The 57671-nt window shown below is 33.8% G+C and carries 54 protein-coding genes and 2 pseudogenes (1 of these 56 only partly in view); 27 read left to right on the top strand and 29 right to left on the bottom strand.

Annotation, left to right across the window (positions count from 1 at the left end):
• On the bottom strand, positions 1 to 81 hold the beginning of the coding sequence (locus ACQKMV_RS05070) for a helix-turn-helix domain-containing protein (RefSeq protein ID WP_427502676.1). Its footprint begins 180 nt before the window's first position; 81 of the gene's 261 nt are visible here — the first part of the coding sequence; it begins with the start codon at positions 79 to 81; its stop codon lies beyond the left edge, outside the window.
• A 166-nt stretch (positions 82 to 247) separates the two neighbouring features.
• On the opposite strand from ACQKMV_RS05070, the gene ACQKMV_RS05065 reads away from it, so the two are divergent.
• The 7 genes from ACQKMV_RS05065 (at position 248) to ACQKMV_RS05035 (ending at position 7418) form a co-directional block, all read left to right on the top strand.
• On the top strand, positions 248 to 607 hold the full coding sequence (locus ACQKMV_RS05065) for a helix-turn-helix domain-containing protein (RefSeq protein WP_427502675.1): 360 nt from the start codon (positions 248 to 250) through the stop codon (positions 605 to 607).
• Positions 608 to 794: 187 nt separating this feature from the next.
• Positions 795 to 1436, top strand: coding sequence for a PH domain-containing protein (locus ACQKMV_RS05060; protein WP_427502673.1), 642 nt, complete (start codon positions 795 to 797; stop codon positions 1434 to 1436).
• A 499-nt stretch (positions 1437 to 1935) separates the two neighbouring features.
• Positions 1936 to 3915 (top strand): DEAD/DEAH box helicase, encoded by a 1980-nt coding sequence (locus ACQKMV_RS05055; RefSeq protein WP_427502672.1) that lies wholly within the window; start codon positions 1936 to 1938, stop codon positions 3913 to 3915.
• A 5-nt stretch (positions 3916 to 3920) separates the two neighbouring features.
• A complete protein-coding gene (locus tag ACQKMV_RS05050) occupies positions 3921 to 4175 on the top strand; it encodes a hypothetical protein (protein ID WP_427502671.1) in 255 nt (84 codons plus the stop codon).
• Between the two features lie 372 nt (positions 4176 to 4547).
• Entirely contained in the window at positions 4548 to 5051 is a 504-nt protein-coding gene (locus ACQKMV_RS05045) for an ImmA/IrrE family metallo-endopeptidase (RefSeq protein ID WP_427502669.1), read from the top strand.
• Between the two features lie 96 nt (positions 5052 to 5147).
• Entirely contained in the window at positions 5148 to 6317 is a 1170-nt protein-coding gene (locus ACQKMV_RS05040) for a tyrosine-type recombinase/integrase (protein ID WP_427502668.1), read from the top strand.
• A gap of 795 nt (positions 6318 to 7112) precedes the next feature.
• Positions 7113 to 7418 (top strand): hypothetical protein, encoded by a 306-nt coding sequence (locus ACQKMV_RS05035; protein ID WP_427502667.1) that lies wholly within the window; start codon positions 7113 to 7115, stop codon positions 7416 to 7418.
• 752 nt (positions 7419 to 8170) lie between these two features.
• Here ACQKMV_RS05035 and ACQKMV_RS05030 read toward each other — a convergent pair.
• Positions 8171 to 8482, bottom strand: coding sequence for a hypothetical protein (locus tag ACQKMV_RS05030; RefSeq protein WP_427502665.1), 312 nt, complete (start codon positions 8480 to 8482; stop codon positions 8171 to 8173).
• A 199-nt stretch (positions 8483 to 8681) separates the two neighbouring features.
• Between ACQKMV_RS05030 and ACQKMV_RS05025 the strand changes: the two genes are divergently transcribed.
• Together ACQKMV_RS05025 and ACQKMV_RS05020 are read left to right on the top strand one after the other, a co-directional pair.
• Positions 8682 to 8846: a YjcZ family sporulation protein gene (locus tag ACQKMV_RS05025; RefSeq protein WP_427502664.1), complete on the top strand. Its 165-nt coding sequence runs from the start codon at positions 8682 to 8684 to the stop codon at positions 8844 to 8846.
• Between the two features lie 228 nt (positions 8847 to 9074).
• Positions 9075 to 9182, top strand: coding sequence for a YjcZ family sporulation protein (locus ACQKMV_RS05020; protein ID WP_427502663.1), 108 nt, complete (start codon positions 9075 to 9077; stop codon positions 9180 to 9182).
• An 851-nt stretch (positions 9183 to 10033) separates the two neighbouring features.
• Here ACQKMV_RS05020 and ACQKMV_RS05015 read toward each other — a convergent pair.
• From ACQKMV_RS05015 to ACQKMV_RS05005, 3 genes are all read right to left on the bottom strand, one after another.
• Positions 10034 to 11062 carry a serine hydrolase domain-containing protein gene (locus tag ACQKMV_RS05015; protein ID WP_427502662.1) on the bottom strand — a complete coding sequence of 343 codons (1029 nt, stop codon included), beginning with the start codon at positions 11060 to 11062 and terminating at the stop codon, positions 10034 to 10036.
• A gap of 51 nt (positions 11063 to 11113) precedes the next feature.
• Entirely contained in the window at positions 11114 to 11680 is a 567-nt protein-coding gene (locus tag ACQKMV_RS05010; protein WP_427502661.1) for a MarR family winged helix-turn-helix transcriptional regulator, read from the bottom strand.
• Between the two features lie 537 nt (positions 11681 to 12217).
• Positions 12218 to 12430, bottom strand: a complete 213-nt coding sequence (locus tag ACQKMV_RS05005; protein WP_427502660.1) for a hypothetical protein — start codon at positions 12428 to 12430, stop codon at positions 12218 to 12220.
• Positions 12431 to 13199: 769 nt separating this feature from the next.
• Here ACQKMV_RS05005 and ACQKMV_RS05000 point away from each other — a divergent pair.
• Positions 13200 to 14456 (top strand): nucleoside permease, encoded by a 1257-nt coding sequence (locus ACQKMV_RS05000; protein ID WP_427502659.1) that lies wholly within the window; start codon positions 13200 to 13202, stop codon positions 14454 to 14456.
• A gap of 115 nt (positions 14457 to 14571) precedes the next feature.
• Here the strand turns inward: ACQKMV_RS05000 and ACQKMV_RS04995 are convergent, their stop codons facing one another.
• Together ACQKMV_RS04995 and ACQKMV_RS04990 are read right to left on the bottom strand one after the other, a co-directional pair.
• On the bottom strand, positions 14572 to 15033 hold the full coding sequence (locus ACQKMV_RS04995; RefSeq protein WP_427502658.1) for a VOC family protein: 462 nt from the start codon (positions 15031 to 15033) through the stop codon (positions 14572 to 14574).
• A 192-nt stretch (positions 15034 to 15225) separates the two neighbouring features.
• Positions 15226 to 16713 carry a methyl-accepting chemotaxis protein gene (locus ACQKMV_RS04990; protein WP_427502657.1) on the bottom strand — a complete coding sequence of 496 codons (1488 nt, stop codon included), beginning with the start codon at positions 16711 to 16713 and terminating at the stop codon, positions 15226 to 15228.
• 140 nt (positions 16714 to 16853) lie between these two features.
• Between ACQKMV_RS04990 and ACQKMV_RS04985 the strand changes: the two genes are divergently transcribed.
• The gene (locus tag ACQKMV_RS04985; RefSeq protein ID WP_427502656.1) at positions 16854 to 17810 is read left to right on the top strand and encodes an MBL fold metallo-hydrolase; all 957 of its coding nucleotides are present in this window, start codon (positions 16854 to 16856) and stop codon (positions 17808 to 17810) included.
• A gap of 42 nt (positions 17811 to 17852) precedes the next feature.
• Here the strand turns inward: ACQKMV_RS04985 and ACQKMV_RS04980 are convergent, their stop codons facing one another.
• On the bottom strand, positions 17853 to 18353 hold the full coding sequence (locus ACQKMV_RS04980) for an NUDIX hydrolase (protein ID WP_427502655.1): 501 nt from the start codon (positions 18351 to 18353) through the stop codon (positions 17853 to 17855).
• 312 nt (positions 18354 to 18665) lie between these two features.
• Here ACQKMV_RS04980 and ACQKMV_RS04975 point away from each other — a divergent pair, with 312 nt between their 5' ends.
• On the top strand, positions 18666 to 19586 hold the full coding sequence (locus ACQKMV_RS04975; protein WP_427502654.1) for an MBL fold metallo-hydrolase: 921 nt from the start codon (positions 18666 to 18668) through the stop codon (positions 19584 to 19586).
• Positions 19587 to 19837: 251 nt separating this feature from the next.
• Here ACQKMV_RS04975 and ACQKMV_RS04970 read toward each other — a convergent pair whose 3' ends face one another.
• The 3 genes from ACQKMV_RS04970 to ACQKMV_RS04960 all read right to left on the bottom strand — a co-directional run bounded on the left by ACQKMV_RS04970 (position 19838) and on the right by ACQKMV_RS04960 (position 24945).
• Complete coding sequence (locus ACQKMV_RS04970) at positions 19838 to 20200, bottom strand: PH domain-containing protein (RefSeq protein WP_427502653.1); 363 nt, start codon at positions 20198 to 20200, stop codon at positions 19838 to 19840.
• A 402-nt stretch (positions 20201 to 20602) separates the two neighbouring features.
• Positions 20603 to 22822 (bottom strand): S-layer homology domain-containing protein, encoded by a 2220-nt coding sequence (locus ACQKMV_RS04965; protein WP_427502652.1) that lies wholly within the window; start codon positions 22820 to 22822, stop codon positions 20603 to 20605.
• 299 nt (positions 22823 to 23121) lie between these two features.
• Entirely contained in the window at positions 23122 to 24945 is a 1824-nt protein-coding gene (locus ACQKMV_RS04960; protein WP_427502651.1) for a DNA ligase D, read from the bottom strand.
• 104 nt (positions 24946 to 25049) lie between these two features.
• On the opposite strand from ACQKMV_RS04960, the gene ACQKMV_RS04955 reads away from it, so the two are divergent.
• A complete protein-coding gene (locus tag ACQKMV_RS04955; protein ID WP_427502650.1) occupies positions 25050 to 25868 on the top strand; it encodes a Ku protein in 819 nt (272 codons plus the stop codon).
• A gap of 44 nt (positions 25869 to 25912) precedes the next feature.
• Here the strand turns inward: ACQKMV_RS04955 and ACQKMV_RS04950 are convergent, their stop codons facing one another.
• Entirely contained in the window at positions 25913 to 26416 is a 504-nt protein-coding gene (locus ACQKMV_RS04950; protein ID WP_427502649.1) for an AAA family ATPase, read from the bottom strand.
• Positions 26417 to 26701: 285 nt separating this feature from the next.
• Here ACQKMV_RS04950 and ACQKMV_RS04945 point away from each other — a divergent pair, with 285 nt between their 5' ends.
• Positions 26702 to 27457, top strand: a complete 756-nt coding sequence (locus ACQKMV_RS04945) for a class I SAM-dependent methyltransferase (protein ID WP_427502648.1) — start codon at positions 26702 to 26704, stop codon at positions 27455 to 27457.
• An 88-nt stretch (positions 27458 to 27545) separates the two neighbouring features.
• The gene (locus tag ACQKMV_RS04940; RefSeq protein WP_427502647.1) at positions 27546 to 28547 is read left to right on the top strand and encodes a serine hydrolase domain-containing protein; all 1002 of its coding nucleotides are present in this window, start codon (positions 27546 to 27548) and stop codon (positions 28545 to 28547) included.
• 217 nt (positions 28548 to 28764) lie between these two features.
• Here ACQKMV_RS04940 and ACQKMV_RS04935 read toward each other — a convergent pair whose 3' ends face one another.
• Positions 28765 to 29727 carry a DNA/RNA non-specific endonuclease gene (locus tag ACQKMV_RS04935; RefSeq protein ID WP_427502646.1) on the bottom strand — a complete coding sequence of 321 codons (963 nt, stop codon included), beginning with the start codon at positions 29725 to 29727 and terminating at the stop codon, positions 28765 to 28767.
• Positions 29728 to 30174: 447 nt separating this feature from the next.
• On the bottom strand, positions 30175 to 30486 hold the full coding sequence (locus tag ACQKMV_RS04930; protein ID WP_427502645.1) for a hypothetical protein: 312 nt from the start codon (positions 30484 to 30486) through the stop codon (positions 30175 to 30177).
• 597 nt (positions 30487 to 31083) lie between these two features.
• On the opposite strand from ACQKMV_RS04930, the gene ACQKMV_RS04925 reads away from it, so the two are divergent.
• Complete coding sequence (locus tag ACQKMV_RS04925) at positions 31084 to 32319, top strand: IS110 family transposase (protein ID WP_427502644.1); 1236 nt, start codon at positions 31084 to 31086, stop codon at positions 32317 to 32319.
• Between the two features lie 360 nt (positions 32320 to 32679).
• Here the strand turns inward: ACQKMV_RS04925 and ACQKMV_RS04920 are convergent, their stop codons facing one another.
• Entirely contained in the window at positions 32680 to 33870 is a 1191-nt protein-coding gene (locus tag ACQKMV_RS04920; RefSeq protein WP_427502643.1) for an Abi family protein, read from the bottom strand.
• Between the two features lie 448 nt (positions 33871 to 34318).
• Entirely contained in the window at positions 34319 to 35572 is a 1254-nt protein-coding gene (locus tag ACQKMV_RS04915; protein WP_427502642.1) for an MFS transporter, read from the bottom strand.
• Positions 35573 to 36319: 747 nt separating this feature from the next.
• On the opposite strand from ACQKMV_RS04915, the gene ACQKMV_RS04910 reads away from it, so the two are divergent.
• Positions 36320 to 37099 (top strand): alpha/beta fold hydrolase, encoded by a 780-nt coding sequence (locus ACQKMV_RS04910; protein ID WP_427502641.1) that lies wholly within the window; start codon positions 36320 to 36322, stop codon positions 37097 to 37099.
• 286 nt (positions 37100 to 37385) lie between these two features.
• On the opposite strand, the pseudogene ACQKMV_RS04905 reads toward ACQKMV_RS04910, so the two are convergent.
• Positions 37386 to 37580, bottom strand: a pseudogene (locus ACQKMV_RS04905) (IS5/IS1182 family transposase); the annotation flags it as partial.
• A 258-nt stretch (positions 37581 to 37838) separates the two neighbouring features.
• The gene (locus ACQKMV_RS04900; RefSeq protein ID WP_427502640.1) at positions 37839 to 38372 is read right to left on the bottom strand and encodes a dihydrofolate reductase family protein; all 534 of its coding nucleotides are present in this window, start codon (positions 38370 to 38372) and stop codon (positions 37839 to 37841) included.
• 100 nt (positions 38373 to 38472) lie between these two features.
• On the opposite strand from ACQKMV_RS04900, the gene ACQKMV_RS04895 reads away from it, so the two are divergent.
• Positions 38473 to 39417, top strand: a complete 945-nt coding sequence (locus ACQKMV_RS04895; protein WP_427502639.1) for a helix-turn-helix transcriptional regulator — start codon at positions 38473 to 38475, stop codon at positions 39415 to 39417.
• Between the two features lie 94 nt (positions 39418 to 39511).
• Positions 39512 to 40545: pseudogene (locus ACQKMV_RS04890) on the top strand (DUF418 domain-containing protein).
• Positions 40546 to 40773: 228 nt separating this feature from the next.
• Here ACQKMV_RS04890 and ACQKMV_RS04885 read toward each other — a convergent pair.
• Together ACQKMV_RS04885 and ACQKMV_RS04880 are read right to left on the bottom strand one after the other, a co-directional pair.
• Complete coding sequence (locus tag ACQKMV_RS04885) at positions 40774 to 42276, bottom strand: serine hydrolase domain-containing protein (protein ID WP_427502638.1); 1503 nt, start codon at positions 42274 to 42276, stop codon at positions 40774 to 40776.
• 322 nt (positions 42277 to 42598) lie between these two features.
• Positions 42599 to 43291: an SDR family oxidoreductase gene (locus ACQKMV_RS04880; RefSeq protein ID WP_427502637.1), complete on the bottom strand. Its 693-nt coding sequence runs from the start codon at positions 43289 to 43291 to the stop codon at positions 42599 to 42601.
• A 424-nt stretch (positions 43292 to 43715) separates the two neighbouring features.
• On the opposite strand from ACQKMV_RS04880, the gene ACQKMV_RS04875 reads away from it, so the two are divergent.
• The 4 genes from ACQKMV_RS04875 to ACQKMV_RS04860 all read left to right on the top strand — a co-directional run bounded on the left by ACQKMV_RS04875 (position 43716) and on the right by ACQKMV_RS04860 (position 46306).
• Positions 43716 to 44804, top strand: a complete 1089-nt coding sequence (locus ACQKMV_RS04875) for a hypothetical protein (protein ID WP_427502636.1) — start codon at positions 43716 to 43718, stop codon at positions 44802 to 44804.
• A 5-nt stretch (positions 44805 to 44809) separates the two neighbouring features.
• Positions 44810 to 45199, top strand: coding sequence for a hypothetical protein (locus ACQKMV_RS04870; RefSeq protein ID WP_427502635.1), 390 nt, complete (start codon positions 44810 to 44812; stop codon positions 45197 to 45199).
• 125 nt (positions 45200 to 45324) lie between these two features.
• A complete protein-coding gene (locus ACQKMV_RS04865) occupies positions 45325 to 45660 on the top strand; it encodes a hypothetical protein (protein WP_427502634.1) in 336 nt (111 codons plus the stop codon).
• 478 nt (positions 45661 to 46138) lie between these two features.
• Positions 46139 to 46306 carry a YjcZ family sporulation protein gene (locus tag ACQKMV_RS04860; protein WP_427502633.1) on the top strand — a complete coding sequence of 56 codons (168 nt, stop codon included), beginning with the start codon at positions 46139 to 46141 and terminating at the stop codon, positions 46304 to 46306.
• A gap of 329 nt (positions 46307 to 46635) precedes the next feature.
• Here the strand turns inward: ACQKMV_RS04860 and ACQKMV_RS04855 are convergent, their stop codons facing one another.
• Positions 46636 to 46923, bottom strand: a complete 288-nt coding sequence (locus ACQKMV_RS04855; protein ID WP_427502632.1) for a condensation domain-containing protein — start codon at positions 46921 to 46923, stop codon at positions 46636 to 46638.
• A 448-nt stretch (positions 46924 to 47371) separates the two neighbouring features.
• Between ACQKMV_RS04855 and ACQKMV_RS04850 the strand changes: the two genes are divergently transcribed.
• On the top strand, positions 47372 to 48193 hold the full coding sequence (locus ACQKMV_RS04850) for a DUF2785 domain-containing protein (RefSeq protein ID WP_427502631.1): 822 nt from the start codon (positions 47372 to 47374) through the stop codon (positions 48191 to 48193).
• A gap of 315 nt (positions 48194 to 48508) precedes the next feature.
• Here ACQKMV_RS04850 and ACQKMV_RS04845 read toward each other — a convergent pair whose 3' ends face one another.
• Positions 48509 to 48805, bottom strand: coding sequence for a hypothetical protein (locus ACQKMV_RS04845; protein ID WP_427502630.1), 297 nt, complete (start codon positions 48803 to 48805; stop codon positions 48509 to 48511).
• Between the two features lie 140 nt (positions 48806 to 48945).
• Here ACQKMV_RS04845 and ACQKMV_RS04840 point away from each other — a divergent pair, with 140 nt between their 5' ends.
• Both ACQKMV_RS04840 and ACQKMV_RS04835 read left to right on the top strand, forming a co-directional pair.
• Positions 48946 to 49182, top strand: coding sequence for a hypothetical protein (locus ACQKMV_RS04840; protein WP_427502629.1), 237 nt, complete (start codon positions 48946 to 48948; stop codon positions 49180 to 49182).
• Between the two features lie 569 nt (positions 49183 to 49751).
• Entirely contained in the window at positions 49752 to 50033 is a 282-nt protein-coding gene (locus ACQKMV_RS04835) for a hypothetical protein (protein ID WP_427502628.1), read from the top strand.
• Between the two features lie 197 nt (positions 50034 to 50230).
• Here ACQKMV_RS04835 and ACQKMV_RS04830 read toward each other — a convergent pair whose 3' ends face one another.
• The 7 genes from ACQKMV_RS04830 to ACQKMV_RS04800 all read right to left on the bottom strand — a co-directional run bounded on the left by ACQKMV_RS04830 (position 50231) and on the right by ACQKMV_RS04800 (position 56823).
• Positions 50231 to 50869, bottom strand: a complete 639-nt coding sequence (locus ACQKMV_RS04830) for a peptidoglycan recognition protein family protein (protein WP_427502627.1) — start codon at positions 50867 to 50869, stop codon at positions 50231 to 50233.
• Between the two features lie 8 nt (positions 50870 to 50877).
• Positions 50878 to 52083 carry an EAL-associated domain-containing protein gene (locus ACQKMV_RS04825; RefSeq protein ID WP_427502625.1) on the bottom strand — a complete coding sequence of 402 codons (1206 nt, stop codon included), beginning with the start codon at positions 52081 to 52083 and terminating at the stop codon, positions 50878 to 50880.
• A gap of 670 nt (positions 52084 to 52753) precedes the next feature.
• Entirely contained in the window at positions 52754 to 53857 is a 1104-nt protein-coding gene (locus ACQKMV_RS04820) for a hypothetical protein (RefSeq protein ID WP_427502624.1), read from the bottom strand.
• 14 nt (positions 53858 to 53871) lie between these two features.
• The gene (locus tag ACQKMV_RS04815; protein WP_427502623.1) at positions 53872 to 55188 is read right to left on the bottom strand and encodes an SPFH domain-containing protein; all 1317 of its coding nucleotides are present in this window, start codon (positions 55186 to 55188) and stop codon (positions 53872 to 53874) included.
• Between the two features lie 339 nt (positions 55189 to 55527).
• A complete protein-coding gene (locus ACQKMV_RS04810; RefSeq protein ID WP_427502622.1) occupies positions 55528 to 55902 on the bottom strand; it encodes a DUF423 domain-containing protein in 375 nt (124 codons plus the stop codon).
• Between the two features lie 11 nt (positions 55903 to 55913).
• The gene (locus ACQKMV_RS04805) at positions 55914 to 56339 is read right to left on the bottom strand and encodes an acyl-CoA thioesterase (protein ID WP_427502620.1); all 426 of its coding nucleotides are present in this window, start codon (positions 56337 to 56339) and stop codon (positions 55914 to 55916) included.
• Positions 56340 to 56664: 325 nt separating this feature from the next.
• Positions 56665 to 56823: a hypothetical protein gene (locus ACQKMV_RS04800; protein ID WP_427424889.1), complete on the bottom strand. Its 159-nt coding sequence runs from the start codon at positions 56821 to 56823 to the stop codon at positions 56665 to 56667.
• A gap of 441 nt (positions 56824 to 57264) precedes the next feature.
• On the opposite strand from ACQKMV_RS04800, the gene ACQKMV_RS04795 reads away from it, so the two are divergent.
• Positions 57265 to 57390: a hypothetical protein gene (locus tag ACQKMV_RS04795; protein WP_427424890.1), complete on the top strand. Its 126-nt coding sequence runs from the start codon at positions 57265 to 57267 to the stop codon at positions 57388 to 57390.
• Positions 57391 to 57671 lie beyond the last annotated feature (281 nt).

Below are 57671 nucleotides of genomic sequence, written 5' to 3'. Positions count from 1 at the left end.
CATTAAATCTGCTGCCTCTTGGAGTGTCATTTCCAACTCCTGTCTACGATGTTTAATAAACTCCAAATTAAAGATTTTCAATTTATTTCACCTCACAAATAATTTCTATTTTAGCAACTCCTTGGTAACAATATAACATTGCTGTTTTAGAAATTCAATCATTAAATTTCTAATTTAGAAATTATTTTATTTCTAAAACGGAAACATGATATATTTAATATATGATCTCACTGAAAGCGGTGAAAACATGGAAATAGGAAAAAGAATAATCTCATTACGAGAAAAAAGAGGTTGGACGCAGCGAGAGTTAGCTAGTCGAATTAATTTAAATGTAAGCGTCATGAATCGAATTGAATCTAATGAGAGGCCCGTTAAAGATAGTGAGCTACTTAATTTAGCAAACGTATTAGAAGTCAGCACCGATTATCTTCTTGGCCGCACAGACATCCCTACACTATCACCACAAGAAAAAGACGAAGTAGAGTTCCAAGCATTCGCCAACAACCCAACGTTGGGAAAGTGGTATAAGGAATTACCTAAAAACCGTGAAGAGGACTTACAGAAACTTCGGAAGATGTGGGAAATTATTAAGAATGACAATAATTAAATCATTTGCAATAAATGATTTTAAAAATTGTTTTAAAAAGTAACATAATAATATGTAGATAAAGGACATGCTTATATAACATGTCCTTTAACAGCACCACTATTTCAAATATTAAACATTTATGTTTTTATATTATTCTTTTAGCATCCGCAATTCATTTCAGGAAAAATAAATACGAGGTGACAAAATGAGCTTTTTCAAAAAAATAATGGGGACATTTGAAAAGACTCCAGAGAGACAAGCTGTTATAGATGCAAAAGAACGTACAAAACAAGAGGATATCCAACAGCGAGAGAAATATGTGGGGACTAGCCTATATAGAATGAATTACGCTTTTTATAAGCCAACAATTCATTATTTCGAAAGTACTGTGCAGTTGGCGAACGAAATTGTACTCTCCTCTTTACCAGCTGAATACGATTTTGGAAATTCAGAAAAAAAAGGACTTTTGATAGCAACAAATATGCGAGTAGTTTTTGTTGCAAAAAAGGGTATCATCCAATTCTATAAGTCATTTCACTATAACTATATGGAAGGAATTTTTCTTGCCTCTGATGGTATTGCTCAAAAAGAATTGACAATCCACACCCCACCTTTACGTACAACATTTGATGACATTTTGAATGATGATCGTTTAAAAAAGTTTATAGATGTTGTGCAAAAACAAATGCAAGATAGCAAAGATAACCGTCGAATGACTAATGATAAAAAGAAATTATCGACGTCAGTCGATCCATATGGTGATTTAGAAAAAATTGCGAATTTACGAGATAAAGGGATTTTAACTGAAGAAGAATTTTTAGAAGAAAAGAAAAAAATTTTAGGCTAATTCAGGATGCCATGTGGAAGATAATAGTCAATACTAGATTACACTATACAAATATTTAGTAAAATTTTTAAGAATATTTGAGAAGTTGCGTAAGATGTGGGAAATTATTAAGAATGATAGTAATTAAATCATTACTTATAAATGATTTAAAATTATTTTTTAAGTGTCAAAATAATATCTGAAAGAGGACATGTTTAAATGACATGTCCTTTAAAACAACCCTTGTATGTAAAATATATACTATTTTGGATACGGTATATTTTTTTACAACATTTATAGTTATATTTGCGCAAGTCCAATGTACTTATGTTTATAAGGAGGTTTACATAAATGGGTTTTCGTTTCAGAAAAAGCAACTATAAAATATTCAATTTAATAATACCTCAGGTGCTTACTCATTTATGGAACAATTACTGACACTATGATTAAAACTTATATATTAGTTTGTCGGTTTATCAATAGTAAGGCAAATATCTAAAAATATTGGGAGTGATGTTATATGTTCGAGGCTTCTTATGCAAACATTATTGGAAATACTAACTTATACCCTGCTCAAATTAAAGCTTATCAAGCTGTAGTCTCTCATTATCAAGAGTTTAAAGATAATCCTAGATACAGAGAATCGCTTGTAGTAATGCCTACAGGTTCTGGTAAATCTGGGCTTATGGCCCTTCTACCTTACGGATTATCAAGTAAACGTGTGTTAATCATTACTCCTGGAAAAACTGTTCGCTCAGCAGTATATAAACATTTCAACACTGCTGATAACCCTGAAAAAACTTTCTGGATAAAACAAAAGGTTATATATGATTATGCAAAGTTACCTAAATCCTATAAGTACGAAGGATTTAATCCTGAAAAAGAAGGTATTAAAGAAATTATTCTTTCATTATTAGAACAAGCCAACTTAGTTATTACTAACGTTCATAAAATTGTAGGGAGTTCCGAAGAAGTAAATTTAAAAAACATATTACCTCATGATTTCTTTGACCTTATTATTGTTGATGAAGCACATCATGTGGCTGCAGATATGTGGCAAGAGTCTCTAAATTATTTTAATACCGCTAAAGTAATTAAATTAACTGCTACTCCGTTTAGAAGTGATAATTTAAGCATAATTAGTCATGAATTAGACCCAATTTATGAATATAGTTTAGGTCAAGCAATAGAGGATGGTCTATTAAAAGAAGTTGTTAAAGAAGAAGCCATTCCAAATCATGTAACTTTTACTCGAAAAGATGGTGAAGAACTAACTTTAGAAGATGCCAAACTTCTATTAGGTAGCGATGCGGTTAGTACTAGTATTGCCATGTCTGAAGAAAGTTCTAAAGATGTTATAGAGTTCACCAAACAGACGTATATTACTAAACAACGGAATAGTGAACAAAACCATCAAATATTAGCAATTGCATGTAACGATCAACATGCTAAAAATCTTTGTCAGTGGTTTAATGATGCTGGGCTCTCAGCAACTTATGTAAGTACTCGATCTTTATCGCCTAACCAAAACGAGCAAAGAATTGCAGCCTTTACTAAGGGTGATTTTAAAGTTATGGTAAGTATCCAATTACTAGGTGAAGGGTATGATAACCCTAATATCTCGATTATATCCATATTCAGACCTTATCGTACTCTTGGTCCATATGCCCAAGCAATTGGAAGAGGACTAAGAAAAATACATGAGGGTAACGATTTTGATAATATTTGTAATGTTATCTACCACCGGGAACTAAATCTTGAAAAACTTTGGGAATATTATAAAAATCAGCGAGAAAAAGCAACTGATATGAAAAATCAGTTAACAAATTTATATGAACAACTTTCATTACCATTTGATGAATTAGGCTTTGTTGAAAAAAGAAGTTTTGGTACTACATCTGGTGATAAAGAGTTCTCAGATAAAGATTTTCAAGAACTAACACTTGCTGTTACAGAACATTCTGCTACTACCATTGGTAATATAGACAGTTTTTCTACTCAAGGTGTAGAAACTTATTTAAGGGAAAAAGCTAAAATCGAAAAAGAAGTTGAAGAAATTTACAATGCCAAAATTACTCAATATGAAGAATTAAAGAATGCCGGAGTGTTATCAGAAGAAGATTATACAACTTTGGTACGAAAACAACGTGAAGAAATTCAGCAAGTAATTGTAAATAACAACGATACCTTCCATGATCAGATTCTTGCTATGAGTTTAAGAAGTGATTTTACTACATGGATAAATCAACAAGTAGAAACTATTTTTGAAAAAACTACTATCGAAAAAGATGGTTATGAGTTATTAAATACTCATGTTGGCCCCGAGACACTAGACAAAATTAACAATATAAGTTATATTGTTAAAAATATTAGGGTTAGTCTGTTCAATGAATTTAAAAAGCCCATTGACTTTTACACGTTAAAAGACTACGCTGATGCAAAGAGATTTGTTGGTGATAAATTAAATAGCATAATTCAACGCTTTTCAAAGGAGGGATAACTACAATGCAAACTTTATCTGTCGAAAAACTCCATGCTACAAACCATTATTTAGATGTAATTGCTAAATTAAATAGCCATGGAAGCAATATTTTATTTTTGACTACGGAAGAAAAGGATAGCCATAATGTCATTCACTTCCAACATAAGTTTCCCCATTCCTCTTTGATTTTTGATGAAGTTATGATATATGAAAAGAACACTGAAAACCTACTGAGTTGGAAAACATCGAATATATATGTTTCCGTAAATATTGTTTAATTATACTACCCCTCTTTTTAAAAGTGGGGTTTTATCACAACTAAAAAAGAACATATGTTCTAAAAATGATTTGTGGAGATAATTTTGATGCATTATAGTTATTTAGTAGATTTCATAAAGGATTTCTTCTCACAAATAATTAAAGTTTTTTATTGGTCCGATTCTAGGTTAGTATTATAGACCTTTTATTTTAAACGAATCACTTGTTAAGCAGCAACAATGGCAAGAATACGTATTCCCTCTTCCATAAAAATGAGGAGCATAAAGACAATATTTTTATACATCACGCATTAATAACGTCCCCCACTTCAAAAATGTGGGGGTTTATCTTTCTACAAAAAGGGAACATACATTCCTAAGAGAGGTGTTATTATGCATTATCACAGTCATCTAGAAGAATACATTAAGGAGTTTTACACCCAAATGGGAATAATCACTCCTAGTCTTCTGGATCACGAGGAAATTTCTGAAAATTCAGGGATTAAAGTTTTTTATTGGTCAGACTCTAGCCAAGCATTATTTGCTAACGAACAACCTTTTATTTTCTTAGATGAAACACTTAGCCAGCAACAACAATGGCAAGAATTTTGTCACGAATTAGCTCATGTACTACTACATACCGGGGATCAATTCTATATGTCTCCCCTCTTTCGTGAATATCAGGAGCATAAAGCCAATAATTTTATGTATCATGCATGTATGCCTACCTTCATGCTAAAAGATTTGCAACTATATGATTGCACACCCTATACGGTGTTGAATCTTCAGGAATTGTTTAACGTTGAATATGAATTTGCTTTGAAGCGTTTAACACAATATTACAATAAACGAATTATGCAGAAGAGGCATAATATTCGTCTACGGAATGTGAGATGATTAATACACTCAGGGAGAACGGACATTGAGAGGAGTGAAACCTGATTATCCTATACTAATTTCACCTGCCAGTGTAACTTTATGGAGGTATCGAAAATGGCTAGATATAAACTAAATCCTACAAAAAAAGAAAACATTTATTGGTACCTGAATACCAATAAAAAGAAAAAATTCGCATATCGTTATAGGTTTTATGACCCTAACGGTATGCGAAGAGAGAGAAAGAGACAAAACTTTAACACTAGCCTTGAAGCAGAACGTGCCTTAACTGCTATAAAAGCTACCATATTGAATGGTGGCGAAAAAATTGTAGTTAACGATAATATGATAGTTTCTCAATGGGTCGAAATTTATTTTGAAAGCAAGTTGTCTCATTGGAAAGGAACTACACCTAAATCTTATCGTAATATCATCGACACTTTTATTAAGCCTTTAATTGGTCAATATAAATTATCGAGGCTTACAAAAAGTATTTATCAGTCTAAATTTATCGATAAATTAATTCCTATTGCCGCTCCAAAAAGTATTGAAACGTATCATAATTTTTTCATTGGTTGTATAAATGCAGCTGTAGAAGATGAAATATTAGAAAAGAATCGCATTTTAAAAGCCGAATTACCTCGTATTGAAAAACAAAATAATGACGAGGTTGAAGGAAATTACTTAACTCCTACAGAGTTAGAATATTTATTACAGTGTGTTAAACAATCTTGTGATATTTCTAGGTATACTTTAATTGCAATCCTTGCAGCTACAGGAATGAGACGAGGAGAAGCAAAAGCCTTGCGGTGGTCTGAGGTTGATTTTGAAAATAAATTGATTTATATCAACCGTACTCGTGACGTTCTTGGAGAAAGATCGGCAAAAACGCTTAATAGTATCCGTTCCATTGATATGACAGATGATTTAGCATTTCAGTTGGATCGATATAGGAAATGGTGCATCGAAAGGAAACTAGCATATGGAATGCAACACAAGGATGATGATTTAGTTTTTATTAGTAAAACATGTAAACCATTGAATCAAAATGCTGCCAGACTAACTTTGTTACAAACGCATGAGATTTATGATGTGAAACTAATTTCTCCACATGGTTTAAGGCATACATTTGCTACTATTTCAATTGCAGCTGGCACACCACCTACTACAATAGCAAAAATTCTTGGTATGACCACAGCGACTTTGTTTAAAACATATGCACACTCTTTCGCAGAAAAAGAGAAACAGGCTATGCAAATTCTCAGCAATATAGTGAATTTTAATTAAACTCTTTTAAAATGGGGCACTTTTTGGGGCACCAATATGGTAAACCCCTCCCCGCCCCTTTAGTTTCAAGGGGTTTATAATATTATTATCATAAGTAATCCTTATGACCTTAGTTTGTATCATAATGCTTTTAATTTTTTGATGTGCATAATATGAAGGGTTCGCTGAAAGTACATTTTTATACCTTTTAATTTAAGTGTAATTAAATGTTTTTAACTGGGGTACAACTTGAGGTACAAACCGAGGTACGAGGAGTTTTTTATTAAAATCGTACCACAGCAAAATAATGGTAAATTAAAAACCAAAATTCAGTATTCTCGGACAGGAAATTTAATAGTAGGAAAAACTAACTTACAACTCGTTATTAAAATCGTGAAGCATGTCAAAAAAAGTCACTCATTATTTTTTAAATGAGTAACTTTTGAGAATTAAAGAAAAACTTTTCTCACTATTACGACTGGAAAAATGAAGAATCCCTGAAAAAGCAATTTAATTGTCACGCTAGACCTATTCCGCCATATACAGATAAAATTCCTTGGAATATAGAACCAGCAAAAAAGCAACTAGTGTTATAACATGTAATTAAACAACAATAAAGAGTCCCCATTCGCATACAAATTGGGGATCCTTTTTTAACCACGACAATGCCAAGAGGGTTTGGGTGTAATAAAATTGTCAACTCCTTAAACTCTCCCTCACAAGTTTATTTACAATAATTATGAACAAATGTTAAGTAATTAGTAGGTAACTTATTTAACAATTTTTCGTTTGAAGATATGAGGAGGAAGTATTATTATGATTAATTTATTTAGCATAATACTTGGATTAGTAGCTTTGATTGCCTCATTTGTTAATCTTTTAGGATTTAAAAAACAAAAGAGCAAGAAATGGGTCGCATTTTCTATGATTAGTTTTAGCGCGTGCGCAATTGCAATTAGTTTACAAATTTTTTATAGCTATATATTGGTGAAGAATGAAGATTTTACCTCTCTGATGGATACAATGGGTACTATGGCTTTTGTTTCAGCAATACTTGTCAGCGTTACTATATTATTAAACGTAGTTTCATTTGTTTTGTACCGTGACAAAATTGCAAAGTAATGCAATTGGGTAGATTTAATTAATAACGAAGATCGTCAATTTAACGGTCTTTTTTTCGTTTAAAAGCTGACTAGCTGCAGAAGAAAAAACGTGGTGTGCTTTTCGTTAATTAACCTCCAATAAAGCACATGCACATTTATCTCACTAGGGCTTATCCTAATATATAAAACATTATACAAATGTTTTATATTCTATTTGTCCAAATATAATAGATTAAATAATTTCTAAATAATAGCCATTAAGAGCATAAGGGAAAAGTGCCCCTAAAAAGAATAAGAACTTCCCTTACATCTGGATATTTATTTAATATTTCATTTTTTTCTCACGAGTTATATCATGCCCTTGTTGTTTAATCTGTTGTACATGGACAAGAATGTACAGATGATAAAAATACCAAACTAAAATCCTTGATGTTTTTATAAATAAAGTTTTAATCAATAATAACCCCTGGATACTTGTTAAATAAATTGATGTTCTTTTTCTAATTCAATATTTTTAAAATCAATTTAGCTGCTCTTATTGCTCTATTCGCTTTTGATAATTAGAGGTTGCAATAACTAATCTATCCACAGCTCTGCTTACACCAACATAATAATGAGCTATTCAACTATTGAACTACGCTACATTTAATAATAATTTTTATATCACACCGAAATTGAATACATTTATTTTACATAACAGTCCTTTAAAATATCCCAAATTTGTGTCTTAGTCTAAGCCATTTCATTGATTAAACATAGCCTATACTATATCTATTGAAGGGAGTTAAAAAATGGTAAATCCAATGCGTTTTCCAATGCGTTTCGATGAAGGACGTCGATTTTTCCCAGGTATGAGCCCGTTTCTTCCAGTCGGAAGACCATTTTTTCCAGGCATGAGCCCATTTTTTCCAGGTAGGCCATTTTTTCCAGGCATGAGCCCGTTTTTCCCAGTCGGAAGACCATTTTTTCCAGGCATGAGCCCGTTTTTCCCAGTCGGTAGGCCATTTTTTCCAGGCAGACCATTCTTTCCAGGTAGGCCATTTTTTCCAGGTATGAGCCCGTTTTTCCGTAGATTTTGACCAAACGTCTTTTAGTTTCCCTAAAATTACCGATTTATTAAACGCAAAATTTACAACTGAAGTGTTGGTTACGAAATGTTTATATCTTCAACGTTGTTCAAAAAGATATTAATTTAATAGCGAGGTAACGATTTACGTTCGTTTTGGACTTCCCCTATATCTCACGAGCTATATCATGGCCTTGTTTAAAGGAGGTAAATATCATGGGATACTACGGTAATATGGGTAATTACAATTACAATTGTTATTACAACGGTGGCTATTACGACGGTGGCTATTACGGCGGCGGTCATGGTGGCTCAACATTAGCTCTAATTGTCGTTCTATTTATTCTTTTAATTATTGTCGGCACCACTTTCATGTATTAACTAAAGAGCCCTTGTTAATGCCAATCACAAATAACGAGAATAATATGTAAAGCATATTTAGCTTTACATCACCATATTACACTTTTAGAAGAATGACCTTTTTCATTAAATCTCTTGAGATATAACTAGGATATTTATTTTATTAATAAAATTTATTAAGTGGATAAATATCGCGGTTCCTTTTAACAACAATTCATATTATGGATTATAGGAAGGAGGTAAATTACTATGTCCGAATATTATGGAAGTGGGACTGGTTCAGCATTTGCGCTAATTGTTGTTCTATTCATTCTTTTGATTATTGTCGGCGCTGCTTTCATGCATAAAGGTTATTAATACCCAATACCGCCTATAATGCTCATAACTTTTTAGGATATTATTATCCATTCCCGTCTTATCTTTACAAAGGGTCACAATCCTCCGGTGACCCTTTTTATAGTTTATTTCCTCATATTGTTCATTAGTTTACTGAAGCGTGTGATGACGGAATATAAACTGTTTTGGATAATTCTTGTCATAGCAGTTATAGCTGTATTTTCTTTTAAAAAATCTCGAACTAAATAATCCCTGAAGTTTGGTAGGTATATTCCCACCAAGTTTTTTTCTTTCCTCATAAAATACATAACGAGATAATTTAATTGTGCATATTTTCTGGTTTATCATTGCTTTCATCTTCTTGAAATTTTTATCATACTCTGGCGTATCAATTTATTAAACCAACGATTGGAGCAAATAAAAATGAGTTTAGTTTTATGGATTACTGTTTTTTCAGGTACTTTTATCGCAATTTTCGCCTCTAATCGCAAAAGTAAAAAAAAAAATGAAAGTCCTTGGTGTTGAATTAACAGTGTGTAGTAAGTTAATTTCCGACAGCCTCTTTATATCTTGTGTTACCCCTGATTAGGGGTTTTTTTGTTACTCATTTTCTTAATATTCATTAAAATTGTTAAGGCGATATGACTGATATATCAGAACAACCGTTACTACTTTACATTCAAAACTAATGTATTTTCCTTTAAATAGTGCCCTTTTATAGAATAGCAAGGAAAAGGCGTCTTTAAAATCGATTAAATATTCCTCTACAGCACTCGCCTTTAAGTGATTTGCTTCACACTCCTTTTATTGAAAATAAAAGGAGTAAGTTGAACCATGATAGATTAATCTCCATCATTTTTTGTTGGTAATTCTTATATGTTTTTTGATTTTTGTAGACTTTCTAATAAGGAAATTCCTATATTTTCATCATCATTTCTACCTAACTGATAATTGGCCAAAACTACAGAGGCAACTTTCTTTTCTTTATCTATCCCTAAAAATGAACTAAAACATCCTGTTCCACCGCCATGCAACATAACATTATTGTTTTTCTTTAAAAGATACCACCCAAGACCCATATCATACTTCTTTGTTCCATTTCCATGTTTTTTATGACAAAGGGACAAATAAGGTTTATCTTCGTAAATATTTATTTTTGCATATTTAAGTAAATCAGCAGCAGTTGAACTTATTGCACCCGCTGGTGATATAAGATTTTCTTTGTTCCATTTCCAGTTACCGCAATCATTATTTTTTCTGCTATAACCACGTAAATTATTATTTGATGTACCTAAATAAGTATCGTTTAGACCGAGCTCATTATGAAGAAAGTCATTCATAGTGTCCCAATATCCCCTGCCTGATACAATTCCCAACCCGTAACCAATAAGTGACATACCAAAATTTGAATATTCACATGAATAATCCATTTCTTTCAATTTATTTTTTTCAATTAGCATTTTCATTTTGTTAAAGTCCATATTTAATGGATTATTCCTATTAAAATCATCACCACCACTAACCATACCTAAAATTAGGTTAAAATATTCCCGTTTATTTAATGGTAGTCTTTCTGAATATCCAGAAGAGTGAGTAGCAAGACGGAGCAATGTAGGATAATACTCGTCTTCTTTAAGTTCTTCTATATATTTTTGTATTGAATCGTTTATGGACAACTTGTTTTCAAAGACATATTTTGATAGCAAAGATACAGTAAAAGTCTTTGTAATAGAGCCAATTTCATAATGAAATTTTTTTGATGAATCGAGTTCACCATCTTCATTATAAATTTTTATAACTGTATTATTGTCTGCTAAATAGCCTACAGTTAATTTAATATCTTTTTTTCCTTTACAGGTCTTTTTTATTAATCTTAGCGTTTCATCACTTATTTCAAACATAATGATCGCTCTCCTTTATATTGATATTTATTGGCCGATCCGAATTATTTTTCACATTTTATTTCCATTATTAATTGATTGAATTCTTCGTCTCTCAAATTCCTTCATTACTCTCGATTGTAATTCATTGTTATCTTCATCCATTTTCAAGTTACCCTCTTCTTCAAATCCATCTTGTTCTTCACCGTCAAAACTATAAAGTTTCTTTAAAAGGTCCCACATTGTTTCCAATTCCTCAGTTGAGAATTTTTTAAAAAGGTCTTCCAATAAGAAGATTCCTTTTTCCGCAACAACAAGCAATACCTCTTTTCCATTTTTAGTGATTATTACGTTAACCGCACGTTTATCTTTCTTACTAGGAACTACGTTAACGTAACCCTTATTTTCCATGATTGTAATCAACTGTTTCGTACTCTGTTTTGTGGTACCTAATTTTCTAGCAATATTATTCAAAGTAGTTTCATCTTCAGGTAAATGCGCAATTGCCACCATTGCCATATACTGTCTTGATGTTAAAAGTTCAAGGAATTTGTCACCTTTTACCTGAATTTTATTTGCAAGAGAAAATAAAGTAGCGTAAGTTTGCTGCATTAAAAAAATTTCTTTGTATATATCCATATTTATCCTCCGTTTTAGACAGTTCACTGTCTAATTTAAGCGTATCATATTTTTCGATTTAGTCAATATACTGTCTATTTTATTTTGAAATAAGTCCTTAGTTCAATTAGAAAAAGACTGCCGTTCTTCTCGAAGTTCATTGAAGATAAGTACTAAGTAAGTGAGGTCCAAATTAGCATACTCAGAATTCTGGATGTTTATTTTTCAGCCACTTTAGGAAATGTAGCTGATAATGTCGGCTCTCCTTCCCTGACCTTATTTGATGGCATTCAAAACACCGAAGGCGAGGTGCTAAAAAGGTCAACGATTCGATCATTAATTTTTTACATAAAGATCCACAATATGAGCTGAATTTTCCAGTATTGAGTGCAAGTGTTCAAGAAGTATATAAAATCGAACGCATTACCGAAGTAACAAAAAAAATCCAATTTCTCAATTTTATACTGAGAAATTGGGCTTTTTAATATTGTTATTTCCTTAACTTTGTAAATACCATTGCTGCCACAACTTAGCTGTTTTATTTTTTTTAATAGCATTTTAATTTGTTCTCACAATGATTTGAATTGTATGTGTAATAATAACTAAAAAGCCAAAAACAATACAACATGTCGCTAGCGTACTCTTTTTATGTTTTCTTTGTTTTATAAGTCCAAAAATGATCAGACATAATCCAATCGCAATAGATACTATTGATATAATATTAAAAAATGGTGTGCTTGATGTTATAGATAAAATATTTGCTAATTGCATGTCAACTTCTCCCTTATTCTGATTCTAGGTTTAAATATAGTTCTTTACCAAAATATGTACTTTCCTGCACATTTCACTTCGAAAGGACGATTTGTGTGAGCGTTGCCTATTGCACCTCGTCCCTCATTTCACTTTAGCTATCCTACCGAGTCACCAAAGCCAGCTTCAATGCTTTTCATACCACCAATAACAGGTAATTGCCACATGAGTCGTTTAATATTCCCTTTCATTTTCTACTTTAAATTGTACAAATCGATTTTCTCTTTTTTCTTACTCATTTCTTACGAATTTATTAATTTTGAAAAAAAGCATTCAGTGAAAAATTTGAAATAAAAATGGCACATGTTAATAGTTCGGTTTTATCAATGCTATTGCTTTCATTGATATGAACACGTGAGATGTTGTAATCCCGAATATATAAGTATCGTTAACTGCAAATAAGCGGATTAAAAATTGGCTATTTCACTATCTTTTACTCGATATTATCTCAAAATAGCCAATACCCAAATACCACCATGACGACACCCAAATTAAAATTCGCATGAATCTGACATTAGGAGCAAATGCTTTAGTTATCTCAACAATTCTAGAGGTAGCGAATAATGGAAGAAGGTGCTTTATATTTCCTCAAATACGACAAAAAAATTTTTAATTGAACGTTTCATGCATAATGAATTCATTAAAACAAACATTATAGGATAGCATCATTGTTATTTCATTTTTACCGAAAAAGTAAAAATAACTCCATCACCTTCTCTAGGAGGAAAAAATGAATATAAAATTACGTCTTAAAATTATGATTTTTCTTCAGTTTTTTATTTGGGGATCATGGCTTGTTACGTTTGGTTCTTATATGATCAATACATTGCATTTTACTGGCGCCGAAGTTGGAATTGTGTATAGTTCTAACGGTCTTGCAGCCATTATTATGCCGAGTCTTATAGGCATAATTTCAGATCGTTGGGTAAAAGCAAATGTTTTATACGGAATCTTGCATTTCCTCGGTGCAATTACCCTATTTACAGCTGCTCAAATTTCAGATCCTACCACGATGTTCTGGGTAATGCTCTTTAACTCAATCGTCTACATGCCGACACTTGCTTTATCGAATACAATTTCTTATTTTTACCTGGAGAACAAGGGTTTTGATATTGTAAAGGACTTCCCCCCTATTCGTGTCTTTGGGACAATTGGTTTTATTCTTGCGATGTGGATTATTAGTCTTGCCAAAATCGAATTAAGTAATATTCAGCTATTGATAGCGAGCGGCTCTTCGTTGTTACTTGCACTTTACACAATTACTCTTCCTGCTTGCCCAACTTCTAATGCAATAAAGGACAAGTCGTTGGTCAGCCTTTTGGGACTTGATGCTTTTGTTCTTTTTAAAGATAAAAAAATGGCTTTATTTTTCATTTTTGCAATGCTATTAGGTGTTGCACTTCAAATTACCAATACATTTGGAGATCCGTTTTTACATGACTTCGCGTTGAACCCTGATTATAAAAATAGCTTTGCTGTTAAATATCCAGCTATTTTATTATCAGTGTCACAAATTTCAGAGGTATTCTTTATTCTGACCATTCCATTTTTTTTAAGTAAGTATGGCATTAAAAAAGTAATACTGATCAGTATGGTGGGATGGACATTACGTTTTGTTTTCTTTGGGTATGGAAGCCCGATTGGCGGAGGATTATTACTATTGTTGTTATCAATGATTGTTTACGGTTGCGCATTTGATTTCTTTAATATTTCGGGAGCCATTTTTGTAGAAAAAGAAGTCGATCACCGTATTCGCGGCAGCGCTCAAGGATTATTTAGTACAATGGTCAATGGAATAGGCGCCTATTTAGGAGCTATCATTAGTGGAAAAGTAGTTGATTATTTTACAGTTGAAGGCGTGAGGAATTGGCAAAACATTTGGTTGGTTTTCGGGGCGTATACTCTCGTTTTGGCCATCATTTTTGCAATAACTTTTAACTATAAGCATGACAGTAATAAAATGAAAAATGTAACAATGAAACAGTAAAATATAATTTTTAGTAACAGAAAGAGCCTTACCATCATGGTATAAGGCTCTTTCACTGTAATAGAAATATTTACCAACTGATGTCCAAATGAATTACGCAAAATCCTCTAAAAGCTTAAACGGAATAACGTTTTCTCCACTCTTCAAGAGACATCTCATCAAAACTTTCAATATCATCTAGTCTCAACGGTGTAATTAATTCCAATGAATTTCCATCTGGGTCTGAGAAATAGATTGCAGCATGCGCATGAGGATTGTTTGATAGTACTAGAGGTTGATGTTCTGAAGTAAGGCCAAATTCTGTTCGAACTTCAATGCCAAGAGAAGACAACCACTCTTTTACATGCTCAAGATCTTCTTCGTCAATTTTAAACGCCAAATGTCGGATAGATGGATGGTATTTTATTTGAACACTATCACTTTCCCATAAACCTAACCAACTTTCTCCTTTAACGATCCAAAAGAAAGCTACCTTTCCTTTATTATAGGCGAGTTCTAACCCTAACTTTTGATAAAATACAATCGAGTTTTCTAAATTACTAACTGGTAAATGTGCTTCATATAAACCTTTTATCATGTCAATATTCTCCTATTTCATCATTATTTATGAAATAATATATAAAAAACTCAACCTATTTACATCAATCCTTAGTCTGAAAATTAATAATTTCTAAATTGACGAAGAGATAGGAGCCTATATGTTGACAGAATGCTTCCATGCTTGGAAATATCGGTTATTACCTAAGCCTTGATGTAGGCTTCTAATTTATTAAAAGGATCCCCTTTCCTTTTTCATAACAAGTGTCTTTAAAGTATCGCTTATTTCCTGAATAAGACTAGTTGTGTTCGTCATCATTTCTAGCATATTATGTTCGTCCTCTACCGAGTGCACAATTTCCCCTGTGGAAGTTGCATTTTGTTCAGTCATGTCATTCAGTTTTTCAATCTGTACTTGGATGGTTCCAAATTGGGTAATGGCGCTGCTTAATTCATTCATCCCTCTAGTTAAATCTATATTGGCTTTATTAAATGAATCTTTTAAAACAGTGAAGAAGTTGCTCACATCTTGTAAAAGCATTTCCCCTTGTTGTAACGCTTTTTCTCCGTCATCAGAGCGTTGATGAGCTTCTGTTGATTTTTCGAACAAAGTTCTCGTTACATTCGTAATGCTTACCGTAATAGCGGCACTTTCTTCCGCTAGTTTCCGCACTTCATCTGCAACGATGGCAAAACCTTTACCATGCTCCCCTGCTCTTGCCGCTTCAATTGCAGCATTAAGGGCAAGTAGGTTCGTCTGTTCTGCAATATGCTGTATGCCCTTTAATAAGCTGTCTACGGTTTGCAAACTAGTCTGTAGCTCATTTACAGTTTCAGCTGTAGAACTCATCGCTTGATTCATAACTCCCATCTGCAGCATCGCATCCTGCATTTTCTCCCACCCTACTAAAATCTCCTGCTGCAGATCAGTAGATTTAGAAACAGTATCCTTTGAAATAGCGAATGTTTCGGTAACAAAATGCACAGATTCCTTCATCGTGCCATGAATCATTTGTAGACTAGATGACTCCTGCTGAATACTCGCGGAAATATCCTCAGTAGCTAAAAGAATTTGTTTACTCGTCCCAGTTATACTCTGCATAGTTTGTTGGAATTGTGTAACGTGTTCATCCAATGCTTGACTACTTTTTTCAATTTCCTGAAACGTATTCTCTAGCTGATGTAATGACGACTTCACTTCGTTTTGCTGAATAGTAGCATGCTCAATTAGTTCATTGCCCCATTTTGCTATTAAATAAAGGGCAAGAATAACACCATTCATAATCGCAAGTAGCGTAATGAATACGGTCAAATCATCTAATGGACCTAATAATGATTTAGGATTAGCAATATAAAGAATCAGGAAGCTGATGTTTGTTAGCACGCCAAAAAATAATAGTAATTCTTTTTTAAAATAAAGGGCGATAATGGCCACCGAACAAAGTAAAATATAATGCTTATTTAATGAAAAGCTATCGACTAAAAATAACGTAAAGACAACACTCGAAGGAATCATTCCAAAAATGAATCCTTTAACATACGTGTTAATTGGTAAGAAGTAATTACAAACGGCTAATGCAATAACGGCAAGTCCAACAAATAAGAACATAATGCCCTTTGAAATTATCATCGGTCCACAAATTAAAACAGCCAAAATTGAAATGATGGCTAAATTAACACGATGGACTTTTCGTGTATCGTAGCGAATTTTTTTCTCCATAAATAGTTCCCCCTTTAAAAATGAATGGACATTCAGTGTGTTTTTCTATTATTATAAAGTATAACTTCTACTTTTTGTAGATAAAAAATGCATATTAGAGAATATTTAACACTTCTCGATACTATAAGGGGGATTATTAAATGGGGAGAGTCCAACAACTTGCACCAAATTTTTATTGTATTGATACACATGATTTAAATCGTGAACTACGTACAAGCTCTTATTTGCTTATCGATGAAAAAATCACATTAATCGAGACTTCTGCTAGTCCTTCTATGCCGTATATAGTAGAAGGTTTAAATGAATTACATATTGATCTTGAGGATATTCAATATGTAATTGTTACACATATCCATTTAGACCATGCTGGGGGTGCAGGCTTATTTTTACAAAGCTGTCCAAACGCTAAATTCGTTGTACATCCACGTGGTGTATCTCATATGGTTGATCCTAGTCGCCTAATCGCAAGTGCAAAGAGTGTTTACGGAGTAGAATTCGATCGTCTATTTGATCCAATTGTACCTATTGATGCTGAACGCATTATAGAAATTGGACATGAGGAGGTACTATCTTTAGGTCAACATCAGCTAACGTTTTATCATACAGAAGGTCATGCAAAGCATCATGTTTCCATGCTTTATTCCGCTACGAATGGATTGTTTGTTGGAGATACAACTGGTGTGCGTTATCCGGAAATGGAGAGCGAATCGATCGATTTGATTATTCCCTCCACATCACCAAATCAGTATGATCCAGATACGATGGAGCAATCAATCCAGCTTTATGAAACCTTAAATGCTACAGAATTGTATTTTGGTCATTTCGGTGCTTATAAAAATCCAGATGAAGCTTATAGACAAGTGCGCTATTGGACACCGCTATTTTTAGCTGAAGGGGAAAAGGCGTTAACGGTATCTAGTGATTTTAAAGAACAAGTACAATTTTTAGATACACGCCTAAAGGAACTTTTGCACAACTATTTACAGGAAAATGGCATCGTAGAAAATCATCCGGTTTATCAAACAATCCCCTTCGATACTATTGTTTCGGCAATGGGAATTTTGGATTACTTAGAGAAAAAGAATGCCAATAATTAAAGCAGACTTAACTGGAGAGGAGAAAATCCTCTCTGTTTTCTTTTATGTACTTTTTTCTTCAACGGTTACGAAATGTTTGATTGCAGCAGGCAAGCAAGCGAGTTCTGATTTAAAGAACTCAGGGAATAGAAAGGCATCCTGAAGATTTGAAATAGGTAACCATTCTAACCTTTCTTCAATACCATCACTGGTGTAGCTTTCACACTTCAGTTCGACTTCATTTGATTTCATTAAATAAAAGAATGATATTTCATGAAATTGCGTTTCTCCATATGTATCACTTTGAAGTGGAAAAAAGTTTTCATGAATAAACACTAAACGATCAACTTCAAAATGCACTTTGGTTTCTTCAAAGCATTCGCGGATAATGGCTTCTTCCAAAGTTTCCTGTAATTTCACTCTTCCCCCGACTGAGTAGTAGTAAGGGTCACGATTATTTTTAACCATTAGCACTTTTTCATCACGGAGAATTATAGCGCCCACCCTCATATTGAACACCCCATCTTTAGTTGGGAATGTAATGTCCTGCTTTTGTTTATCCATCAGAATCACCTGCCTTTCAACTGTTAACTTTATCACTCTTTGTAGCCATCTTTTCTCAACATTGCACTGGACTACATTTGCATATATTCTTGGTTCGTTTTTAACGAGCCTTAAAATTTCAACTAGAGCAGCTATCCTCCCTGCCCTGATAAATTAGCATTTGGCAAAAATAAAACTTTATCATATTTTACCATATAAAAACACATGTATTATAGGAACAACGGATACATATACAGATGTAGCAACTTTTTAAAGGTATTGTTTTAATCATTATAGAATATAGGGAATTAAATAAAATAAGAGGTGAGTTAAATGAATGATGCGTTTTATAGTAAACACTTTCAGCTAGAACAAATTAGTCAAGGTATTTATGCAGCAATAGCTAAAGAAGGCGGCGGGGCTGTAGCAAATGCAGGTTTTGTGGATTTAGGCGATAAAGTTATCATTTTTGATACATTTAACACACAACAAGCATCTGAAGACTTAAAGCTCATAGCTGAAAAAATAACAAAACGAGCTGTTACATGGGTTGTTAACAGTCATTGGCATGGCGACCATATTCGAGGCAACCAAACATTTAAAGATTCTATTATTATTTCAAGCCAAATTACATACTCAAAAATAAGAGACGTTCACCCCTCAAGATTTAGTAAACAAAAAAATGATATTCAAGGTTTAAAAGACTATATTCAATCCTTAAAAGAACAGCTACATCAAACTAACGATCCCACAATACAATACCAAATAAATTCTCTATATGAATTAAAAGATTCTTTACCTACATTAGAATTAGTATTACCGAACCAAACGTTTAACAATGAAATAACCTTTCAAGGAACGAAGTGCTGTGCAAAACTTTTTACGTTGGGAGGAGGCCATTCATTTTGTGATGCAATGCTTTATATTCCTAATGAGAAAGTAATATTCATGGGTGATTTATTATTTGTGAATTGTCATCCAACGTTTTTTGAAGAGTCTGATCCTGTGAGATGGAGCAATATCTTAAAAAAAGTTGAAAGACTAGAAATTGACGTGGCTGTACCCGGACACGGTCCAACAGGTACAAAAGAAGATATCTCAGAAATAATTAATTACATTTCAGAACTAACTTCCATTGCAGAAAAAAGTAACCAAAACGAGGATCTAGAAATACCTGAAATCTTTAAAGATTGGAGTTCACCGGAGATGTTCCAACAAAATATAAAACGACTAAGAGAATTGTCAATTCAATAAAACAAGCATTCCCATCAAACCTGCTATAAATTAAAAAGACTCCTTTAAAAAAGGCTGTGTTAATAAAAAAATAACAAGGGGAACCTGAATAAATGTAGTTCCCCATCCTTATTCTTTTAGTACAAATCTCCATAGTCTTTTATAAAAGCAAATGTTTTCTAACTTTTCATCATTTACTGAACCAATATCATAAAATTCGATTTTCATTTTTCACCTCATTCATTTTTCATTTGCATAGGGTTTTAACCTATTTACTCGAATTGCTGATTGTGCGGAATCTGTGCATGAGGACACCGTTTTTTTAACTCGATGATAAACTTCAATTTATCTTTTGGTAAAATTTTTATACTACCATGAGCTTCTGTATTATAAAATATTTCAAGTCCCTTATCAGATGATGAAATTCGATAACCAGTAAACTTATCTATCGTTGGAGAAACCTTTGTTATACTTTGATACGGAATTTTACTTTTGAATGGTCCACCTTTAACTAAAAGATAATTTTCACAGAAAATAAACTTAATAGAATTTGCGTACCACCATATAAAAATTGCTGAAATTATAAACATTACAGACATAATAAATACTGTTGAAAATGATATAATTGGAAGCATTGATCTAGCCCCCAATATCCAAATCAATAAGAATATTAAGATTAAAGAAAAGATATCTGCTTTTGAATGATAAACCATAAGAGTTATCCTACCTTTCTTATTAATGTTGCAGGGATGAATCCCTTCACAATACAAGGGTATATGTTGATTATATCAATCCTAAGGCAAGAGGTTCGAGTTTAAGAAAAATAAAAACAGATGCCATTGATATCTATTTCAAAAGATTTACACACAAAACTCATTACAGTCAAAAAGTTTTTTTGAATTCATGCATTTCAATGATAAGAAAAATTTCCCGAAAATGCTATTGCTAAAGGACGATGTTTATATTCTCTTAAGATTTGGAAGGTACAAATTGAAAAAAGGCGCATTAGGAAACGTTGATTTCCATTGCGCCTTTTCTTATTTAGTAATTGTTCGTGCTAAAAATGCGGAGAAGTGTTGTCGTGTTAATGGTTGATTCGGTTTAAAATAACCATTTTCGCCCGTTGTAATACCATATTGAGCTAAAATTTGTACGTATTCATAGTACCAATCCGCTTTTGACACGTCTATAAAAGTAATCGGGAAACCTTTCTTTGGTTCTAATTGGTAAGCTTTTACTAAGATCTTCGCCATTTGTGCTCGCGTGATTGTTCCATTTGGATTAAAACCATTCGGATTTTTATCGATAATCCCGCCACTGACAAGCTTTTGGATATTCGTATAATTTGGATGCGTAATAGGAACGTCTGGGAATTCATATGTGTTTAACATTATTGGAATACTAGGTGCATTCGCACGAGCAATCATTGCTGCAACATGCTGACGTTGCATTGGATTTGTTGGTTTAAACGTATTATCTTCATAGCCTGTAATGATGTCAAGGCGACGAATATTCATAATTTCCTTATAATACATGTGTGTTATTGGGACATCTTTAAAATCATCAGTTATTACATCATTAAATAAAAGGGTATATTCCCCCTCACTCATTGCAGTAGCTTTTACATAATACGTTCCTTTCTTTAATTCCTCCTCACTGCTTTGTTTATTATTCCTCCCTTCCCAAATTACGTTATTGAAAGCATCAAGTATTTGTATGTTCATTGTACTTACTTGAAGAGGATCCATTATCCAAGAAATAGTTTTTGTTTTATCGATTGTAAATGTGTAATAATCAACGTCATGACGCGCATCAAAATAGCCATACATCATGTTATTGAAGTGAACAGGGGAAGCGTTACTCCTTGTGTCGTTCCCTTCTTGTTCAGCATAATCACTCTTTGTCGTTACTTGAATTGTATATGGTTTTGATTCATATGTAGAAATCCCCACATAGTAAGTACCTTTACCTAAACCTATTGAATACGTTAGATCGCTTATTACTTCCCAACGATTCCATTCACCAATAGTGTTGCCGTTTGCATCTGAAACCGATAATGATGTATTTGTCGGAGCGTCTAAATCAATATGGAATTCTTGGTAACCGGGTTTTTCAACATTTAATTTATAAACATTATATTCTCCTTCTCTTCCGGGTGAAATAGCACGCAATGGTGTATTGAAGGGAAGTACCTGTGCAGTTTGATTTGAATTGTTATCTTCAATATTAGGATAAGCATTTTCTTCAAAAGATAACGTAAGTGCATACTTTTCATTATCCGATTTTGGTACGACCTTTAAATAATAATTGCCAGGTTCTAAGCCCATTTGGAATGATTTCTTACTGCTAAATTTAAATAATTCTTTGCCACTTTTATTATAGACATAAAAGTCATATTCTTTGTAGAAGTCTTGACTATCTTTTTGCAAATCAATGTTAGCAAAACCTAGTTTTGGTACAGAAAATGCAAACATATCTTCATCGGAGAAGTGGTTAGCGCTCGCAATTATTTGTTTGTTTAATGGTAGAGCTGTTGCTGTCTCCATTGTATTATTGAATTCGAATTCGCTGTTTTTTGGAGCATCTGTAAACGAATATGTAAATTCATAGTTATCGCCTTTGGCTTCGATAAAGTAAGTACCACGTTTAATTGGAACTGTTAAATTACCGTAATGGTCATAGCTTAACAATTTATTTTCGTCGCTGTACACGGCTAGGCTAGTCTTTGTCCCAGAAACATGTAGGTATTGATCTTCTTGTGAAGTGATTTTGTAATAGTCTACGCCAGGGCCTAAACTTGTTGTACCTTTAATAGTTGTATTTGCAGGAATTTCTGGAACTTGTGAAGATATTCTATCATTCGGCTCAACATCGTATGTGTGACCCGCAGTAAATCTTGTTGTAAAAGCAAAGGAGGCTTCAGGGATGCGTTCCAAAGTACTGATCCGCAGTTTATATGTTCCTGCCTTTACGCCGTATGTTGCAGAAAGGCCATCTATCCCAATCGTTCCCCTATCTATAAAAAAATATAATTGATTACCATAAAGTTCAAACTCCGGATACATTTTGTTTTGAGCACCTTCAAAATCAATCGTTAAAAAGCCAAGCTCTGGAATCGTAATATCGTATGTAAGCCATTGATTTTGTTTGGCAGTTCCAGTTATTTTTTCATCAAGCGAAATCGATGCAGCGTCAGCCGCTGTAGCGAATATGGCACTAAAAACAACTGCCAGTAAATAAGCGTGAATTTTTTTCATAATATACCTCCAAAAACCTAAATATATCAAAATCTTAACATACAATAAAAGGGTTTTTGAACTGGTAAAAAATGATTTTATGTTTTGGATAGTATGAAAAACTCCTTCTTCTCTGCAAGAGGTTCAAATTTAAGAAAAATAAAAAAAGATGCCATTGAGTTCAATCTTCATTGTGAGTAGTTTTATATATCAATTAGAACCATTTAAAAAGCATCGGCACTGAAGTCGATGCTTTTTGTACGTAAATTTTGCCCCTATCTTCTACCTTTTCTAATTTCTAGTCGTACTTAGAATGTAAATCATTGCTCCTTTAACCGTTCTAAAGCTGATTGAAAATCCTGGCTCTCCCCTACTTGACGGAAATTTTTAAATGGGTTGCTCACTTTTTTCATTCGCTCCAGTATAGCTGGAATAGTAAAGAGGTCTGGCGTTAAATGCTCATTAACCTCCTCCCAGTGTAATGGCGTTGCCACTAAGCCCTTCTCATTCCCACGAGTTGAGTATGGCGCAATAATCGTCTTACCTTCTGCATGCTGCACATAATCTAAATATAACTTTTGATGTCTATTCTTCTTTAAACGCTCAATCGTATACAATTCCGGTTTTTGCTCACATAAAAAACGACAGATAAATTCAGTAAATACTCGTACCTCCTCATAAGTAAAGGTATTTTCAGGTAACGGTATATAAAGCTGTAATCCTTTGCCTCCCGATGTTTTCACAAAAGATTGGAGCTTAAAATAATCGATCATTTCCTTTAAATCTAGTGCCCCTGAAACTGCAAGCGAAAATTGATAGACAGAAGGAGGATCTAGATCAAAAACAATTTCAGTCGGATACTCTGTTTGTAAAGTTTGGAATGGTATGTGAAGCTCTAATGCAAGCTGATTGCCTAGCCATAATAATGTTTCAAGATTGTTGCACACAAGATAATTAATATCATCCATCCACCCTGTTGAAGCAAATTCAGGGAACTTCTCTGGACTACTTTTTTGATAAAAGCTTTCCCCCGGAACCCCATGCGGAAACCGAATTAATGTAAGTGGACGATTACGAAGAAAAGGTAATAAATACGGAGAAATCAGTTGCAAATAGTGCAAATAATCATCTTTCGTAATACCGATTTCAGGCCAAACAGGCTTATCAGGATGCGTAATCTGAAGCGAATCTGGTATAGGATAAAGTTGACGTTGCATATGCTGCCAATGACAGTCCTCTGGCAACATTTCCAGTCGAAATGCATGGAAACGCGGTTCTCGACATTTGCTTCCATCGAAATCAATACATGCGATATCAAGACAAATGGATGGCTCCAGCTCCCATGTTTCATTTTTCCTCTGTCCATTTTCTTGAAAAAAAACAATGAGTGTTTTCCGTTCTTCCTCTGACATTCCATGTTTAAAAATAACTACTTCAACTAGCTCCCCCTGTTGATAAATACTACCATGAAAATAACCATTTCCATGATCATATTTCGTGACTATGACCGTTACATATCTCCAATTCTTTATTTTTAACCAATGTGTTGAGCGTGTATCTCCAACCCATTTACTCGTTTTCTTTTTCGCAATCATTCCTTCACCATTGTAAACTTTAATATCCTGCCAAAGAGATTCGCTATTTTCCACACAGCTAATCATTTGCAAAGGACATGGATCCTCATAATTGACAGTCACAGGGAGCTTTAAAGTCGTAAAAATCTTAGAAAGTTGTTGTTTGCGTGTTTTTAAATATTTATTTGTCAGCGACTCCCCTTTATAGCTTAGTAAATCAAATGCAATATAGTGACAAGGAAAGTCTTTTGCATGATTAGCAATAACTTCTTTATTTTGCATCCGCCCTCTTTTTTGGACTTGAGAAAAATCACTATTGAAGTTATTCGTTAAATAAACTAATTCACCATCAAATGTTAATGGTAAAAACTTTTTAACTTTATTAAATAAGCCCTTACAAAAATCGAGTATTTCTGGAAACAAGTGATTTAAGTTATTGCCATTTCTGCTTATTAACATCGGCTGTTCGTCCCAAACTAACATACATCTAAATCCATCATATTTTGTTTCGTACATCCACTCCTCACCAATAGGCGTTTCGAGCACTTCCGTTAATAGCATTGGTTTCATGTGAATACCTACTTTGCTTTTTACCTACAGTTTTTGACGATTTCACTTTAAGATACATAAAAATAAGCAAAATATATCATAGTAAGAAAAACGAGGTGATACAAATGCATACAGTTTGGAAAGGCAGTATCTCATTTGGTCTTGTAAATATACCGGTAAAACTTCATGCCGCAACAGAAAATAAAGACATTAAATTACGTCAGCTCCATAAAGATTGTCATACACCTATTAGCTATAAAAAAGTTTGTGAAGGCTGTAACCAAGAAGTAAAAGATGAGGATATTGTCAAGGCTTATGAATATGCCAAAAATAAGTATGTCGTATTAGATCAAGAAGAATTAGAGAACTTGCGCAAGGAAAATGAAGATAAGGCTGTTGAAATCATTGATTTTGTGAAATTAACTGAAATCGATCCTATTTACTTTGAACGTACTTATTTTTTATCCCCCGATACGACTGGCGGTAAGGCCTATTCCCTATTACGTCAAACATTAGAGCAATCTGGAAAAATAGGCGTTGCTAAAATTATTATCCGTTCAAAAGAGCAATTAGCGATTGTCCGTGTTTATCAAAACTCTTTAGTAATGGAAACGATTCATTTCCCTGATGAAGTAAGAAGTGTTAGTGATGTTCCAAATATTCCAAGCGAACAAAACATTGTTCCAAAAGAGCTGGAAACCGCACTGATGCTAGTCGATCAGTTAACAACAGAATTTAATCCCGAAAAATATACAGACGACTATCGCAATGCTTTAATGGAGCTTATAGAGGAGAAAAAAGCTACGAATACAATCTCGACTAGCGATAAACGTCCGGTTCCTGATAATGTCACGGACTTAATGACAGCACTTCAAGCCTCCTTAGAGAAAACGAAAAAGCCTGCAACGAGAAAACGAGCAACGAAAACGAAGAAAAATGCTTAAAAAATACACGTAAGAAGCGTATCCATTGATTTTGGATACGCTTTTTAAAATATTTCTCTTTTGTTTGATATAACTAATATCTTGTCACTATACATTCCAAATTTGCTATAAAAATTAGGTTTGCCAATCTCCTCAAAATGACGATTCCATTTAAACATTTTTATAAATATTGAAAAGGTCGGTTTGTAATTGGACATTTCCAAACCGAGTTTTTGTAACGTAAATCTCTTTATTATTCGATAGATTCTGATGAAATAATTCGTATCTAAGAAAATAATTAAGTCGGCATTCGAAAAGCTTTGTGATACCCAGTCCTCATTATGAACGCCCTCAATAATCCACGCATTTGTAAGAATGATATTATTCAAATAATCAACTTTTTGTTGTTCGGTTCTTCTAATGTCACCTGAACTTTGTCTATTCCAAACAACATTATCTAACTCATAATATGGAATATTTAATTTCGCGGATAATTCTTTCGCTAACGTTGTTTTTCCACTCCCAACAGAGCCAATGATATGTATTTTTTGAGGAAATTTATTGCTCAAATGAACCCTCCTCTTTATCTTTAGAGATTAATATTACGGATCATAACACAAATTTTTAAGAACGTTTGTTAAACGAGCCATTATAAGTTGATTGGAGTGAAGGCTGGACGACACCTTGGAGATCAGCGCCAGAGATTAGACCTTGAAGCGAGCATGCAGAGGAACGAAAGCACCAGCCGGAACGGAAATCAATTCCACGTTCACGATATAATCTAATTTGTGGGAATATTGGATTTATTATACAATATCACTTATATAAAGATAAAGGTGAAGGAGTTAGATTGTATGTATCAAAATGAGTTTAATGGAAATTTAGAGAAATATAATAACCCTATCGAATATGACACACTCTACGAAAATTACAAAGTAGATTTACATTTTATCGAAAACCTTCTTAAAAATAATAACGATACAATTATTGAATTAGCTTGTGGAACAGGTCGATTAGCTATCCCCTTAGCCAAGCGAGGATTTGACGTTTATGCAATAGATATTCATGAAGGGATGATTCAGCTAGCAATTGAAAAGGCGAAAAAGCAAGATGTCCACGTGAATTTTACTGTGCAAGACTGCACGCAGCTTCAATTACCAATCACATCAAGTTTTATCTATATGACAGGTAATACCTTTCAACATTTTTTAAGTAACGAAAGTCAAAATGCTTTATTGCAATCCGTCAAAAAGCACTTACATCCAGGTGGAGAATTTGTATTTGATACGAGAAATGCTCTTCTAAACGAACTATCTATCGTGGATGAATACGAAGAAAGTTCAGTCAATAGCAAAGGAGAAAAACTAATTATTCAGCATCGTGACGAATATGACCCCATCACACAAATTTTAAATTGCCGTTCTATTAATAAGTTAGAACACACTACTTTCGAAGATGCTATTCGACTTCGCTATACATACCCAATGGAAATGAAAAGGCTATTAGAACAAAATGGGTTCGAATTGTTACACATATATGGGTCATGGAACAAAAGTGACTTAACAAAAGATAGTGTATCTATGATTGTACACGCACGGTTAAGAAAATAAATACCTTATTCACAAACATCAGTTCCCTTTTCTGCTATAATAAAGAAAAAAGCTAGGAGCTAAATAGATAATAAACATTCGTGAACGCATGGAGCATTACCATATAACAGGTTTAAGTCTTGTAGCTATCGAAAAGGGAAAAATCAGTAGAACAGATCAATTTGGTGTTCTGGAGGCAAGTACCGATAAAAACATTGATGAGCACTCCATTTTCAACGCTTGTTCAATCAGTAAATTTCTAACAAGCATGTTAGTAATGAAATTGGTGGAACAAGGGATCGTAGACTTGGATGAAGATGTTAATAAAAAACTAGTGTCATGGAAGGTTCCTAACAATCAATTTACGAAGCATAAAAAGGTTACATTACGAAACTTACTAAGTCATCAATCTGGTATTGTGGACCCTGAAGGCAGTTTTATGCCCATAGAATCATTCAAGGAAACGCCATCCATGGTAGAAATATTGCAAGGTAAAACTCCTTATTGCCCTAATTCAACCGAAGTGACTTATGAACCTGAAAGTGAATTTCACTATTCTGATGCAGGCTTTTGTCTTATTCAATTATTAATAGAAGATATAACTCAAAAACCTTTTTCTCATCTCATGGACACATTTATTTTTAAGCCACTGAGCATGACAAACAGTACATTTTCAACCTCTCTTTCCACATTAAATATGGATACTTTCGCTTGTGGGCATGATCGAAATGGAGCGTTAATTCCAGGGAAATATTCTATTTACCCTTCACTTGCAGCTTGTGGGATATGGACTACCCCCAGTGATTTAACAAAATTATTACTGGATGTTATGAATGCTTTCAAAGGGCAAAGTAAAATCGGCCTTACTACAAAACTAGTAAGAGAATTGTTCCGCTCACAGGGATGTAAGGAATGGACGGGCCTTGGCGTATTTCTAGATGGCACGGACGAGAAGCTCGAATTTTCCTCTCTTGGCTGGGGTGTTGGGTTTCAATGTATGCTAGTTGCCTATCCATACCTCGAACAAGGACTTGTTATGATGACTAATACTGATACCGGTATGCATCAAATGAAGGGAATCATGGGTGAAATCTATCATTCGCTTTATTAAGAACAGAAAAAGAGGCATGTTATTTTATCTTAGGGTGACAACCTTCAAGTATGTAAATAAATTGACCAAACATATTATATAAAAATATGTTTGGTCGATTTTTTATGATTCTGTTCGTAACGATTGTTGTTTTACCTTGTCTTACTCAACTAAAGGGCAATTTCTATAAAGTCATCCATTTATTTCATTCATTAACTTTACCTTGAGTTCTAGGTGCTTATTCCCCTACCATACCGTCGTTATCATTATCTTGCATATATGGATATAACCAGTGATCACTCGTTATTGGCATGCTATAACCTGCTGCTTTTGCTTCTTTAATCGTTACTTGACCATTTCCATCTGTATCAACGCTAGAAATATCTTCAGTGCTATTCAAAGCATTGGACTTATTAGAACTTGTTGACTTATTTGAGTTAGTTGACTTATTTGAGCTAGTTGATTTACTTTCAGTTAATCCTATAGATTTATTTATTTCATCAGGGTTGCCGTTATCAAACTCATCTACAATTTTATTCCCTTTTAAAGTGTAAGTGTACTTGTAATGAGATGGAATCTGCGTTTCCGTATTAGGATATGTGATTATTGCTTCAAAATTAGTAGCTCCACCAGCTTTACGAATAGCGTCTTCCATATATGCTTGATCACCATGTCGGTTAAGCGTACTATCTTGTGGCGTAATATTATAAGCATTTGATACCCCACCAAGAGAATCTGCAATAACATGTCCTTCATCTAAATCTGCTCTTTCGACACCAGGAACTTTTGCTTCATCAGCGTAGTATCTGCCAGACGATGTTACAGGTTCGTTACGATCATCTTGTAGAACGATTTCGTTAGCAATTACACGGATTATTTGCCCGTGTTCATTCGTAAAGGACCAATACTCTCGATCCCCAAAACCAATGTCAACGACGACGTTAGGTTCACGATGTCCAGACAAATCACCACCATCAACTTCAATTAGTTTGTAACCTTTGAACAGTTGATCTTTTGATTGAGTTGATGTTTCCTCTACTACTTGTTTTTCAGTCGTCGTTTTTTCTTTTTCACTATTTTTTGTAGTTACTTCTTGTGAATCAGCTTTCCCATCAGTATTCGATACATCATCTACGTTAGTACAACCAACTATAAAGATGGCAGTTAAAAGTAAGATTAAATAGTTTATTTTCTTTTTCATTTTGGGACTCCTTATAATATTTTTTTTACTGAACATTCTAGAGATCTTTGGATAAAACATAAATTAACATTGTTAACCTATTTAAAATAGTATATTACAAAATTAATTTTATTACAGTAGATACTTAGTTCGAAGTATGTAGTGTTAAATTCCAATAAAGATTAGAAGAGTCCATTGCATTATATTTTTCAAATATAAAATTTAGCTATACTTATTTATGGCGGAATAATTGCTTTCACAATCTTACCTATACTTTTATATCAATATTCAGTTTTAAAAAAGATGTTATTTAGTAATATTGGTTCTAGTACTGAAAAAGGCACAATTCCAATTCACGAAATGTGCCCAATTGTTTAATATTAAAAGACCCGAAAGCCACCGTTAGCTTAATTACACTCTCTTAAAACCTAAAGTATATTTCAATCGTACGAACAGGAAACTAATATCCTACTTTTTGTTCTGTCGATATACAATAAAAGTAAGTCCATTTAATATGAATGTAAAAATGAGAAGAACTGCTGTGGCTATCACTACTGCATGTGTTGTGTCCATTAGTGCCGACCAATCCTCAATTTTTACTAAATGATAATTATAGAAAATCTGAAAACTAAGTGAAATAGCACAGGCACTGATGCTGATAACGGAAAGGACGCCCCAATTCTTATGTTCATGTTTTTTATTTCGCATGAGATTAATAACTGGAAGTATCCAAGCGATTAGTCCAAGAAAGAGACTGCCAATATTAAGCCAACCAATCATATCTAATCCCTCTTTCCATTTTTTATTGTTGTCTAACAATACTTAACGGTAAATTGTAGGAAAGGTTTCAATTATTAACACTAACCGTATTTAATTAACCTGTATTATTCAACAATATGGTCCTATTGTTGAACAATAAGTTAAACAACACTCTTCAACTAAACTCCGTTAGTTCAATAAAGAAAAAAAGAGCTGCATAAGCAACTCAATGATCTTCAAGTAAAGCACCCTTTAGCCATCCATGTAGCGCAAAAACCAGCGCTACACCACAGAAAATGAAAGATGATTAAGTTCTTTCATGGGAGTTTAAGAAGAACAGCGACGCTTCTTCCACAATCGCGCCCGATCGTATTATAAGGTCAGCCAGAAAATATTTCTGGTTGACCATTTTTTATATCGATATATGATAACGGTAGCCGGGGTAGAACGTTCGCGCCCGTGGGGCTAAGACACCGTCCGCAAAACAGTTCGCCCCCTACTTGTAGAAACATGTTTGAGGCTGGTTGGGACAATGATCTCGTATAACAAGCGAAGCTATGACACTACAAAGAGGATTTAGGGGTTACCGGCAATTATCATTTTGAAGGAGGAATTATAATGAATCCAGTCATCGGTCTGGATGTAGCAAAAGGTGAAAGTCAGGTTCAAGCTTACTTGGAAAGAAAGAAGCCCTACAAGAAAAGTTTCAAAGTAAAACATGATCTTGATGGGTTAGCTAGTTTATTAGATTTTATTAAAGAATTAGAAGATATTTCAGGAGAGCGTCCCCCTCTTGTTATGGAATCAACAGGCCATTATCACACACCAATTGTTCAATATTTTGAGGACAAAGGCTATTTAATAATTATCGTAAACCCACTCATCTCTTATAAAGCAAAAAGTTCTAGTTTACGAAAGGTAAAAACAGATATCATTGATGCTAATCATCTCTGCGAGCTGTATTATAAGGAGGATTTAGAGCCTTATAAAAAGCGTGGTATCCAACTTGCTAACTTACGTAATCTTACGAGACAGCACGATAATATTACAGGCATGTTTGTACAAACTAAACTACAATTTCAGGCAGTTTTAGATCAAATTTTCCCTGAATATAGTAATGTTTTTGGAGACTTATATTCGGATGTTTCTTTGAAAATACTACATGCATTTCCTACTTCAGAGGATATATTGAAAGCCAATAATGAAGTATTAGCAACTAAAATAAAAGAATTCTGTAATTCTCGTTCTTTACAATGGGCAAACAAACAGGCTGAAAAGCTAATGACTGCAGCAGCTCAAAACCCTTTTCAGAAGGCTTTATATTCTAGTCTTACCCTAAGCTTAGATATGTATATTAATATGCTCTTTGAATATAAAAAACATCTATCCATGCTTGAAAATGAGATAGATGCTTTATCAAAAAATATTGAAGAATCTAAGATTATCCGATCAATTCCCGGTATCGGAGAAAAAATCGCTGCCACGATTATATCTGAGATTGGGGAAATTGAAAGGTTTAATCATCCTAAGAAACTAGTCGCATTTGCCGGTCTTGATCCAAGTGTCTTTGAATCAGGTACATTCAAAGGTACTTACAACCGAATAACCAAAAGAGGCTCTAGCAGACTACGGCAAGCTTTGTATATGGCTGTTAAATGTGCTATTCGTGACTGTCGAAAACAGAAAACAACGGATGAAATCCTTCCTCGTAATAAGAAATTACGGGCGTTTTATGATAAAAAACGGGAAGAAGGAAAACCATTTAGAGTAGCTGTAATAGCTTGTGCAAACAAACTCTTACATTGGATTTATGCACTTTTAAAAAGCAAAACTTCTTTCCAAGACTTAGCTTGATTTAACAATTTAACTAATTAGACCTGAACTTTCCAAATCAAGTATTTGGACGGTTATTTGGTATACACAAATTTAGTATAACATGATATTTTTATTATTTTTAATGAAAATTATTGACAACTATTTGCTGGTTTGTTGAACAAAAATCGAACAGAATTTTAAAAAAACTATATTACAAATAATTAATATTTTAATAAATCTCTAAAACCTATATATAATACAAAACCATCCTTCCCGATTAAGGAAAGGATGGTTAAGGACTTTAGCAAGCTGCAATAGCTTGACACGCCGTCTTGGCTACACGTTATTTTATGTATTTAATTTAACATTTATTCAGAAGGAAATCAAGTGAATTATTAATTAAATCCATTCATATATATTGAAATTCCCCATTCTATCAAATAACTTAGTAGCTAAATTTAGTCGCCCAGTCCGACTTAAAGTGTTATAAAAAGCCCAAACATATTTTTTAATATTACTTAAATCTACATATAAGCGTAATATCTTCAATGTGTCATATAATTTAATTATATACTGACTTCTAAGAGGTTTTAAATTTAATTCGGATATTAGTCGTGCATTAATTGGGGTTCTACTAGACGTTCTAAATCTATTTACTAATTCAAAGTGAGCACAAGTATTTCTCAGTTCTTTTAAAATAGCAATAGAATTTAAAAATTTCTCTTTATCATTAGGCTTTAAATTGAAATTCTTTAATATTTCATTAAATGTCCTATTATCCAAACCATACATTAAAACTAAAAGATCATTCATCATTAAAGGCTTAATCGTTACCCAAAAGGGAGGATTATTATATTCATTTATATAATTGAACTTTATCTTACAATCATCTATATAATTAAGTCCATATATTCGTTCGTTTCGGATATTAATTGTAATCGATATAGGTGTACCAGATGCAGTGGTAATAGACCTAATTTGTTGTAATAAGGCATTTTGTCTATGATTTTTATAAGTTAATTTCCCATTAACTATTTCTCTTATTGGAGTCGAACCAAATCTTCCGACGAAGTGACCTTCTAATACAGTTTTATTATTTTCAAAATTTACTTTTCCATTAAAAGTTCCTCTAAAGTGTCCTTCAAAAAAATAGTTCTTAAATAAACGATGTTTTTTAAAATCACTAACATATTCTGCCGGACCATCAGTATTGCCAGGAATTTTATAACAATTTATATCAATATAATTATTATTTTCTACCAAAGTAGAACAATTATTTTTTGAAAAGAAATATGCAATAGAGGTTTTCAATTTTGTTTCGAATTCAGAAATTTTATAAAGTAACATACTTGATAACTGTAGATCAAATTCATATAAATCCATAAAATCTTGGAAATTAGTATTCGTATATTTTTTAGGTGGATTTTTAGGGTCATCAAGTAATAATGTTTCAAAACCATTTATAAGATTGAAATAACTTTTGTGCATTAGCTGATTTTTAGTATCTTGGAGATTTGTAAATTTCACCCCTCGTTCCTTTAATAAACGTATTTGTTTGTAAACATTTCGAAATTCTTTATCCTGTGGCAATTTTATTCAACTCCCTTTAAGAATATTATACTAGTTTTAGATTCTTATTAGTAAATAAGCTGTAGATTTCAATTCAAATGAAGTTTTCCCCATTAGTAATAAAATATTTTCTTCTTTCGAAAGGTTCGAAAAACGGATGTGAAATTGTTTAAACTAATAATTTTTCCAAGGCGTCGTTAGGTATATCAGTTCATAAAAACCTTTTATTTCACAATTTGGCCCTTTAGATGAAGAAAGACGCATTCCTTATTAAAGTAATGCGCCCTTTTGTGGAATATTAAATAGTGATTTCTGCCTTTTGCTTGTTAAACGCACCCGTTAGCACAATAAGGGGACTCGTCAGATTTATGCGGATTTACAACGATAAGACTTCAATTTTTATACATGATTTTATTCATCAAAGACGATGGTGCAACATTACTTCATTTACCTTTATTAAATCCATCATTCAGTTACTTTTGGATGAAGCATAAATTGGACTGATTTTATCCATTGCTACTCCTTGTTTTTTATATTTAAAAATAAACAAGCCATTGACTAATAAAACCAATGATCCAAATGCCAAGGCTGCCATAGAGTTCCATTCAGAAATCAAACCAGATAGTATATTCGCTAACATTGCTGCAATTCCACCTAAAACGTATATGGAACTTCGAACCCTGGCGATCAAATGGTCTGGAGTAATGCCCTGTTGAACAGTTATCTGAACAACAAATGCCATAGAAAGTGCCCCATCAAAGATTATCATTCCGAAACACATGACGATAAATGAATTTGATATCAATAATAATATTCCAAATGAAGATAAGATCATTAAAGTACTGAGAAAGTATAACCAGTTTGCATTTTTAAATTTGTTCATTATAAGTACGCCAACGACATTGCCTATACCAGCACAAGATAACAGTATTCCAATATACTCTTCTGAAAAATGGAGAGTATATTTAGAATGAATGATAACACTAAGCACAATAAAACTGGTTGAAAATCCGAGTACCAAAGCCGAAATCGTCGATACAATTTGAGCTCCATTAGCATAGAGGTACTTTACACCTTCTTGGGAATCCCGAATGAAACTCTTCAGTTTCTGTTTTCCCTTCATGTGCTTATCATCCGTTTCCTCACTTATATTTCGGTATTTTATAAGTGAAATAAATAACAATGAAATAAGTAATAAACTACCACAAATAGTTAAGGTAATGTTCGGGCCATATTTCGCAAGTATAATTCCACCTAAGGCTGGACCAATTAAGGTTACAATCGCATCAGCAGCTTCTAATGAATTATTAGCACTTAATAAACGTTGCCTCCCAACAATTTTAGGTACCATAGCTGAAAGGGCAATATTTAACATCAATCCTACTAAACCCATGAAAAATAATATTGGTCCAATAACAAAAAGGCTCGTTATATCGATTGTTATTAAATATGCCAATAGAAACAATAATATAGCATATATTAAATTACAGATCGAAGAAATCAAAACAAGGTTCTTTTTCTCAATCCAAGTACCTATTGGAATAGAAAAAAACACGGAACTAATTTTCTGAAATAAAAGCACTAATGAAGTCATTAATGGCGATCCAGACAGACCCAATATGATAATAGGTATGATTAGTTCGCGAAAACGTTCACTTAGAATTTTAGATATATTATGAAACCATAACTTCCCAAAATCAGCATTAATCATTAAATTATTCAACTTGAACACCTCTATAAAATTTGATTTACCACCTTCCTCTTATTTAAAATCTGAGTAATCAATCTACTATACTCATAGCATATCCTCCTTACAAAACTTCATATATATATATTATTACATAGAATATTCCTTAGAATCGATAATACTATATATTTGGATTTATATTTCCCACTCTTATTCAACAAAATGGCCTGATTGTTGAACAACAAGTTAAAAACACTCTTCAACTAAACTCCACCGTTAGTTGAACCTTAAGATTTTTACATTTCTATATAAATAGTTATTAACGCTAAAATTAATGCTCCAACAATACCAGCACCTAAGTGAATTAAAATCTTGTATCTCAGCTTAGTTTCTAATAAGATATATAACTCAAAGGGGAAGCACCTTTTCTTTTATTGCACATTTTGTTCGTACTGTGAATCAAGCTGTTTTCTTGTATTCGATATCCATGCCGTCATATAGGTCAGGAATTACATGATTCAATGCATCCATTCTAGCAATTGCAAAATGAAAAGCTTCAGGAGATATGTTGTTGCAATCGCTAACCAACTCTTCTATGTCTGAGCAAGCAGTTGAGGCATCATACTCATCTATTCCCTCACTTTTCTTTTTGCAACAAGGTAATCATTCATCAGAAACTTCTTCGCACTATCTAAACTAAGTTTAACGCCAAAATTAGGCATACACTCTTCCTTGGTTGAATATCTTAATGGGAATTACTTTTTCATAATTGGGGTGATACACTTGGGATACTTTGTAACTGTCGAACCAGGCGTCAACGTATTTATAGAGGACATTAATCCGAAGGGAAATAAAACGATACTTTTTATTCATGGATGGCCGCTAAACCATAACCAGTTCGAATATCAGTTCAACTTCCTTCCAACGCTTGGATATCGTTGTATCGGAATGGACTGGAGGGGATATGGCAATTCGGATAAACCTTTTAGCGGGTACAGTTTCGATAGATTAGCAGATGATGTCCGCATGGTCATCGAGGCGTTACAGTTAAGAAACATAACCCTGGCAGGACACTCTACTGGAGGCGCGATCTCGATCCGTTATATGGCTCGTTACAAAGGGTATGGGGTATCTAAACTCGTCCTGATCGACGCTGCCTCTCCATCTAGTGTTCCAAAAGAATTTACAAATAAAATCATCGAAGATACCAATCATGACCGACCGCAAATGCTGCAAGACCAAACGGGGATTTTTTTCTTTCAGTATATTTCCAAACCGAAATCCGATTGGTTCGTTTTAATGGGATTAAAAGCTGCGAATTGGGCGACTTCCGCCATTATGGTCACACTCAGAGATGAAAATGTATACAACGATCTGGGTCAGATCGATGTACCCACATTAATTATTCACGGAATTCATGATAAAGTCGTTCCGTTTACTCAAGCTGAGGAAACAAATAAGCTGATCAAAAATTCGATGCTTGTTCCTTTCCAATACAGCGGCCATTGCGCTTTTTTAGAGGAGCGCGATAGATTCAACCAATTATTATCTTCTTTTGCATAACGACTCAGAATAGCAACACCGTCGCCATTTTATTCGTAAGCGTCAAATAGCCCCCACCTTAAATAGATGAGGGCTAATTTATGTTGATTTATGATTTAAATATGCGGCAGGCAACGGCAGTAGCCGATCCAGTTCTTCCGGATCTTTCGGGTCTGATAACAGGCATAACTACTTCAAAAAATGTTTTTTCAACAAGGTAATTTTAACGGGGTTCCAATGCCCCCCGATTTAACGCAAGAACAGAAGAACGCCTGGATGCAGCAAGCCCCCGTTAGCTGAATAAGTTAGCACACAGAATAATTTTTAACATCATTCGCGGGTGATAAGCTGGGCAACCCGGGCTTCGAAGAAATGAATCGAATGCTTCATTTGGAATACTTTCCACTAAATCATGGATGGCATAGGCGATATCATTTTCTTGAAGTTTTATTTCTAAATCTAACGGTAAAATAACTTGATTCATGTTATAATTTTTAAACATAAGGACACTTCTTTCTGATTAATTTTTGTGTGGTAACTTTAATTTTATCAAAAAGTGTCCTTTCTTTTTATCGAAATTTATATGTTCAAATACAAAGCCCGGAAAACTTTACTGTTCGTAAAATTTTCCGGGCTTCTTACTATATTTACTTTTTCTTGAGGTTTTGTCCCAGCCTTTTTCTTATTAGGTTCTTATGGGATAAATGTATATTTAACTATAGTAGACTAATTATTCTCTATTCCTATCCCCTTATATAAATCATTTAGCCTCTTTCTTCACCTTATAATGCATTTGTACCATTTGCCCATAGCGTTGTGTATTGACTAACTTCAAATCTTGATATGGATTATGATCCTTAAACAATGGAATTCCAGATCCTAAAAGATGCGGTGTAATCGTTATAATTATTTCATCTATTAACTGTTCCTTCATAAAGGCATCGAGAATTCCTGCTCCGCCGACCATCCATATTTTAGAGCCTTCCTGTTCCCTTAATTCTGTTGTAAACGCTACAACGTCTTCATTCACAAACTCAACATGTTCGTTTTTACCACTTTGTGATGTTGTGAATACATAACATTTCTTATCGGGATATGGAAAAGACTCAATATGGTCTACAACCCAATCATACGTTCTTTTACCCATAATAATGGTATCAATGGATTGATACATGTCTGAATAGCCAGCATCCCCTTCCCCCTCTGTTTCTTCTAGCCATTGTAAATCATCATTCTCTTTCGCAATAAATCCATCCAAACTAGTCGCAATGTATAAAATGATTTCTCGTGACATATCGTCATCTCCTTTTCTCTTTTGTAAAACGCATGAACAATCTCTATAATATACACAAAACATGACAACTACTGACATGATTAAAAGAAAAGGTGAAAAAATGTCAAAAGCAAAACGTTTATTAGATATTCTTCTGTTTGTGAGTGCAAAAAAGAAATTTACTGCACAGGAAGTTGCTGATGAATTCAATATATCGATTCGCACGGTTCATCGATATATTTTAGATTTAAGCGATATGGGCTTGCCTATTTACGCAGAACAAGGACGAAACGGTGGCTATACTGTCCTCACAAGCAGGGTTCTTCCCCCTATTTTATTTACAGAAGATGAAGTGGTTTCGATTTTCTTTGCGTTTCAATCACTGCATTATTATCGTGATTTACCTTTTAATACGGAAATTAAATCCGCTTCTCATAAGCTTTATGGCTCGCTTCAGGAGGAAGCGAAGCGGAAAGTGGATAAACTTCAATCCTACATCTCGTTCTGGAATCCTAAACGAGCGATTGAAACCCCTTTATTGAATGCCGTTTTAGAGGCAGCCATTGCAAATAGAAATCTTCATATTCAATATGAATCCAAATCAGGTACAACAACGAAACATATTCACCCAATTGGTGTTTATGCTCATGATGGACTGTGGTATATGCCCGCCTTTGATTTCACTAAACAAAAAATATTACTGTTTCGTGTAGATCGTATTCATTCCATCGTAGACAGTGAAGAAAACAAAGAGGAATTTTTAAATTTGGAGGAGTGGTTTGGCAACACCTACGAGATTAAACAGCCCATTCGTTTACATGTACTATTATCAAGGGAAGGTGTACGCCAATGCAAAAGCGATCCAAACCTTGGAGATTTTGTCGTCATAACACAAGATGGCGCAGGTTATATAGATTTCATGATAGACAAAGGTGAGCTTAATTTTATTAGCCCCCTCTTTTATCGTCTTGGAATGCATGCTCAAATTGTAGAACCTAAAGAATTAATCAATATTTTACGACAGCAAGCAAAAGAAATCTTATCTATGTATCAAGAAAATGATTAATGTTATATAACGATTTTGTAAGATTAGCGTAACATTCATCGCTACTACTATTTTAGGAACTTCTATATAGTTTGTGAGTGAGGAGGAGAGTTACATGCAACCAATTGATTTAAACAAAAGAATTGATACATTAGATTATTTAAGGGGATTTGCTTTATTAGGAATTATATTAGTAAATATTCCAACACTCATGTGGTTTGAACCATCTACAACTGTTGATCTTACGTATCATAGTTTTTTAACGCTTTTTGTGGAAGGGAAGTTTTTCTCCATTTTTTCATTTTTATTTGGTGTAGGCTTTTATATTTTTATTTCCCGTGCAAAAGCTAAAAATGAAAAAGTTTCTTTAGAAGAATCATTTTTTTATTTTTATTAGGACTTGTGCATTTCTATTTCCAACTAGGAGAAGCGTTAACCATCTATTCGATATTTGGTCTGATAGCATTACCATTTTACAAAGTTCGTAAAGAAATAAACTTAACTATAGGACTTATATTGTTAGCTGTGTCAGCTTATTATGGAAACAAACTTGCTATGCCGTTTCCACTTATTTTACTTGGGTTAACGGCCGGTCAGTATCGAATTTTTGAAAAAATCAATGAAAATCGGAAAAGCTTATTTGCCTTTACAATTATTATGTTCTGTATTAGCATCGGTGGATTGCTGTATCAATCGCATTATTTTCCAGATTCAATAGTGAACTATAACAATATGTCAGCAAGTGAAATTGAAGAATTTGAGACAAACTCTTTAAAATTTGCTGTAATCGGGATGCAAATTAGTCCATTTGTATCGGCGTTTTATGTGGGACTATTAATGCTTTTACTGCAACATTCTTTATGCCAATTTTTGCTTTCACCACTAAAAGACTATGGCCGAATGGCTTTAACAAATTATTTAGGACAAACAGCGCTGATTTTAATAATAGCGAATGTCTTTCACCTTAAAATTCAGTTGATCCAATCTCTATGGATTTGCATAGGCATTTACATTTTCCAATTACTATTTAGTAAGCTTTGGCTAAAATTCTTTAGATTTGGTCCAATAGAATGGTTGTTGCGCATGGGCACATATTGGACAGTACCTACAATGCTAAAAACTTCTACTAATTCTAAGAAACGCTCCTAACCAAAAAAACTTAAAAATGGCGAATACCTAACAAAAAGCTTTTTTCCTTCATAAAATAGTAGTGTACCCAATTCGCTTCCAACTTGCTCATGCGTTGGGCAAGAAACACACCCTCATCATTACATTTTTATTTTGGTCACTTTCCGCTTAGGAAAAGTGGCCTTTTTTTCGTATAAAAAACCGACAGAATCATTAAGATTTGTCGGAATATCAATTTCTAGTTTTATTTCAGGGTGTCCTAATGCACTTTTTCGTAAAAATCTTCACTAATCCCAATAAACAATAAATCACACCCGACACAATAACACTATAAAATAACAAAGTGATTGAAGTTGGCCCCCATACTTTAGCAAACTCCCAATTCGAGCCACCCGCTAAAATTTCCGGTAACATAGTGATAAGTGCAAAAATTATTGCAACACATAATAAATGAATAAATAATAATAAAGTCCTTTTCATATTTAAAGTAACTTTAATTCGTTGTTTTTTAACAATTTTACTCAATGTTGTTAGCAATAGAATGCTTAAAAACATACCAAAACCTACAACAATAACGCATAGAAGTGAAACAATTTTATCCAACTTTTGAAGGTTGTCTGAATGAATAGTATCAACCGTCTTCCCTTCCCATAAATCCATTACACCTTGACCTATCGCCGTTGTAAAGCTCGAGTTCATATTGGATAATATAGCCACTCCTAATTGTTCATCAGGCTGCATAATAAAATAAGATGTAAATGTTGGATTTTCACCGGCATGAAATAAATACTGTTTATTGTCTTTTTCAATAACTCCCCATCCACTAGCGTAGTATGTATCTTTATCGAAAGGCTCCACAGATTGATCTGGGATATGCGATTCTTGAATAATTTTTTTATCAATCGAATAAATTTGGCTATTTCCTAACTGAAGCTTTAACCATTTTGCTATATCATTTATGTTACTTATAATATATCCAGCAGGTACATTTCCACGGTAGATAGGTGGTGTGTAATTCTGCTCTCTCATCAGTCCTATTTTATACCCTGACGCCATCTCATTTGATTTAACTTGATGAAGCCCAACAAATGAATCCTTCATATTAATCGGCTCTAATATATGCTCTTTGATATACATATCAAAGGGTTGTTTTGAAACCTTTTCAATAACGAGGCCCAAAACATCATAATTGAGCGTTGCGTATTCATATGAACTACCTGGTTGTCTATTTAATGGCTGATCGAGCAATTTTTTTACAGTCAACTCAAGAGCATTCCTTTCGTTACTTTTAGGGATATTATATATAGTGCTAGTAGCTATCCCACTTGTATGATACAGTAGCTGATTAATAGTAATTGACTGAGGCTTTCCATTATATTTTAACTTTAACCATGGGATATACTTTTGGACATCATCAGAACGTTTTAGTAAGCCTTCCCGCTCCAATTGTAGAATGGCTAGTCCTGTGAATGCTTTCGATGTAGAACCAAGTTCAAATAATGTATTAGAGGTAACAGGTGTTTTTGACTGAACATCGGCATATCCAAAGTTTCTTTCATAAACCGTTTTCCCCTTCTCTACAATAACTAAAGATATCCCTGGAATTTTACTTAGCGCCTTTTGCTCTTTCACAAATTGATCAATCTTTTGAATTTTTTCATTTGAGTCTGCATTTACTATTGTTGGCGTTAAACTAAATAAGGCTACAACCATAGCAATTATAAACATATAGATTTTTAATGATGGTTTCATTTTCATTTCTCCTTTAAGCTAGTACAAGGTTAAAATCCCTTAACTACACCGTTAACTTTAACAAGCAATTAGTACCTTAACCATCGTTTTACATGACTAAAAACATCACAACATGACAGTTTTGTAACGTACCGTTAAAGGACGTTACTTGATAATGAAGACTACCGGAGAATGGATCTTGAATAAACACAAAAGATCAGGTTCCCATTCTAAAAAATGAGAGCTGATCTTTTTTATGATAACTATTTAGATTTATATTTCTGTTCTAAAACCTTTCCCAAACTGATACTCTTAATGGTTGCTGAAACGAAAAAATGTGTTGTTATCGTTTGTTTTTAATAACTACTTCAGTTACAGCTAACGCTTTTCTTGGTTTAATATTTTCCATAATAATATCCGCAATATCATTAGGATCCATTAATGTCTTAGTTTTTTCCTCAGGGAATATCCCGTCCCAAAATTCGGTGCTCATACCACCCATGTATACAGCACATACATGAATAGATGTTTCGCTTAATTCTAGTGCTAGACTCTCTGTAAATCCTCGTACACCAAATTTACTAGCACAATAAACAGATTCCGTTACTTTTCCTTCTAGACCAGCTGTGGAAACGATATTGACGATCGTTCCTTCATTTCGTTCTTTCATACCTTTTAGCACTTCTTGTGTGCAAAAAATGGTTCCTTTTAGGTTAATATCAATCATTTGATGAACTGAATCCTCATTCAAGTCTTCAGCTTTATCAAAATAGCCAACACCAGCATTATTAATGAATAATTGAATGGATCCAAAATCCTCTTGGATAGAATGAATTACTTGAGCGACCATTTGTTTTGAAGTAACGTCAACCTCATAAATAGAATAGCCATTGGTTAAAGCTTTAGCCGTATTCTCAAGCTTTGATTTCGTTCGACCGAGTAAACAAATGTGATTGCCTAAAGACGAATATTTTTTAGCAAGTGCTGCACCTAAACCACTGCCAGCCCCTGTTATAACAACGATATTTTTGCTCATATTGATCATCCTCTCTCGCAGTTAATTATACCAGAATAGGAACTCTTATCAATAAAAAGGAACGCGTTAAATTGTATCATCTCCCCTGCTCTATTCAATTAAATACAAAACGATGAGAGCACTTTATAAATGCATCTACTTTTGTGGAAGCTAACATAAAAAGAGTTGAAGATGATACCTAAAAATTCGCTACTCCCTAATCAGTAGTAGTAATTTCTTTTAAAATCACAAGACACAGAATAGACCTAAAGAACTATATTAATTTTTATTCATTTCGACTCATATACGCTCCCATTCATTCATATTTCCATGTCAATCGACACTTTTATGTTATTTTCTGGGTATTCAATACATATACTATTATATTTATAAATAAAGAGACATACTTTCATCGAACACGGAATATAATTCTGGAGGGTGTTAAATGAATACAATTAAATCTTTAATTTTCCCCCAAGACTTGAACAGATTAAATAAAACTCTACTCAAAGAGATTTGTAATAAAATGACTTTAGAATCTACTGGCAATGTAAATGAATTAGCAAGTAGAGTTTGGGACTCTTTTGAGCATATAGATGGCGACGTACTTAAAATGATCAGCAATAATATTTTCTCTGGAGCAGTTTCATTAGCTTGGTACCAGGCGACAAATAATACTGGTTTAATAGGATTTAAACAAAGTATTATTGATACTATGCCATTTAACCCATTCGAAACAGTAGTTACTCCAATTTGCGAAAATGTTCCTATTGATCCTACAATTATTGCTGCTGCTGAAATTGAAGGTTCTAAAGCTTATTATTTAAGATTTATTCATAGAACAGGTGTTAATGTTGATTACTTTTTAACTAATCGAAGAGAATACATTAAGCACGAAATTACAACAGTTTATATTGATGAAGAAATGGGGATAATTGAAGTAAGAGCAAGTTCAGCTATTGCCAAAAAAATTATTGCTTGGTTAACTAAAATTGTCGATGAAGAATATGAATTTAAACAGTATGATTTACTAGAGAAATATGGTGGTACACTTGAGTCTTTAGCTGATACCCTTCAAGGAAGGCTAATTGATGCTACAGGTAGACCAGCAGGATCAGTCAGTACATTTGAAGAAACACAGGGTCAATCAATTGTGAGTATACTTTCTGCAATTGACGAATACTATACTAGTGGAGAATTATCAATTCTTGAGCAAAATTTAAATAGCGAAGATATTACCGGCATTTTAGAAACAACACCTTTTACTTTGTTACTTTTAAGTGGTCTTGAAACAATAGGATTAGGTAGTATTAGAGAATTACGAGGTTTACCATTATACAATTATTTAGAACCTTATCTATCCAAACAAAAAGGATCCATCTTATTTGAACATAGTGTTGATGGCGTGAAACAAGAATATTCTATTCGAATCGGCGTAAATACTAAGACATTTAAGTTCAATGTATTTGCGTCTGAACCTGTATTGGATTATATTAGAGAAAAATTGATTTACCAAATTTATTCTGCGAGGTAAAAGTATTGAGCAATTTAAAGCCATGGGAAATTTCTCAAAAAATAGATAATGCACTTGAGGCAATTGCTATTAGTAAAATGGATAAATTTTACCATAGTTATATTGCAAAAATAACTAACTTACCTCTTGGAGTAGTTATTGATACATTATCTGAATTAGAAAAAAAAGAAGCGCTCGTTATAAAATTAGAATTTCACTGCGAGGAATGTAGTAGAAGTATTTTAACTGCTAATAAATCTGAACTTGAAAATATTGAGTCCATTCCTTGCAAGTATTGTGGTACAGAAAACTGTTTTGATCCTTTAAATGCTATTCCAATAATCGAATTAAGTGATGATTTCAGACAAAGTTTTTCAAAAAAAAAATTAATAACAAAAAGGAAAATGTCGGGTTAAGCTATCAAAATAAACCTGAGAGCTTAAGAGAAATTATCGATATTTTAGCCCAAGAAAATTCTGATCAATTATTAGACAAAGTTTCAAAGCTCGGGAAAGTTACTATTATCTTAGGAGATGGTTTTATGGGTGATTCTAGTAAATATGGTGGTTTAACTTTCGGAGAAAACAAAGGTAATATAACTATTGAAAACAATGGCACACTCAATCAAGGGATAGCTAGCAGCTTGCCTAATGACATTATCAATGCTTTACAACAACTTCATGAAGAAATTCAACATCTATCAGACGAACAACGAGATATTGCAGAGGCTAATTTTGAACTCCTTCAAACTCATATAGAAAATGGAGATAAAGAGAAAGCTAAAAAACCATTAGAGAAATTAACTAGTATACTAGGTGTTATTAGCTCTATTGTCTCGATCGCTTCTGCCTTAGGACTTGGAATTCCTTTAAAGTAATTATAATTTATTGTTTTTATATCCCACTAAAATGAAACATTTTAGTAAATAAAGCCTGAATTCAGAGCTGTAGCGTGTGATAACGCTGCGGCTTTTTTATTCACCTATAGACAAATTCACTACACAAAAATGTAAACTACATATATCGTATCTATAGGAGCATAAAAAGACATATTACTTTTTCTCCTCTATGGATCACTGAAGCTGGACCAGCGTTGATCCTTTTTAATTTTTCAAAGGCAATAAACTATACAAATATAGCTATAGCGTCATATAAATAATAATGTAAAACACAATTACCTTTGTCCTCCTTTTTTGTAATAAGGGTCACTCCAATCCCAAGTGACCTTTTTTATTGTCTTATCTCACAAAAAAATAATGGATTGACTAATTTTTAATCCTATAGCGGAATGGATGAATATCCCACCTATTCTCTACAGCTAACATATTATATATTGTGGAAAGGAGGGATATTTTTATGGGATACTATGGAAATTTAGGTAACTTTAATAATTGTTATTCCTATGGCTGTGGTTGTGACGGTGGCTATAACCGTGGTTCTGGTTCAATATTCGCTCTAATCGTTGTTCTATTTATTCTTCTAATTATCATCGGCGCTACTTTCGTAAATAGAGATAACTGTTAGCATATCCATTTAGGTCTACCTGCCTTTCGCAGCTCTTTTATGACAAAGGGTCGCTCTCAACCTAGTGACCCTTTAATCGTTTCTTTTCTCATAATGTTCAGTTAATGATTTCAATCGTGAAAATGTTTTATGCCATAAAAAATAGGCATCCAATCAAAAGATTTTCTGCCCATATATTGAGACACACTTTTGTGAGTATTTTACTTGCAGAAGATGTTGCTTTTACATAGGTGGCTAAAAATAGCGATTCAAAAATTCATAAGCAAATTTTCGACTTATTAGACATTTTGGACATTTAAGACGGCGAGCTATTTGTAATTGTTATACTATCAGTAATAAAGTGGCAGATCGATTTCTTTCAATACAATTTGTACAGGGTTACTTAACTTTTCCCATTTATAAATAGAACGCAAACCATCATAAGTGCTAATCAAGTGATGCCATACTCTTTCAATCTCTTTATCAGTTATATCTCCTCTAATTTTTAGGACAACCTGTTCCATGTATTCGCTCGATTTAGGATCCATCTGATATTTAAAGAGTAGTCCTTGCTGTGTAGGTGACAACGATAATATTTCCTGAATATTGTCTTTTCTTAATATTTTATTATTTATCAAGTAAACCATCCTTTTATTTTGTAGTGAATTTCAGTTAGATCGATTGTAATTATTGCTTCAGTAGATGTTCTTCACACCCAAAATTTAAATTCCATTAGTTATTGAGATTTGGATTAATTTAATTTAATATACAAATAACAACTCACTAACCATTAACTTATAAGGGAAATTCTGAAATTTTTATATGGGTTCTTTATCCTAAAATCGGGTGGGAAAGTTTTTTAGATAGCAAGTTTTCGTATAAAATACAATCGAAGGAGTTGGAATTTTGTGGATTTTATCAGGAAATAAACCGCTTGGAAATAATTTATTCCTTTCTGCTACTGCGGATTGTCTCTGATCCTATCTGTACCTTATAGTAAGGGAAGAAGGGTACGGAAGAAGCTGTATAGTCAGTAGAAACCCTTGAAAAAGTTAGTTCAGAAAATTTCTAGTAGGAGCGTGTAAAATGAATTTAAAAGAAAAGTTGATATTAATAAAAGAAAATGGGTACCAAGCACCCCCCGATACATTCCAGTTGATACTAGAAATGATAAATAACATCGGTTCTTTGGATGCCCAACTACGTGATGAGCTAATTTATACAACCTTATCACATTGGATTCCTGATAATTCTCTAACAGCAAACGAACTAGAACAACTTCTACCGGTTGTTTTAGATAAAAACCATTTGCTTTTTAAGCTTGGTGAAACAAATACAGACTCTGTCTTCACTCGATCTTTCTCCATGCTAGTCATACCGCTCCTCTTCATGAGGCATAGAGAATCACCATTTCTCTCAAGAGAGCAAATTCATCAGATAAAAGAGAAAGTATTTTACAATGTACAAGAAGAGCGAGATTACCGTGGTTATGACGAAGAAAAAGGCTGGGCTCATGCTATAGCCCATGCAGCAGATGCTTTAGAAGAATTGGCTCAATGTTCCGAACTGGATAAAAATGACCTCTTAACTATCCTCGATTTGGTTTACGAAAAGATGACCATAACAGATCGAATTTACTCCGATGGGGAAGATGAGAGAATGGTAAAATCCATAATTAGTGTTTTAAATAGAAAAATACTTAGTCAGACTTATGTAGAGCAATGGATTCAAAGTTTTGGTGATGTGGAGAAAAATTCAGAATTTCTCCCTGCCTTTAAGCAAAAAAATAATATAAAGAACTTTTTGAAAAGTTTATACTTTCGAGTTAAATTTTACAAAGTGGATGCCGTTCTCTGCTCGACTATCGAGCATACATTATATAAAGTAGAAAAAGTATACTATTCCTAATTAAAAAAAATGAGGGGAAAGCACCCGCACTTGTCCGTCTCCACTTCAAATGTGGTAACAGGCAAACAATAGCCCTCAGGGGACATTTTTACTTCACACTTTTCACAGAAAATTTGATTTGCGTGGATTCAGATGGATCTCCGTTCTACATGGCGTCAAAGGAACGTTGAGGGTTAAAATTATCTTTGAAGCAAACGTATGCAAACCTACAATAATTACGGGGGGTTATCTTTTGTTTCTCTTCAAAATAGTTTCGAATAAACCGTGTGCCGTCGTTCATGAATTCTTTAAGTAGTTCACGGTGTCGGTGGATAGCTATTTTTGAACTTTTTGCTTAGCTTGAATAAACGTCGGTTTTTCCGGATTAAGCCAAACTTCTTCTACCAGACTCCAATCACTTGTAGCCCCTGACCAACGACTAGGGAGATAATTCCCTCTAACACCTTTTCCCAGATAGCAGCTTGTGTAAAAACTTGTGTAAAATGAACCTGTCTGTGTGTAAAATGTGTGTAAAATAATTTCGATTCTTATCATTGTATCCACCATCCAACGATAATCCTTTAAAGCTTGTTCAATTTGATTTTTACTCATTTCTTTTTGCCCTTGTTTCATAGGTTTGCCCTCCTACGGTGTGATAAAATATTGTTGTAAGGACCGTCAAAGGGCATAAACCAATTCTGAGCTGTAGCGTCTGCAAACGCTGCGGCTATTTTATGATATAATTTACAAAAAATACATACTGAGGTTACTCAATGGATATATTTTCAGGATTATCAATTGGCGGAAGTCTACTATATTTCATTCCACCAATGCTATTACTACCTGTTGTAATGATAGTATGTGTAGCGATTTATAAAGTCCTATTGGGCAATATTTTGCCAACCAAGATTTATAATTTATTACTTGGCCCAATTGCCCTCCTTGGATTCTTTATTTGGGCTATGCCGATGAATATGGGATTTTATGAGTTTTTTAGAGCGATGTTTTAATCGCTCTATTTTCGTTTAATCCTCATATTGTTCAGTTAATGATTTCAATTTCGCTTGTATCTACATAAAATGAAACTTTTATAACTCTCTTCCGTAAATACATAAACAACCATTTCAATGGAGGTGCCTAAATGAAAGATATTTTTAAAGGGATTCTAGCAGTAATCTTAGCCTTAGCTATATGGGATGGAATTAAATACATATGGAATCTTTTTGTTTAAATACCGAGAAAACAGCCTATCTTTGGTTGTTTTTTCTGTTTGAACAAATGCTTTCAATCTTCTACTGAATATTTTCTTTCCTTAACGCAATACGCTTTTTTCGATGGTTTAAGTATCTTTCAATATCGTTGACTTAGAGTATACCCAAGTATGTGATGTTAATGAAATACAAAGTCTAGTTAATGAAATTTTACCTATTATCGAGAAATATGAATATAAAGAAGACATTTCTTATGTTCCTTTGAAAGCTCTAAATTATGCGTTTGATACAATTATTATTCCAACGCAAACATTTTTATCTTTTGATTTTATTAATTATTAATTCGAGTAACAAGGAGTTAACGTAACATGGAAACACTAACTACAAATGAAAGAACTTATATAATTAAATTTATTCCATTTGAAGACAAATGTGGGCTGAATGAAGATGGAACATATGACATAGCCTACAGTGGTCACTATATTGATATTCAGTTTAACGATGAAATATTTGATGGAAAAATATATGAAGAATCAAAATATAAAATCTCTTTTTTTTCTAGTCCTTACCCTTTTTTTGGAGTAGATATAGAAATGATAAAGAAATATTTTCAGGAAGAACATGGGGTTCAGGAATTTTTATTTTCTTGACATAGACAGCGATGAGGGTTATGTGAAATTTTAATCATGAATTAAAAAATGACCAAGACAGCAATTTAAGCTATCTTGGTCTTTAATATCATATAGCTACAACATTAACAACTTGTGCAAGTTTAGCTATTTTAATTTTATTTGCTCCTGCTTTTGCTGCATCCATACCTATAAATGTTCCAGTTTAAACACGCCATTTAGTTCCATCTGATTCGATTGTATGCCACCCAACCGAAACGATGTTTTAATACATCTACGGTATTTTCAGCAGCTTGTCTTGTAGCATAAGTACCGGTTAAGACACGATATTTATTATTGTCGATAATAGGTTTTTGTTGCTGTGCATTATCACTCGCATTTTTAACCATAGTAATAAATTGTGAACAACTTACCTTTCCATCACGCATATTTCTAGAGCAATTTTTACCGCTAAAGTGGTTGTGCTGAACAACGTTTTGAATAGGAATGTTTTCATCTTTCATGATTTTAGCAACTAGCTCTGCAGTGTTCTGCATTGCTTTTTGATAGTTACCATCACTATTAACGCAAACCTCCACTTGTATGCCTTGATTATTACCTGTCGTACTTCCTGCGGCCCAACATCTCCATGCATGTTCAAAAGATTGTTCCGCCTCTTTGTCGTCCACAGTATAATGCCACGATGCGTTGCGACTATTGCCATTGTATTGTAAACGTGCGTGCGCGTCTGCATCGGCTCCTGATCGCGTATTATCTGTTTCATAAAACTCAAGTGATTCTCTTTTTTTACTCAAATTTGGGGTACAAAGTGGGGTACAAGTTATTCTTGTACCCATTAAACATTGATATATATTCATTTATCGAACTATCTAAATATATTGTGCTCATAAAGGTAATCATACGAAAGATCGACGAACAAATATTCATGCTCGTTAATAGCAATCGAAAACGTTCTTGTAACTTCCCCTGTCTCGATATCTCGATAAAGCTCTGAGATTTCTCCGCTTTGATCATTGCGCATCTTAATGATTGTTTGCAGGAAATATGGACGCCAGCTCCAGTTTTTATTGATGGCTCTTGGCTGCAATTCCCACTGGCCCTCTATACGCATTACGTTTGGAGATAGTTGGAAACCATCTTCATTACAAATATATACTCGGAACGAATAACTGTCCAACAGTTGGGCTAGTTGCTCTAAATGTGTGATGTTGTCACTAGAAGGTTTAACACGATGGACAATCGCTTCTAGCTCCTCCCTCAACTTTTTCAACTCAAAATATTGCACCTCTAGAATTTTCTTTTCAGAGGTAATAAACTGCTGGCACTCCTCCTTAAAACGCTCCTTTAAAATATCCTTCTCTACGAATGTCATTGCAGGATTTGCCAAGTATCGGCCTTGATAAAAGCGGCCTCCATTCTTCCAGGCAAACTGCAATTGATAAACCGTTTCGATTCCTTCAAATAAGAGATTTGCGCCAATTTTATATGCGAGACTTCCTATTGCTGATATCATATCCGACTGTGCAGACCAAGAATCATAATTTAAGTCTCGAATATTAACCTTTAAAATTTGAGGTGATAATAGAGCAATGTGCTCTAAATGACTCTCTGATCCCACTTCCTGAACAGCAATTTTGACACCAAAAGTCGTAAAGTAACGTACTGCATGGTGTAACTTTTGAATGTCACCTAAAAAACGATGCTCAGAAACAACTAATACAATACGATGTAAATCCTCTTCACTTAGATATTGTTGAATAATATTAAAATGACTTTCACCGAAATCCTGCATCAGTAAGTTTGGATTACTCGGAATATAAATATCAATATCCTGTCCAATATCTTCTATTTTTGCTAATGCAGCGTGAAGAATTTTATGTTCCATGTCAATACGATATTCTTCGGGAATATCTTCGTTATTCACAAAATCTTTTAAATTAATTTGTTGACCCTCAATTTGTAACTGTCCGGAAATTTCGTAGGCAATCACCGTATGCGCATCAGCGCTAAATATCGGTTGAAAATACCCATGTATTTGATCTAAATTTGTTAACACTTCAATTGCATCCATTGTCGAAACCTCCATACACGATGTTATTCAAGAATAACATTACACTCACAGCTCATTACATGAAAAAAAAGCTCTAACTGTATAATAATTTGTTTAAAGTAAATTGGCAACTTCACATAGCGTTATTTTATGGGAAAAATCTGTCCTGAAATTTAACAAAATTCCACTTAACTGTTTTTATTCATAAAACAAATTAGCCTCTAATAATCTTTTTCCAGGCTTACTGCTCTACTCTTCTTACAATAAAGAATGCTTGAAGTACCCGTACTATGATAAAAAGCAATATCATTCTTTCTGATAATACACTAGTACATTATACACATGCTTATGTTTACCCATATTTTTCTGATAATTTATCACTAATAATGACTTTTCTTAAAATAGGTTGCTTAAGGACACATATTTTTATCTGTGTCACTCTAAAACATGGATTCCCTGAATTTTTCATGTATAGCTGTGTAAAAAACTTAAAAAACTCCGTTAGAAATTCTTTTTCACTATAACTTATGCAACAATCCAAAGTGAAGCCGTGATAACTAGAGGTTTTCATCCTATTTCTTTAAATTATTCAGCCGTTCGCCCATTTTTTATGCTACGCACTCCCCACAAATTTAATAAAAAAGCAGTATTCCAAAGTATGGATTATACCCTACAGGAATACTGCTCATGACTATTCTGACATAAAGAAATACCAAATAATCGCAATTGTAATTAATGATAAAATTACAGCAATTGTTACACGAAGCGGAGAAATTGGGGCATCTCCACCTACTCGACCTGTTTGTCCGTTTACCATAAATCGATAAATTTTCTCTTTGTAGCGGAATGAAGAAAGCCAAATTGGTAGCATTAGATATTTGTATGTAATATCATCATGAGTTGTAGAAAATTGTAAATTAGATACTACATCTGCATTATGTTCCCAACGTATTTTTGAAGTAATTTCTGCTCTCAGATGATCTGAAATTTCTCTCTTCGCTTGACTCCATCCGTCCTGTAAACCAATACTGTACCGTTCTGATAAAAAACCAGCTACATATTCTGGTTTATAGGCTTTATTATTGAGTAAATTAAAGGGTTCTATTTTTCGCATCATATTTCGATCATAACGAGCTGTCGCACTGATTAAATGATCATCAATAAATTCCTGATAAAAACCACTTGTGGAATACCAATCCGTTTCAGTTCGGGTATTTCCATCTTTATCAGTAACTGTACGATGTCTACCGTAGCTTGCTGAATACCTTGAGCTTGTTTTAGTGTCAAAAGTCCAATATGGAAGATAGACTCCTTTAAATGAATCAGGCTTTGCACTATCCTTTGCTGCTCTCGGTGTAAACCATTTCCCCTTAATCCAACTTTGGAAGTTCTCGCCAGCTTGCTTATCTGTTATTTCAAATGCACATACGCCATTCGGTGCTAGTGTATTTTCAGCGCTTGCTTCCATAACCTGATTAGAACCACAGTAAGGGCAACTATCGGCTACCTGTAACGCATCATAAATCGTTTCAGCCGCACAGGATTTACAAATAACTGTTTTTTTCTCAACACCCCAATTGAAATTCCCACGTTCTTCAGCCCTTGCAAAATCCATTTCCTGGGCAATTTTTTCCTCTTGCTTTTCTGGGGCTGCAATTTCAGACTCATAGCCACAATAAGGACATGCTAGCTTTCCAGTTGCTGGGTTAAATTCAATGGATGCACTACATGATGGACACTCAGCGTCAAAATCAAGCTTTACTTGTTTGACATTTTCAGCATCTTGCGTTGTCATCACTAGTCATCTCCTTACTTAACATCATTTTCATCAAATACATCGCCACACTCTGGACAGAATTTTGGCGGGTTCGCAGAATCTTCTGGCTCCCAACCACATTTATCGCAAACGTATTGTAATGCTTCTGAAGGTTTTTTAGCACCACACTCGCTACAGAATTTGCCTTTGTTGACAGTACCACATGTACAAGTCCATCCCTCTTCTGCAGGTTTTTGTGATCCACAATTTGAGCAGAATTTACCAGTGTTTTCGTTGCCACATGCACATTTCCACGTACCTGATGTCGTCGCTGTTTGTCCTTGCTGGGCTGCCTGTTTATTTTGCTCATTCATTTGGTATAGCTGTCCTGCGTTTACACCGCCTGCTTGTGTCGCCATGTTCATGCCCATAAATCCTGCCATAGCTCCACCATCATTGTTTGCCGCTGCAATCATTGCTTCCGCCTGAGCACCTGTTAAATGAGCCGCAGCCATACCTGGATCACGCATTACTGCATTTCGTTGTAGTTGTTTAATCATTGCTTCATCTTCTTCAGATGCTTTTAAAGAACTAATACCAAAGGATACAACTGCTAAACCACGAGTTGCTAGCCATTTCTCTGATAACACTTTATTAAGAGCATCTGCTAGAGCAACTGTATGTGCAGGAATCTCACTATAGCGTACTCCGCTTGCTGAAATATGTGCGAAAGCCGGCTGTAACGCAGTCATCAACTCCGTTTTTAATTGGCTATCGATTGCATCTCTTGTAAATTCGCGCTCAACGTTTCCACAAACATTTGTATAAAATAATAATGGATCGACAATTTTATATGAATATTCGCCATGACAACGAATAGCAATATCAATATCCAGACCAATATTACGGTCGATAACACGGAATGGCACCGGTGCTGGTGTCCCATATTTATTGCTAACAATTTCTTTTTTATTAAAATAGTACACACGCTGATCCTTTGCAGGTTCCCCTCCAAATGTGAAACGTTTACCGATCTGCTTGAATGTTTCCATAATACCTTCGGACAAATCATTGCCATACATAATCGAAGGCTCTGTTGATGTATCATAAACATACTCCCCAGACTCCGCAGAGAACTCCACTACTTTTCCTTGCTCGACAATCATCATACATTGACCTTCATTTATAGCAATAATAGAACCATTACTAATAATATTGTCATTGCCTTTATTTGAACCTCGTTTAGAAGTACGTTTAAAACCCTTTGCTACAAGAACATCCGCTGAGAGTGACTCACAATAGAAATATTCACGCCATTGATCTTCTAGAACTCCTGCTAATGCACCAATTCCTGCTTTTAATAAACCCATATTTATTCCCACCTTCAACTTATATACTTAAACTTATTTTACCATATCAATTATGCCTCAGCATATGCCGCTGTCGCGCACATAAACATTACGTCCGGATTCGGCTTTGTGCTTTCTATAAGTACTCCTTTCCAAATCCGTGACATCCGCTGAAATAAGCTAAAAATAATTTAATCATTATGTAGTACGCTTGAAAAGGACAATTTGTTTCATATTTTTTAAACTTCTTACAAAAAAAGAGGTAGCTCCATATGAATAAATCATCGGAACTTACCTCGCTCGTTTTGTAAGAGCTATAGTACATGCTTTTGTCGCTTTTTTAGTGGATCTTAGCGTTTCTTAAGAAAATGCGGAAATAGCCACTAGCACCCAGGCAACGATAAATAACATACCGCCAATAGGGGTAATCGCTCCAAGCTTTTTCACACCAGTAACAGCTAATACATATAAACTACCGGAGAAAAACACAATACCTGCCAACATTAAATATCCTGCCCAAAAAAGCATACTAGATGTTCCTAAAAGGGCATCACTCGATAAAATACCAAGCCCCAGTAAACCTAATGCATGATACATATGATATTGCACCGCAGTTTCCCAAATGGCTGCATATTGTGGTGACGCAAATTTATCTTTTAGTGCATGTGCTCCAAAAGCACCTAGCACGACACCAAGGCAAGCCATAATTGCACCTATCGCCAATAAAAGTTCCATTTATGTTTCTCCTATTTCGTCTCACATGCGATTTCTTTGTATTTTGCATCCCATGCCGGATCAATTTTACTTAGGGATACCGGACGTAACGTATCTTTGTGCGCTAGAATATGTACGGACTGAGCAGTCGCTGCAATCGTGCCATCTTCATGTATAATTTCATAGCCATATGTTGTGCGTAAACGATCATGCTTTTCCACCCATGTACGAACCGTTGCCACTTGGCCATAATGCATAGCGGCCTTATAAGAAATAGATAAATCCATCACTGGTGATACATAACCATCTCTTTCTAATGCTGCATACTCAAAGCCTGCATCATTTACTAACTGAGAGCGACCTATTTCCATCCAAATGATATAGTTTGCATGATACACTACGCCCATTTGGTCAGTCTCAGCGTATCGAATTTCAATTTGTTTTTCACTTACAAACATTTTCTTCACCTCGTCCTACATTATAGCGTAAAAATATTGATTTGGCGGGGTTTTTGTTCTAGAGGAATTGGAACGTTGAAAAATAGTGGGATGCTTTCCTTGATATTTAAAATAAAAATGGATTTCCCGAATTAGTAACTTAATTCCATATAAACTCATATAATCATTTTTAAGTGGGGTACTTTCTGGGGTACCACATAATTATTAGTTAAATAAACATGCAACGAGCAGGTGCAATACTTTATATTCGAACAAAAGGTCACTCATTATTTAAATGAATGACTTTCAAATATCGCTACCTCTCCTTTATTGTGAATATGTAGTGTTACTGTCTCTTTTCTACAAATAACAAAATTAGTGTTGCCAATGGACCTAATACAAGTGAAAGTAAAAACCAATTTAACCCGGTTCTATTCTTCCCTTGTGCAAGTGCAGCATTTATCAACGCTAATGTACCCCAACCTACGAAAAATTGGTTATCCATCATCTGCCCCCCCTATCTCATTTAACCATCCTACACGGTAGTTTACATTTCTTCACAAATTTGATCATAACACATTCAAATAACATGCTTCATTATCCCGCACATTCCGAACTATTCTTTTTTATTTTCTCTTTATTTGTTGGTACCTGACTATTTTTTATAAAATTTACCCATTCATTTTCCATCTTACTAATATTTTTCCTATATACTTCCTCTATTTTTCGCTACATTCTTTTGGTTATATACCTTTTCAAACTTTACTATTCCATAAGTGTCAATTAAATATTTAATAAATGAAGCTGAATGAATATAGCTCATCCTCATAAGGGTGGCGCCTGTTTGGATACCTAATCTCGTTAACTACCCCCACTCGGCTTTTTCTTTGTTATACTTTAGTTAATATACTTAATAATTAGTTAAAACATATTAGGAGGTATTTCAATGAGTTTATTCGCAGCTACCACCCTTGCCACAGGAGCTTTAGTCATCGCTCTTCTTAATGACATGAAAATTAAGAAATTAGAAAAACGCATCAAAGAACTTGAAAGAAATAATTTTCAACCATAACTTGATCATAGTACGATATTATAATCGCTCTATTTTCTTTTAATCAACATAATGTGGCAGTTATCAAGATAATAATCCCGTTAATTCTTCGATTGGAAAATTAACAAATTCACTGTCACCGTTTTCGTACTCAATGTAAAAGGGCATAAACCAATTCGAGCTGTAGCGTGTGTCGACGCCGCGGCTTTTTTTAATGTATAGGAAACCTTAATTTGTACAGATTAATATTAAGTGTATCGCACGCACTTATTAGGTTGTGGCGCTGGTTGACCGTCACGGCC

Origin of the sequence: Lysinibacillus sp. NPDC094403 (assembly GCF_050278745.1) — a bacterium.
Taxonomy (GTDB): Bacteria; Bacillota; Bacilli; order Bacillales_A; family Planococcaceae; genus Lysinibacillus.
Note: the sequence above shows the minus strand (reverse complement) of the source record. Positions and strands in the feature narration are given on the sequence as shown.

Excerpts from the sequence above, each read along its gene's own strand:
- ACQKMV_RS05065 (WP_427502675.1), top strand. The coding sequence starts at position 248 with ATGGAAATAGGAAAAAGAATAATCTCATTACGAGAAAAAAGAGGTTGG.
- ACQKMV_RS05060 (WP_427502673.1), top strand. The coding sequence starts at position 795 with ATGAGCTTTTTCAAAAAAATAATGGGGACATTTGAAAAGACTCCAGAG.
- ACQKMV_RS05055 (WP_427502672.1), top strand. The coding sequence starts at position 1,936 with ATGTTCGAGGCTTCTTATGCAAACATTATTGGAAATACTAACTTATAC.
- ACQKMV_RS05050 (WP_427502671.1), top strand. The coding sequence starts at position 3,921 with ATGCAAACTTTATCTGTCGAAAAACTCCATGCTACAAACCATTATTTA.
- ACQKMV_RS05045 (WP_427502669.1), top strand. The coding sequence starts at position 4,548 with ATGCATTATCACAGTCATCTAGAAGAATACATTAAGGAGTTTTACACC.
- ACQKMV_RS05040 (WP_427502668.1), top strand. The coding sequence starts at position 5,148 with ATGGCTAGATATAAACTAAATCCTACAAAAAAAGAAAACATTTATTGG.
- ACQKMV_RS05035 (WP_427502667.1), top strand. The coding sequence starts at position 7,113 with ATGATTAATTTATTTAGCATAATACTTGGATTAGTAGCTTTGATTGCC.
- ACQKMV_RS05025 (WP_427502664.1), top strand. The coding sequence starts at position 8,682 with ATGGGATACTACGGTAATATGGGTAATTACAATTACAATTGTTATTAC.
- ACQKMV_RS05020 (WP_427502663.1), top strand. The coding sequence starts at position 9,075 with ATGTCCGAATATTATGGAAGTGGGACTGGTTCAGCATTTGCGCTAATT.
- ACQKMV_RS05015 (WP_427502662.1), bottom strand. The coding sequence starts at position 11,062 with ATGTTTGAAATAAGTGATGAAACGCTAAGATTAATAAAAAAGACCTGT.
- ACQKMV_RS05010 (WP_427502661.1), bottom strand. The coding sequence starts at position 11,680 with ATGGATATATACAAAGAAATTTTTTTAATGCAGCAAACTTACGCTACT.
- ACQKMV_RS05005 (WP_427502660.1), bottom strand. The coding sequence starts at position 12,430 with ATGCAATTAGCAAATATTTTATCTATAACATCAAGCACACCATTTTTT.
- ACQKMV_RS05000 (WP_427502659.1), top strand. The coding sequence starts at position 13,200 with ATGAATATAAAATTACGTCTTAAAATTATGATTTTTCTTCAGTTTTTT.
- ACQKMV_RS04995 (WP_427502658.1), bottom strand. The coding sequence starts at position 15,033 with ATGATAAAAGGTTTATATGAAGCACATTTACCAGTTAGTAATTTAGAA.
- ACQKMV_RS04990 (WP_427502657.1), bottom strand. The coding sequence starts at position 16,713 with ATGGAGAAAAAAATTCGCTACGATACACGAAAAGTCCATCGTGTTAAT.
- ACQKMV_RS04985 (WP_427502656.1), top strand. The coding sequence starts at position 16,854 with ATGGGGAGAGTCCAACAACTTGCACCAAATTTTTATTGTATTGATACA.
- ACQKMV_RS04980 (WP_427502655.1), bottom strand. The coding sequence starts at position 18,353 with ATGGATAAACAAAAGCAGGACATTACATTCCCAACTAAAGATGGGGTG.
- ACQKMV_RS04975 (WP_427502654.1), top strand. The coding sequence starts at position 18,666 with ATGAATGATGCGTTTTATAGTAAACACTTTCAGCTAGAACAAATTAGT.
- ACQKMV_RS04970 (WP_427502653.1), bottom strand. The coding sequence starts at position 20,200 with ATGCTTCCAATTATATCATTTTCAACAGTATTTATTATGTCTGTAATG.
- ACQKMV_RS04965 (WP_427502652.1), bottom strand. The coding sequence starts at position 22,822 with ATGAAAAAAATTCACGCTTATTTACTGGCAGTTGTTTTTAGTGCCATA.
- ACQKMV_RS04960 (WP_427502651.1), bottom strand. The coding sequence starts at position 24,945 with ATGAAACCAATGCTATTAACGGAAGTGCTCGAAACGCCTATTGGTGAG.
- ACQKMV_RS04955 (WP_427502650.1), top strand. The coding sequence starts at position 25,050 with ATGCATACAGTTTGGAAAGGCAGTATCTCATTTGGTCTTGTAAATATA.
- ACQKMV_RS04945 (WP_427502648.1), top strand. The coding sequence starts at position 26,702 with ATGTATCAAAATGAGTTTAATGGAAATTTAGAGAAATATAATAACCCT.
- ACQKMV_RS04940 (WP_427502647.1), top strand. The coding sequence starts at position 27,546 with ATGGAGCATTACCATATAACAGGTTTAAGTCTTGTAGCTATCGAAAAG.
- ACQKMV_RS04935 (WP_427502646.1), bottom strand. The coding sequence starts at position 29,727 with ATGAAAAAGAAAATAAACTATTTAATCTTACTTTTAACTGCCATCTTT.
- ACQKMV_RS04930 (WP_427502645.1), bottom strand. The coding sequence starts at position 30,486 with ATGATTGGTTGGCTTAATATTGGCAGTCTCTTTCTTGGACTAATCGCT.
- ACQKMV_RS04925 (WP_427502644.1), top strand. The coding sequence starts at position 31,084 with ATGAATCCAGTCATCGGTCTGGATGTAGCAAAAGGTGAAAGTCAGGTT.
- ACQKMV_RS04900 (WP_427502640.1), bottom strand. The coding sequence starts at position 38,372 with ATGTCACGAGAAATCATTTTATACATTGCGACTAGTTTGGATGGATTT.
- ACQKMV_RS04895 (WP_427502639.1), top strand. The coding sequence starts at position 38,473 with ATGTCAAAAGCAAAACGTTTATTAGATATTCTTCTGTTTGTGAGTGCA.
- ACQKMV_RS04885 (WP_427502638.1), bottom strand. The coding sequence starts at position 42,276 with ATGAAACCATCATTAAAAATCTATATGTTTATAATTGCTATGGTTGTA.
- ACQKMV_RS04880 (WP_427502637.1), bottom strand. The coding sequence starts at position 43,291 with ATGAGCAAAAATATCGTTGTTATAACAGGGGCTGGCAGTGGTTTAGGT.
- ACQKMV_RS04875 (WP_427502636.1), top strand. The coding sequence starts at position 43,716 with ATGAATACAATTAAATCTTTAATTTTCCCCCAAGACTTGAACAGATTA.
- ACQKMV_RS04865 (WP_427502634.1), top strand. The coding sequence starts at position 45,325 with ATGGGTGATTCTAGTAAATATGGTGGTTTAACTTTCGGAGAAAACAAA.
- ACQKMV_RS04860 (WP_427502633.1), top strand. The coding sequence starts at position 46,139 with ATGGGATACTATGGAAATTTAGGTAACTTTAATAATTGTTATTCCTAT.
- ACQKMV_RS04850 (WP_427502631.1), top strand. The coding sequence starts at position 47,372 with ATGAATTTAAAAGAAAAGTTGATATTAATAAAAGAAAATGGGTACCAA.
- ACQKMV_RS04845 (WP_427502630.1), bottom strand. The coding sequence starts at position 48,805 with ATGAAACAAGGGCAAAAAGAAATGAGTAAAAATCAAATTGAACAAGCT.
- ACQKMV_RS04840 (WP_427502629.1), top strand. The coding sequence starts at position 48,946 with ATGGATATATTTTCAGGATTATCAATTGGCGGAAGTCTACTATATTTC.
- ACQKMV_RS04835 (WP_427502628.1), top strand. The coding sequence starts at position 49,752 with ATGGAAACACTAACTACAAATGAAAGAACTTATATAATTAAATTTATT.
- ACQKMV_RS04830 (WP_427502627.1), bottom strand. The coding sequence starts at position 50,869 with ATGAATATATATCAATGTTTAATGGGTACAAGAATAACTTGTACCCCA.
- ACQKMV_RS04825 (WP_427502625.1), bottom strand. The coding sequence starts at position 52,083 with ATGGATGCAATTGAAGTGTTAACAAATTTAGATCAAATACATGGGTAT.
- ACQKMV_RS04820 (WP_427502624.1), bottom strand. The coding sequence starts at position 53,857 with ATGACAACGCAAGATGCTGAAAATGTCAAACAAGTAAAGCTTGATTTT.
- ACQKMV_RS04815 (WP_427502623.1), bottom strand. The coding sequence starts at position 55,188 with ATGGGTTTATTAAAAGCAGGAATTGGTGCATTAGCAGGAGTTCTAGAA.
- ACQKMV_RS04810 (WP_427502622.1), bottom strand. The coding sequence starts at position 55,902 with ATGGAACTTTTATTGGCGATAGGTGCAATTATGGCTTGCCTTGGTGTC.
- ACQKMV_RS04805 (WP_427502620.1), bottom strand. The coding sequence starts at position 56,339 with ATGTTTGTAAGTGAAAAACAAATTGAAATTCGATACGCTGAGACTGAC.
- ACQKMV_RS04800 (WP_427424889.1), bottom strand. The coding sequence starts at position 56,823 with ATGGATAACCAATTTTTCGTAGGTTGGGGTACATTAGCGTTGATAAAT.
- ACQKMV_RS04795 (WP_427424890.1), top strand. The coding sequence starts at position 57,265 with ATGAGTTTATTCGCAGCTACCACCCTTGCCACAGGAGCTTTAGTCATC.